The sequence below is a fragment of the Nonomuraea soli genome, assembly GCF_013761175.1.
Classification (GTDB): domain Bacteria; phylum Actinomycetota; class Actinomycetes; order Streptosporangiales; family Streptosporangiaceae; genus Nonomuraea; species Nonomuraea soli.
The window spans coordinates 56,252-111,253 of sequence record NZ_JACDUR010000006.1 but is presented as its reverse complement, the minus strand read 5'-3'; the positions used below and the strand labels follow the sequence as shown (position 1 = coordinate 111,253).

The window sequence follows — 55,002 nt, the reverse complement described above, 5'->3', positions numbered from 1 at the left end:
ACGGCTCGCCCGCCGACCTGGCCCAGCAGGCCGGGGAACGATTACGGGCCGAGCGCTTCGACCTCGAAGGCGAGTTCCCGCTGCGGATGGCGCTCGTGTGCCGTCAGGGCGCGCCCCGGCTGGCCGTCTTCGTGCTCCCGCACACCGCCGTCGACGCGATCAGCCTGGCCCAGGTGTTGCAGGAGTGGGAGCGGCTGCTGCTGGGAGCCGAGATCCACGCGCAGCCGCCCGTGCACCCCATCGACCTGGCCGAGCAGGAGCACACCCCCGAGTCGCGCAAGCGCGCCGACGCGACGATCCGCCACTGGCGCGAGGGCCTGGGCCGCGCCCCGCAGACGATGTTCCCCATCGCCTTCGACACCGAGCACGCCCTGCTCCCCCGCCTGCGGGTACGCTCCGCCGCCGCGGCCACCGCCTTGGAACGTGCTACCAGGCGCACCGGGGCCAGCCGCTCGATCATCGTCATGGCCGCCTTCGGCGCGCTGCTGGGACTGCGCACCGGCCAGCCCTCCTGCCTGCTGGCCTCGCTGTCGAGCAACCGCACCCGGCCCGCCCTGCGCGGCCACATCGGACCGCTGGCCCAGGACGCGCTGATCGTCGCCGACCTGCGGGCCGCGACCTTCGACGAGCTCGTGCGCCGATTCCGCGTCGCCGCGCTCAGCGGCTACCAGCACAGCCGCTTCGACTCCGACCGCCTGTGGAACACCATCGACACGCTCGACGAGGAACGCGGCACCCGCTACGCCCGCGACTGCGTCTACAACGACATGAGCCTGCAGGCCGCCTCCACCGGGGAGCCGCCGCCCGAGCAGGAGGCCGAGCTCGCCTGGCTGGAGCCCGCCTCGTTGCCGGCCAACCTGTCGCTCTGGGTCAACCGCCTCGACGAGAGCGAGCTGGAGCTGCTCCTGTGGATCAGCCCGCGGGCCCTGGCGCGCGCCGAGGCCGAGCGGTTCTCCCGCGGGCTGATCAGGCTGCTGGTCGAGGCGGGCGAGCACATCGTGGACCTGGCCGACCTGCGCAAGCTCACCGACGTGACGCCCACGGCCTACGGTCCCGGATGGGTGCGCTCCGAAGGCTCATGGGTACGGCCCGCCGCCGTGCGCGAGCTGGTCGAGTCGGCCGTGCCGGGCTGCGAGGCCAGGGTCGTGGTCAATGACGACACCACCCTGACCTGCCACGTCACCGGCACCGACCTGGCGCGGGAGGAGCTGCGCCGCCTGTGCAGGAGCGGGCTGGCGGCACGCGCCGACGCGATCGTGCCGCACACGTTCGTCACTCCAGCTCCACCGCCACGCTGAGCACGTCGCCGGGCACCAGCACGAACTCCTCCACGGTGCCCGCCGCGCACAGGTCGTCGGCCGCAAGCCGTACGACCGCGAACTCGGGGCCGGTCACCGTCAGCCTGGAGATCTCCGCCCGCATGGAGAGCTTGGCGGCCGACTTGGCCTTGCGCACCTGGCGCAGGACCTCGGAGGCGACGGTCAGCACGGCCGGGTCGCCGCTCACGCCTTCGGGCTCGGGCCACGAGGCGCGGTGCACCGAGCCCTCGCGCCACCACGACCACACCTCCTCCGTGACGAACGGCAGGAACGGCGCGAACAGCCGCAGCTGCACGTCGAGCGCCTGGCGCAGGGCGCCGAGCGCCGACGCCGAGCCCTCGTAGGCCCTGGCCTTGACCAGCTCCAGGTAGTCGTCGCAGAAGGACCAGAAGAACCGCTCGGTGACCTCCAGGGCGCGGGCGTAGTCGTAGGACTCGAACGCCGCGGTGGCCTCGCGGACGGCCTGGTCGAGCTGGGCGAGCATCGACAGGTCGACCGCCTCGGTGACCTCGCCCGCGGCGTCGGGGAAGGTCAGGACGAACTTGGAGGCGTTGAGGATCTTGATGGCCAGCCTGCGGCCGATCTTCATCTGGCCGACGTCGAAGGCGGTGTCGGTGCCGGGGCGTCCGCCGGCGGCCCAGTAGCGCACGCCGTCGGAGCCGTACTCCTCCAGCAGCCCGAGCGGCGTGGTGACGTTGCCCTTGGACTTGGACATCTTCTTGCGGTCGGGGTCGAGGATCCATCCGGAGATGGCCACGTTCGACCACGGCAGGGTGGAGGCCTCCTGGTGGGAGCGGACGACCGTGGAGAACAGCCAGGTGCGGATGATCTCGTGCGCCTGCGGGCGCAGGTCCATCGGGTAGACGCGGGAGAACAGGTCGGGGTCGCTCTCCCAGCCCCCGGCGATCTGCGGCGTCAGCGAGGAGGTGGCCCAGGTGTCCATGACGTCGGGGTCGCCGACGAAGTCCACGCCGCGCTGCTCCTCGGTGTAGCCGGGCGGCACGTCCGAGGAGGGGTCGACGGGCAGCTGGTCGAGCGAGGGCAGGATCAGGGAGCCGTCGTGGACGGAGTACCACACCGGGATCGGCACGCCGAAGAACCGCTGGCGCGAGATCAGCCAGTCTCCCGCCAGGCCCTTCACCCAGTTGTCGTAGCGCACCTTCATGTGCGGCGGGTGCCAGGCCAGCTCCGCGCCGCGCGCCAGCAGCGCCTCGCGCAGCTCCGGGTCGCGCCCGCCGTTGCGGATGTACCACTGGCGCGTCGTGACGATCTCGAGGGGCTTGTCGCCCTTCTCGTAGAACTTCACCGCCCGGCTGACCGGGCGCGGCTCGCCGTCGAGGTCGCCGGACTCGCGCAGCATCTCGACGATGCGCTCGCGGGCGCTGTGCACGGTCTTGCCGGCCAGCTCCTTGTAGGGGGCGGCTTCCACGCTGTCGGGCGGCTCGGGCAGCAGCCGGCCGTCCCAGCCGATGACCGGGCGGGTGGGCAGCCCCAGCTCGCGCCACCAGGTGACGTCGGTCAGGTCGCCGAAGGTGCAGATCATGGCGATGCCGGTGCCCTTGTCGGGCTCGGCCAGGTGATGGGCGAGCACCGGCACCTCGACGCCGAACAGCGGCGAGAGCACGGTCGTGCCGACGAGAGCGGAGTAGCGGGGGTCATCGGGATGGGCCACGAGCGCCACGCACGCCGGGATCAGCTCGGGCCTGGTGGTCTCGATGAAGACCGGGCCCTGGTCGCCGTAGAAGGAGACGCGGTGGAACGCTCCCGGCCACTCCCGGTCTTCGAGCTCGGCCTGGGCGACGGCGGTGCGGAAGGTCACGTCCCACAGCGTCGGCGCGGAGGCCCGGTAGGCCTCGCCGCGCTCCAGGCCGCGCAGGAACGCCAGCTGGGAGGCGCGGCGCGAGGTGCCGTCGATGGTGGCGTAGGTCATGCTCCAGTCGACCGACAGGCCCAGTCGCCGCCACAGCTCCTCGAAGGCGCGCTCGTCCTCGATCGTCAGGCGCTCGCACAGCTCGATGAAGTTGCGGCGGGAGATCGAGACCGGGTTCTTGCCGGGCTTGTCCGGAGGCTCGAACGACGGGTCGTAGGGCACCGACGGGTCGCAGCGCACGCCGAAGTGGTTCTGCACCCGGCGCTCTGTCGGCAGGCCGTTATCGTCCCAGCCCATGGGGTAGAAGACCGCTCGGCCGCGCATGCGCTGGAAGCGGGCGACGGTGTCGGTATGGGTGTAGGAGAAGACGTGTCCGACGTGCAGGGATCCGGAGACGGTCGGCGGTGGCGTGTCGATCGAGTAGACCTGCTCGCGCTGGGCCGTACGGTCGAAGCGGTACGTGCCGTCGGCTTCCCAGCGGGCTACCCATACCTGCTCCAGCCCATCGAGAGTCGGCTTCTCGGGCATGGCGGTATGAGTGGGATGAGTCATGCCTCCACATGCTAGGGCCTGCAGAGGGAATAGGGTTTGAACATGGCAGATGAGAAGCCGGACATCGCGTGGCGGGTGGTTGGCGGCCTGCTGGGTCTGGTCACCGCTTGGGGGGCCAAGAAGATCCTCGGGTACGTATGGGTGAAGACGACGGGCAAGGAGCCGCCGGTCGACTCCGAGTCCGACGAGGTCAGCATGGCCGAGGCGATCGGCTATGCGGTCGTCATGGGCGTGGGCATGTCGGTGGCGCAGATCGTGGTCAACAAGACCGCCAAGAAGCGTTACACCGCCTGGAAGGCGCTCAAGACTCCAAAGCCGTGAGGAATTCGCCGGCCCACCTGTCGACGTCGTAGGTCGACACGCGGCGCCGCATGGCGCGCATCCTGCGGGCCACCTCGTGAGGGGTGGCCCGCATCGCCGCCAGAATCTGGCGCTTGACGCCCTCGACGTCGTAGGGGTTGACCAGGTAGGCCTGGCGCAGCTCGTCGGCGGCCCCGGCGAACTCACTGAGCACCAGCGCGCCGCGCAGGTCGTGGTGGCACGAGACGTACTCCTTGGCCACCAGGTTCATGCCGTCGCGCAGCGGGGTGACCACCATGATGTCCGCGGCCAGGTAGAGCGCCGCCAGCTCGTGCCGGTCGTAGGCCTGGTGCAGATACTGGATCGGCTGGTGGCCGATCATCGAGTGCATGCCGTTGATGCGGCCCACCTGCAGCTCGATGTCGTCGCGCAGCCGCCGGTACTCCTCGACACGCTCCCGGCTCGGCGTCGCGATCTGCACGAACACCGCCTCGCCCGGCTCCACCTGGCGCTCGTCGAGCAGTTCCCCGAAGGCCTCCAGCCGCGTGCCGATGCCCTTGGTGTAGTCGAGCCGGTCCACGCCGAGCAGCAGGTGCTCGGGGTCTCCGAGTTCGAAGCGGATCTCCTTGGCCCGGTGCACGATCTGCGGGTCGCGGGCGAGCTTGTCGAGCTCGCCGAAGTCGACCGAGATCGGGAAGGACTGCGCGGTCACCACGCGGTCGTCGTGGAAGATCTCGTTGCCCTTGTACGGCAGGCCGAGCAGCCTGCGGCACAGGCGGATGAAGTTGGAGGCGCCCCCGGGCCGCTGGAAGCCCACCAGGTCGGCGCCGAGCAGCCCCTTGACCAGCTCGGTGCGCCACGGCAGGCGCCAGAACAGTTCCACGGGCGGGAAGGGGATGTGCAGGAAGAAGCCGATGCGCAGGTCCGGGCGGCGCTCGCGCAGCATCTGCGGCACGAGCTGCAGCTGGTAGTCCTGCACCCACACCACCGCGCCGGGCGCGGCCGCCTCGGCGGTGGCCTCGGCGAAGCGCAGGTTGACCGCCTTGTAGGTCTCCCACATCTCCCGCGAGAAGACCGGCGGCGCGACCACGTCGTGGTAGAGCGGCCAGAGCGTGGCGTTGGAGAAGCCCTCGTAGTAGAGCTGGACCTCCTCCTCCGACAGCGGGATCGGGATGAGGTTCATGCCGTCGTCGTGGAAGGGCTCGAGCTCCTCGCCCGGCGCGCCGTGCCAGCCCAGCCAGGCTCCGTCGCGGCTCTGCATGACCGGGGCGATCGCGGTCACCAGGCCACCCGGGCTGCGGCGCCACGTCGCCGTGCCGTCAGGCCCGATCGAGCGGTCGACCGGCAACCGGTTGGCCACTATCAAGAACGAGCTACGGCTTCCCATGCAGACTCAAACCTCCACCGTCGCGACTCTGAGGAGCCGCGTCAGGGCGGCTCAGGGGGCCCTACCCACTGTGCCCAGAACTAGGGCAAACAAACACAATCGTCACTTCAGGGTAGTGATCCTCATCACTCAATCGAACTCCACACGCACCTCTGGCGAGGTCGGCTGGGACTGGCACGACAGAACGTACCCGGCCGCCACCTCACGGCCCTCCAGCGCGTAGTTGCGCGCCATCTCCACCTGCCCGCTGAGCACGCGCACCCTGCACGTGCCGCACACACCGCCGCGGCAGGCGTAGGGCGCGTCGGAGCGCACCCTCAGCGCCGCCGACAGCAGGGTCTCGCCCTCGTGCAGCACCACCGCGCTCGTGCGGCCGTCGAGACGGAACTCCAGCCGGGCCCCCTCCGGCGTGACGTGCGGGCGCTCGACCGGCTGACCGGCGTAGAACAGCTCGTGGTGCACGGGCCGCTCCCCCATCACCCGCTTGACCGTCTCGACCAGGCCGATCGGCCCGCACACGTAGTGCTCGTCGCCCTCGCCCAGCATGCCGAGGATCGTGCGCAGCCTGGCCTCGTCGAGCCTGCCGCTGCAGACCGGGGCCTCGGTCTCCTCCCGGCTCAGCACGTGCACGAGCGCGAACCGCGGGCCGTACCTGTCCTTGAGGTCGCCCAGTTCCTCGGCGAACATCACCTCGCGCGCCGTGCAGTTGGCGAAGACCAGGGAGAACCTGCTCGACGGCTCGGCCGCCAGCGTCGTGGCCGCCAGCGACACCACCGGGGTGATGCCGCTCCCGGCGGCGACGGCCACGTGGTGGCGTCGCGCGGCGGGGTCGAGCGGCACGTGGAAGCGCCCGGCCGGCTCCATCGCCTCCAACACGTCGCCGGGCCGGAGCGCGGCGTTGGCGTAGGTGCTGAACGCCCCGCCATCGAGGCGCTTGACGGCGATGCGCAGCGGCCCGCCGGCGGGCGAGCAGATGGAGTAGCTGCGCCTGATCTCCAGGCCGTCGAGGAAGACGCGGATGTTGAGGTGCTGGCCCTGGACGAACGGCACCCGCTCGGCGAAGGTGATCGCGACCGCGTCGTCGGTGAGCCGGTCGACGGCGGCGACGGTCAGCGGACGGAAGCGCGCCACCGCTCAGATCTCCTTGACGTGGTCGAACGGCTCCAGGCAGGCCCGGCAGCGGTGCAGCGCCTTGCAGGCCGTCGAGGAGAAGCGGCTGACCAGCTCGGTGTCGGGCGAGCCGCAGCGCGGGCAGCGCACCGAGAGCGGCAGGTCGACCGCGCCGGTCCGCCTCGGTGGCGCGATGCCGTGCTCGCGCAGCTTCTCGCGGCCCTCCTCGGTGATCCAGTCGGTGCTCCAGGGCGGGGAGAGCACGGTCCTGACCGACGCCCCGGGAAGGGCGTGGACCAGGTCGTCGCGGATCGCCGACAGCGCCGGGCAGCCGGAGTAGGTCGGGGTGATGACCACCTCGAACCGGCCGTCGGCCAGCTCGTTGACCTCGCGCACGACACCCAGCTCGCCCAGCGTCAGCACGGGCAGTTCGGGATCGGGCACACCGTCGGCGATGCGCCTCGCCTCCGCCAGGCTCACCATCGGGCCCCCGGGTGCGCCCTGTGCAGCACCTGCAGCTCGGCCAGCAGGGGCGCGAGGTGCTCGGTGTGCTCCCCGCGCCGCCCTCCCTCACGCTGGGCGACGTCCGGCACGGCCAGCGAGGCCTCCCGCAGCACGTCGAGCACGAACGGCGACGGCTGCGACAGCTCTCCCGTGAAGGGCCACAGCGCCTCCAGCGCGGCTGTCGTGCGCCGGTGCGACTCGTCGGTGCCCAGCCCCAGCCGCAGGATCCACAGGCGGGCGTAGTCGCGGTGGTAGGCGATCTCCTTGACGCCCTTGGCTGCCACGTCGTCGCCGGGATGCCTGTCGTAGAGGTCGAACAGGAAGTCGGAGTAGAGCAGGTGGCGCACGATCGTGTGGGCGAAGTCGCCGTTGGGCTGCTCGACGAGCAGGCAGTTGCGGAACTGCGCGGGCTCGCGCAGGTAGGCCAGGTCGTCCTCGTCACCCGCCCGCGACAGCAGCAGCCTGGCCTGGCCCAGCAGGTCGAGGGCGAGGTTGGCCAGGGCGACGTCCTCTTCCAGCGTGGGCGCCCTGGTGACCCACTGGCACAGCCGCTGGGAGAGCACCAGGCAGTCGTCACCGATCTCCAGAGCATCGATCACAGGTGCTCCACCCCCTCCGGCAGCTCGTAGAAGGTCGGGTGGCGGTAGGGCTTGTCGGCGGCGGGGTCGAAGAACGACTCCTTGTCGTCGGGCGAGGAGGCCGTGATCTGGTCGGCGGGCACGACCCAGATGCTGACGCCCTCCTGCCGCCGGGTGAACAGGTCGCGCGCGTGGCGCAGCGCCAGCTCGGCGTCGGGGGCGTGCAGGCTGCCCGCGTGCACGTGCGACAGGCCCCGCCTGGGGCGCACGAACACCTCCCACAACCTCATCGCGCGCTCCGCGCCGCGTACGCCCGCGCCGCCTCGCGCACCCAGGCGCCCTCGTCGTGGGCGGACTTCCTGTGCGCCATGCGCTCGCGGTTCATCGGGCCGTCTCCGGCCAGCACCCGCTTGAACTCGCCCCAGTCGATCTCACCGAAGTCGTAGTGGCCGCGCCCGGCGTTCCACCGCAGGTCGGGGTCGGGCAGGGTGAGTCCGAGGATCTCGGCCTGGGGCACGCACATGTCGACGAAGCGCTGGCGCAGGTCGTCGTTGGAGTGACGCTTGATCTTCCAGGCCATCGACTGCGCCGAGTGGGTAGACTCGGTGTCGGGCGGGCCGAACATCATCAGCGACGGCCACCACCAGCGGTCGACCGCGTCCTGGGCCATGCTCTTCTGCTCGGGGGTGCCGTGGGCCAGGGTGTGCAGGAGCTCGTAGCCCTGGCGCTGGTGGAAACTCTCCTCCTTGCAGATGCGCACCATCGCGCGGGCGTAGGGCCCGTAGGAGCAGCGGCACAGCGGCACCTGGTTGACGATCGCGGCGCCGTCGACCAGCCAGCCGATCGCGCCCATGTCGGCCCAGGTCGGGGTGGGGTAGTTGAAGATCGAGGAGTAGCGCTGCCGCCCGTCGTGCAGGGCGTCGAGCAGCTCCTCCCTCGCCACGCCCAGGGTCTCGGCCGCGCCGTACAGGTAGAGGCCGTGCCCGGCCTCGTCCTGCACCTTGGCCAGCAGGATCGCCTTGCGCTTCAGCGAGGGCGCGCGGGTGATCCAGCTGCCCTCGGGCTGCATGCCGATGATCTCCGAGTGCGCGTGCTGGGCGATCTGCCTGATCAGCGTCGTGCGGTACGCCTCGGGCATGTCGTCGCGGGGCTCGACCCGCTCGTCGGCGTCTATGAGGTCCTGAAATGTCACCATTGGTAGAACCCCCTCCCCGTCTTTCTTCCCAGTTCACCGCGCGCAACCATCCAGCGCAGCAGTTCCGGCGGCTCGAACCGGGGCCCGAGCCGGGCATGGAGGTGGTCGGCGATCGCCAGCCGCACGTCGAGACCCACCAGGTCGCCCAGCCGCAGCGGCCCCATGGGGTAGCCGTAGCCCAGCGTCATCGCGGTGTCGATGTCGTCGGCGGAGGCCACGCCCTCCTCGACCATGCGGATGGCCTCGAGGCCGAGCAGCACGCCCAGGCGGCTGGTGGCGAAGCCGGGCGAGTCGTTGACCACCACGGCGGTCTTGCCCAGCAGGCCGACGTAGCCGCGCACCTGCTCCAGCACCTGAGTCGCCGGGGTCACCACCAGCTCCACCAGCCGCTGGACCGGCACGGGGTTGAAGAAGTGCATCCCGAGGAAGCGCTCGGGCCGCTTCAGCGCCGCCGACAGCTCGGTGATCGACAGCGAGCTGGTGTTGGTCGCCAGCACCGCGCCGTCGTGGACCTGCTCCTCGACCTCGGCCAGCACCGACGCCTTCAGCCCCGGATCCTCGGGCACCGCCTCGATCACCAGGTCGCTGTCGTACGGCACGGCGCCCACCGTCAGCCTGCCCAGGGCTTCGTCCGCGCTGCCGCCGCCCTTGGACTGCGCCGTGCGCAGCCCCCTGCCGATGGCCGGAGCCGGGTCGATCAGCGGGTCGCGCACCGCCACGTGGGCTCCGGCGCTCAGGAAGACCTGGGCGATGCCGGAACCCATGCGTCCCGCGCCGATGACGGCGACCCTCATGCGTGCCGCCGTGACTGCACCACGTGGAAGCGCCCGGCGACGAAGCCGGGATCGGTCAGCGAGGCCGTGGCCGCCGGGTTGGCCCCGGTGCCGTGGTAGTCGCTGAAGGCCGCGGACTGGTTGACGAAGACGCCGCCGGTGAGGTTGCACGACAGGTTGACCCCGGCGTCGACCGCCGCCCGCTCGGCCTCGTCGAGCACCTGCTCGCTGGTGGAGTAGACCGAGGCCGTCAGCGCGCCCCTGGCCTTGACCGTGCGCCGCAGCAGCTCCAGGCTGTCGGCGGTGCCGGAGGTCGGGATCACGAAGGCGATGGGCCCGAAGTGCTCCCTGCCGTAGACCTCGGGGTCGCTCGTCTTGATCAGGGCCGGGGTGCGGACGACCGCGTCGGGGAAGGCCGGGTGCTTCAGCGCCCTGGACTCCAGGATCACCTCGCCCAGCGAAGGCGCGTTGTCGACACGCGCCAGCACGCCGTCGTTGACGATCGCGCCGGTCAGCTCGACGGCCCGCGCGTCGTCGCCGAGCAGCTTGCCCAGCGCCGCCGACAGGCCCTGGCAGACCTCGTCGAAGCTCCTGTGCCCCTCGTCGGTCTCGATGCCCTGCTCGGGGATGAGGATGTTCTGCGGAGCGGTGCACATCTGGCCGCTGTAGAGCGACAGCGAGAAGGCGATGTTGCCCAGCATGCCCCGCAGCTGGTCGGTGGAGTCGACGACGATCGTGTTGACCCCGGCCTTCTCGGTGTGCACGAGCGCCTGGCGGGCGTTGCGCTCCAGCCAGTCGCCGTACTCCGTGGAGCCGGTGAAGTCGACGATGCGCACGTCGGGGTGGGTGGCCAGGTCGGAGGCCAGGCCCTGGCCCTCCTCCGGCGCCAGCTGCACCAGGTCGGGGTCGAACCCGGCCCCGGCGAGCACGTCGCGGCAGATCCCGACCGTGATCGCCAGCGGCAGGATCGCTCCCGGGTGCGGCTTGACGATGACGGGGTTGCCGGTGACCAGGCTCGCGAACAGGCCTGGATAGGCGTTCCAGGTCGGGAAGGTGTTGCAGCCGATGACGACACCGACGCCGCGCGGCACCACGGTGAATCGCTTCTCCATGACCAGTGGGTCGCCCTTGGCGGGCTTGCTCCACCGGGCCGCGTCGGCCGCCGCGGTCATGGCCGCGTAGCCGTACGCGATCGCCTCCAGCGCGCGGTCCTGCGCGTGCGGTCCGCCGGCCTGGAAGGCCATGACGAAGGCCTGGCCGGTGGTGTGCTGGACGGCGTTGGCCAGCTCGAAGCTGCGTTTGTTGATGCGGTCGACCATCTCGACGCAGGCCAGCGCCCTGGCCTCGGGCCCGGCGTCGCGCCAGGCGGGCACCGCCTTGCCCGCCGCGGCGACCAGGGTCCCGGCGCTCGCCGCCGGGTAGGTCACCCCCAGGTCGAGCCCGTACGGCGACCTCTCGGCGCCCACGGGCTCACCCGCCTGTTCGAGCGGGAAGGGCTTGCCCAGGTAGGCCTCGAAGGCACGTTTGCCCTCGTCGGCCGCGCCCTCGCCGTACACCCTCGGGCTGGGCGACTCGGGGTAGGCGCTCCAGTAACCACGCTCCGCGATGGCCTTCAGTGCCTGGTCCAGAGTCTCGCGGTGCTGCTCGTACATACGCTCACCCCTGTCTTGACAGGATCCGCCGGACGTTGAGATGTTTACCGAACATTCGGTCAGTTGACAAGGGAGACTTCCGTTGGATAACGCGCGCCGGATGTTCGAGGCCGACACGGCCTCCCTGTCACTCGGCATCGAGCTGCTCTCCCTGGAGACCGGCCGGGCCGTCTGCCGCATGCCCGTCACCAAGCAGATGATCAACGGCCACGCCCTCTGCCACGGCGGCTACGTCTTCCTGCTGGCCGACACCGCCTTCGCGTGCGCCTGCAACAGCCACGGGCCCGTCACCGTCGCGGCGGGCGCCGACATCACGTTCGTCCGCTCCGCGCACGAAGGCGACGTGCTGACCGCCGAGGCCGTCGAGCGGGTCTCGTACGGCAGGAGCGGACTGTACGACATCACCGTGCGCGACGCCGTCGGCGAGGTGGTCGCCGAGTTCCGCGGCCGGAGCAGGGAGTTGCCCCATGCACGTTGACGAGCTTCGCGAGCTGCAGCTGAAGCGGCTGCAGTGGACGCTGCACCACGCCCACCGAAACGTTCCCTTCTATCGGGATAAGTTTGACTCTCTGGGCATCCACCCGAACGACCTGAAGTCGCTCGACGACCTGCGCCACTTCCCCTTCACCACCAAGGACGACCTGCGCGCCCACTACCCCTTCGGCATGTTCGCCGTGCCGCGCGAACGCATCGCCCGCGTGCACGCCTCCAGCGGCACCACCGGCCGGCCCACCGTCGTCGGCTACACCCGCAAGGACCTCGACACCTGGGCCGAGGTCATGGCCCGCTCCATCGAGGCGGCGGGCGGGCGGCCGGGCGACGTCGCGCACATCGCCTACGGCTACGGCCTGTTCACCGGCGGCCTCGGCGCCCACTACGGCGCCGAGCGGCTGGGCTGCACCGTCGTGCCGGTCTCCGGCGGCATGACCCCGCGCCAGGTACAGCTCATCACCGACTTCCAGCCGTCGATCATCATGGTCACGCCCTCCTACATGCTGGCGATCCTCGACGAGTTCGAGGCGCAGGGCATCGACCCACGCTCCACCTCGCTGCGCGTCGGCCTGTTCGGCGCCGAGCCGTGGACCGAGGAGATGCGGCGCGAGATCGAGGAACGGTTCGCCATCGACGCCGTCGACATCTACGGCCTGTCCGAGGTGATGGGGCCGGGCGTGGCCCAGGAGTGCGTCGAGACCAAGGACGGGCTGCACATCTGGGAGGACCACTTCTACCCCGAGACCGTCGACCCCTTCACCGGCGAGGTCTCCGACGGCGGCGAGCTGGTCTTCACCTCCCTCACCAAGCAGGGCATGCCCGTCATCCGCTACCGCACCCGCGACCTCACCACCCTCATGCCCGGCACCGCCCGGCCCGAGTTCCGCCGCATGCGCAAGGTCACCGGCCGCACCGACGACATGATCATCCTGCGCGGCGTCAACGTCTTCCCGACCCAGATCGAGGAGCTAGTCCTGCGCACCGCGGGCCTGTCCCCGCACTTCCAGCTCGAGCTCACCCGGCCCGAGCGCCTCGACGTGATGACCGTCCGCGTCGAACGCCGCCCTGACGCGGCGCACCCCTCGCCCGAGCCGCTGCGCCACGCGATCAAGGACGTCGTCGGCGTGACGGTCGCGGTGGAGGTGGTCGAGCCGGAAACCCTGGAGCGATCGATGGGCAAGCTCAAACGAGTCATCGACAAGCGGGACAATCAATGACATGAAGCGCAGAGGGCACGATCCGGAATCGGTGCTGCGTATCGCCGTGGGCGTCTTCAACGAACGCGGCTACGACGGCACGAGCATGGAGGACCTCGCCCGTGCGCTCGGCGTCACCAAATCGGCGATCTACTACCACGTGCCCGGCAAGGAACAACTGCTCGGGCGGGTGCTCGACGTGGCACTCGACGGCCTCTTCACCATGATCGCCGACCCTCGCGCCTCCACCGGGCGCGCCATCACCCGCCTGGAATGGGTCGTACGGCAGAGCGTCACCATCCTCGTCGACCGCCTGCCGTACGTGAAGGTGCTGCTGCGCGTCCACGGCAACAGCCCGACCGAGACCCGGGCGCTGGAACGGCGCAGGGAGTTCGACCGGTTCATCAGCGCCCTGGTCAAGGAGGCGGCCGGCGACGGCGACCTGCGGCCGGACATCGACCCTTCGCTGGCCACCCGGCTGCTGTTCGGGACGGTCAACTCGATCGCCGAGTGGTACCAGCCCGCGCGCGGCGCCTCGGCCGACCAACTGGCGGACGCGGTGCTCAAGCTCACATTCAACGGCCTCCGCGTCCCCTGACGGCATGGGGGCCTCAAGCTGAATGCCATGCCCTTGGACACCCCCCTGGCGAGCATGGAGCGCAACCTCGCCGAGCACGCCTGCCACCTCCACCGTCACCTGCCGGGCGCCACCGTCACGGAGACGCCCGACCTGCTGGTCGCCGACAGCGGGCTCGGCGACGACACCTTCAACCTCGTCGCCGCCGCCCGCTTCACCCCGGCCACCGCGCCCGGCCGCATCGCCGAAACGCTGCACCGGCTGGCCGCCACGCGCCGTCCCTTCTCCTGGTGGGTGGGCCCCACGTCCACGCCCGCTGATCTGCCGCGTCTGCTCTCCCGGGCCGGCCTGGCCGTGTCCGAGTCCGAGGTGGGGATGTGGCGGCGCCTTGCGGCCTCCCCGCCCCAAGCGCCAGGACCGGACATCCGCGTCGCGGCCACCGCCGCCGAGCTCGCCGACTTCGCCGCCGTCGTGGCCGCGAACTGGGACCCGCCCGCCGCCACCGTGCGCCGGTTCTTCGCCGACGCCGCCGCGTGGGCGCTCCTGCCGTCCTGCCCCGCCCGCTACCTGGTCGGCTACGTGGACGGCCGTCCGGTCACCACCGCCGAGGTCTTCCTGCACGCGGATGTGGCCGGGCTCTACAACGTCACGACCCTCGCCGCCGAGCGGCGCCGCGGCCACGGGGCCGCGATCACCTCGGCAGCGCTGCGCACCGCGTACGGCCTGGGCTACCGGACCGTGGTCCTCCAGGCGTCCGCACAGGGCGAGCCGGTCTACCGGCGGCTGGGGTTCGAGCCGTGCGGCGTCTTCACCGAGTTCGCCGTCACGCCGGGCTGACGTAGTGGTGGAGGGTGGCGGGTTCGCCTGCGGCGTTCAGCCACCTCTCGCGGGTGGTGGCGACCCGTCGCCAGCCCGAGCGTTCGTAGAACCGCAGCGCGGCGGCGCCCTCGGAGGAGACCCGCAGGGTGAGCGGGCCGGGCGAGGCGTCACGTACGGTTTCGAGCAGCGCGCCCGCCAGGCCGTGCCCGCGGGCCGCCGGGGTGACGAACAGGCGGCTGACCTCCCTGGTCCGGGTGAGAATCACGTGTCCGGTGACGGCGCCGGCATCGACCGCGATCCACGCGCCGGCGATGCCCTCCGGGGTGAGCCAGGCCCCCGGGTCGGCCGGCCAGTCGACGGGGTAGCGGTCGGCGGCCTGGACACCGGCCAGGGCTTCCACGCAGGCGGGGAGGTCTTCTGGCGTGCGGGGGCGGATCTGCATCCGTGACAGCTTAGGAGAGCGGGGCCGGTGCGGTCAGGGGGTGATCTGGTCTCGCCGGGGCGCCGGCGGGAGCTTGCCCCGCAGGTCGTTGCGGATGGTCTCGCCGAGTTTCTTGGTGGCCGCGCGGTTGAGGGCCCCGCCTGCCACGGCTCCCGTGAGGAACGGGCCGAGCGTGGTCAGGTGGCGTCCCAGGGTGCGCATGAGGCGTTTGCGCAGCGCCGCCTTGGTGGCCGCACCCAGGGCGAGGGTGACGGACGCCGGGGCGAGCGGGTCGATGCCGCGCTGTTTGGCCCACGCCGAGGAGAAGGCGACGGCGCGCTGGGCGCCGCTGCCGTCGATGCGCACGCCGTACACCTCGTGCAGTTCGGCCAGCAGCTTGACCTCGATGGCCGCCACGACGATGGTCTCGGCGACCAGCTGGGCGGGGGCGGACAGGAGGAGGGGCGGGGCGGCGAACTCCGCTGCCGCCAGGGCGCCACCGACCGCGCCGACCGTCATCGTCGCCTTCTGTGCGGTGCGGACGAGATCGTCGGCTAGTGCTTCGCCGGTGAGGCCGTGGTGGTGCTCGGAGAGCGTCTGAAGATCCCGGATGGGAATGCGTGGTGCGATGTTGAGAAAGAGGTCGGCAAGCCAGCGGCCGCGGCCGACACCTGTCTGCTTGGCCTTCCTGGCGCCGTCGGAGACGGCCCGGGCCAGACGGCCGAGCAGTCTGCGCCGCTCGGCCGGCTCCAGCTCGTCCTCGCCGGTGAGCCTGCCTACGAGTTCGCCGACCTCGTCACCGGGGTCGGCGATCTCCTTACCTGGTTGCTTGTCTTTCTCCGTGGACACGACGCGAAGCCTCCGTTCATGCGACGGTCGCTTGCTACCCCGAGCGTCGCCCTTCCATCGTCAGGCGGCGCACTCCCGGCATACCTGCTGGCCGTTCTTCTCACTGGCCAGCTGGCTGCGGTGGTGCACCAGGAAGCAACGAGAACAGGTGAACTCGTCGGCCTGCCGCGGGATGACACGGAGCGAGAGCTCCTCGTTGGACAGGTCCGCGCCGGGCAGCTCGAGCGACTCGGCGAGGTCCGTCTCATCGATGTCGATGCTGCCGGAGGACTTGTCGGTGCGCCGCGCCTGGAGCTCCTGGAGACTGTCCTCCCCCAGGTCGTCGTCGGTCTTGCGCGGGCTGTCGTAATCGGTTGCCATTGTGCTTACTCCATCCCCCTCATATCTGTGCGTGCGCCTTTTGCGCGTCGTGTAACGTCCGAGAGGCCCATCTTGTGCCCGTTCCGTAGGGGAGATTTTGGCAATCGGTACCCTTTGGGAGCGGTCGCCGAACCTCCCTACACGCCAGTGCCTTCTGCCGGAAGCGCTGGTTAGCCAAATATGGCCAAAACCACAGCTTTGGCGTCATGCACCACCGTGTTCGACGGCACATCCAACCACATGTGCGGCGTCCTTGAGACTTCCGCGCCAGATCAACACGCCGGATCTAACGACCCGGGAGCCGAATGGTGACGACGAGCCCGCCGCCGTCACGCGGCGCGGCGGTCACATTGCCACCATGTGCCTGTACGACCGCTCGCACGATCGACAACCCCAGACCCGCTCCCTTGGCCGAGTCCACGCGGTCGGCGTGGAGCCTCCTGAACGGCTCGAAAAGGCTGTTGACCTCGTACGCCGGGACATGTTGCCCCGTGTTGGCCACCTGAACAACCAAGGCACCGTCCGACATTCCCGTTCGGATCCAGACTTTTCCGTCGGAGGGCAGGTTGTACTTGACCGCGTTCTCCAGCAGGTTGCTCACCGAGCGCTCCAGAAGCACCGGATCGCCCTGCGTACCGGCGTTGTGAAGGTCCGTGATGACTGTCACACCGTGCTCGGCGGCGAACGGCACCAGCTGCTCGACGGCGGTGTGCGCGACGTCCTGGATGTCGACGGGCTTGCGTACGGCCAGCTCGCGTTCGCTACGGGCGAGCAGGAGCAGGCCCTCGATGAGCTTCTCGTTGCGGGCGTTGACCTCCAGGAGGGTACGGCCCAGCGCCTTGAGATCCTCTGAGGCCTCGGGATCGGTCAGGGCGATCTCCAGGACCGTCCTGTTGATCGTGAGGGGCGTACGGAGCTCGTGAGAGGCGTTGGCGACGAACCGGCGCTGGGAGTCGAAGGCCAGATTGAGGCGGGTGAGCATGGCGTCGAAGGTGTCGGCGAGCTCCTTGAGCTCGTCGGGGGGGCCTTTGAGGTCGATGCGCTGGTGGGCGAGGTTGCTTTCGGAGAGCTTGCGGGCGGTGGCGGTCATCTGGGCGACCGGCTTGAGGGCTCGGTCGGCCACCAGGTAGCCCATGACGAGCGCGAGGATGCCGACGCCGAGCAGCACCAGGATCGACTGCCTGACGAGCGTGTCGAGGACCTCGTTGATCTCCGCGGTGCGCAGCAGCAGCACCTGGCCGTCAAGGTCCGCCTTGAGGGCGGCGGCCCAGTCGGGCAGCTTGAGCCGATAGTCGAAGCCGGCGTAGAGCACGGCGCGGACGATGAAGTACATCACCACGAGCAGCAGCGCCCCGGCGGCGAAGAAGACCGCGCCGTAGGTGAGCGTGAGCTTCCACCGGATGCTCAGGCCGACCTCGCGCAGCTCGCGCATGCGGCTGGCGGGTGCCTTCTGGTCGGCGAACAGCGGCGGTGGCCCGTCCCAGGCCGGGGGGCCGCTTGGGGGCGGGGGCTGGGGGCGCCCGCCGATCGTGAGTTCCTCCGCCCGCCCCGTGTGCGGGCTGATCATCGGATGCGTCGGCTCCGCCCGACGTTCTGGCCGTTCGGTCACAACTTGTACCCAACCCCCGGAACCGTCTCGATCACCTGCGGCTCACCCAGCTTCTTGCGCAGCGTCATCATGGTGACGCGCACGACGTTGGTGAACGGGTCGATGTTCTCGTCCCACGCCTTGTCCAGCAGGTCCTCCTGGCTGACCACCGCGCCTTCCGCGCGCATGAGCTCCTCCAGCACCGCGAACTCCTTCTTGGTGAGGACGATCTCCTTGCCGTCGCGCTCGACGAGCCGCTTGCCCGGGTCGAGGCGGATGCCGCCGCGTTCCAGCACCGGCGGGAGGGCGGGGGCCGAGCGCCGTCCGAGTGCCCGCACGCGGGCGACGAGCTCGATGAAGACGAAGGGCTTGGCCAGGTAGTCGTCGGCGCCGAGGCCGAGTCCCTCGACCTTGTCGTCGACGTCGCCGGCGGCGGTCAGCATCAGGATGCGCGTGGCCGAGCGCTGCTCGACCAGCCTGCGCGCCACCTCGTCTCCGTGCACGACCGGCAGGTCGCGGTCGAGCACGATGACGTCGTAGTCGATGTAGGAGGTCTTCTCCAGAGCCGAGCCGCCGTCGTAGGCGACGTCGACCGCCATCGCCTCACGCCGCAGCCCGGTCGCGATCGCGTCGGCGAGCACTCGCTCGTCCTCGACCACCAGCACCCGCACGGTTCACTCCTCAAGTTGACACATCATTGTGGACGCAACGCCGATAAGCGCACGGTAAGGCATGTACGGCGGCGCGGTGACGCACGGCACACTCACTTCGAGGTTTCAGCTGTCGCCCGGCGGGGGTACACCCAACCGAACATGCCACGAACCCCCCCGAGAGAAGGTGAGATGGGCGAGTTCACGAGTACGATCGAACACCGTCTCGACCAGGCCTACAGAGGTCTCACCGAAGCGAGGTCAGCCGGTGACGACTACCTCGCCGAGACACTCACCGCCGAGATCGAAGACCTTCGCCGCCTGGCCGACGATCACGGCATCCCGTTGCCGCGCAGCTGCTGACCACCCATAGACGACCAGAACGCCCGCGGGACGCGTCCGGCGGGCGTTCTCGTCGTTCGGAGGGCGTCAGGCGTCCCGTTCGGGGTCCAGCGGCGCGATCAGGTCGTGCAGGGCCTCGAACAGGCCGGGAGCGGCGCAGATCGCCATCTCGGGCCCGACGGGCCTGCCGTGCATGCCGCCCACGAGCGCGCCGGCCTCGCGGGCGATGAGCCCGCCCGCGGCGTGGTCCCACGCGTTGGTGCCGCGCTCGTAGTAGGCGTCGACCCGGCCGGCGGCGACGGAGCACAGGTCCACGGCGCACGAGCCGCCGCGCCGGATGTCGCGCACGCGCGGCAGCACGTGGGCGACGACCTCGGCCTGTACGGCACGGCGCGCGGCGGAGTAGCCGAAGCCGGTCGCGACCAGGGCCTGCTCCAGCGGCACCCCGGTGGTGCAGCGCAGCCGCTCGCCGCCGAGCCATGCTCCCCCGCCCAGCGAGGCGGTGAACACCTCGCCGCGCGGCACGTTGTTGACCACTCCCGCCACGATCTGCCCGTCGACCTCCACGGCGATGGAGACCGCCCAGTCCGGCAGGCCGTACAGGAAGTTGACCGTCCCGTCGATGGGGTCGACGATCCAGCGCACCGAGCCGGAGCCGGTGGCGCCCTCCTCCTCGCCGAGCACGGCGTGCCCGGCGGGGATGCGGGAGCGGATCAGCTCCTCGGAGGCCCGGTCCAGTTCGGTCACCACGTCGGTGGGGCTGGACTTGGTGTCGGCGACGACGGGGCGGCCGGCACGCTTGGCGAGCAGCATCTCGCCCGCTTCGCGCGCTATCTCCTCCGCCTGTTCGAGGTAGTTCATGCCACGCTCTCGGGTCGCTTCCACTCCTGGCCGAGCACGTGGTGGGCGAGGAAGGCCCCGACGGTCTCGTACCAGGCCACGACGTTGCCGGGCTTGAGGATCCAGTGGTTCTCGTCGGGGAAGTACAGGAACTTGGACTCCACGCCGGTGCGCTGGAGGTCCCACCACAACCGCAGGCCTTCCCCGATCGGCACCCGGTAGTCCTTGTCGCCGTGGATGACGAGCATCGGGGTGACGATCTTGTCGAGCGCGTGGTGCGGCGACAGCTTCTCGTACAGCTCGGAGCCGGGCGTGCCGAACTCGCGCTGCCAGTACATGGAGGCGTCGGTGGTGCCCGCGAACTGGTCGAGGTTCCACAGCGAGGCGTGGGTGACGATGGCCTTGTAGCGGTCGGTGTGCCCGGCCACCCAGTTGGCCATGTAGCCGCCGAAGGAGCCGCCCATCGCGGCGATGCGCTCGTTGTCGATGTCGTCGCGGGCCAGGGCGACGTCGACGATGGCGTCGAGGTCGGCCAGGGTGCGGGGTCCCCAGTCGGCCCAGCCGCGGTCGATGTGGTGCTGGCCGTACCCGGTGGACATGCACGGGTCGGGCAGCAGGACGGCGTAGCCCTGGGAGGCCATGATCCACGGGTTCCAGCGCCAGGACCAGTCGTTCCAGGAGCCGAGCGGCCCGCCGTGGATCCACAGCAGGAACGGCGCGGGGTTGTCGGCGGAGGCGCCCTCGGGCAGCACGAGCCAGCCGCGGATCTCCTGGCCGTCGTCGGCGGTGGCGCTGATCTCGGTGAGCGTACCGGGCAGCTCCAGCTTGGGCGCGGGCGAGCCGAGCTCGGTGACCTGGCCGGTGGCCGGGTCGACGCGGACCGGGGTGGCCGGCATGTCGTAGCCGCTGCGCAGCGCGTACAGGGCCGAGCCGTCGGCGGAGGCGTTGAGGTGCAGGAACGCGCCGTCCTCGGTGATCCGCTCGGCCGTGTCGGAGCCGACCGGCACCCGGAAGATCGGGCGGCGGCCCTGGAGGTCGGCGGCGATGTAGACGGCCGAGGAGTCTGGGGCCCACTCGAGGTCGTGCGGGAACAGGTCGGAGGCGTGGCTGCGGCCCTCGCCGGTGGCCAGGTCGCCGATCCACAGCTCCATGCGGGCGGAGATCTCGATGGAGGTGTCGCGTTCGCGGATGGCGGCGACCTTGGTGCCGTCGGGCGAGATCACGGGGGCGAAGTAGTCCCAGCCCACCTCCGCGACCAGGACGCGGCGTTCGCCGGTGGCCACGTCGATGACGACGAGGTCGCTGCGGTTCTCGCCGCGCGGCAGGAACTCGCGCCAGGTGGTGACCACGGTGGAGCCGTCGGGCGACAGGTCGAAGGACGACTCGTGCAGCGCGTTGCCGGCGTCCGGGGTCAGCTCGCGCACGTCGTCGAGGCGGTCCTCGCCGAGCCTGCCCGCGAACAGGCGGGTGCGTGCCGGGCCCAGGTCGTGGTCCCAGTAGCGGACCGGGTAGCCCTCGTGCAGGATCGCGCTGATGCCGGCGTCCTTGCGCGCCTTGCGTCGCTCCTCCTCGGTGGACTCCTCGTCGCCGAGGACGTCAGAGGAGAAGACGACGGTCTCGCCCGCCGTACGGAAGGCGCCGATGCCGCCGGGGCGGTCGGCGATCTGGCGGGCCTCACCGCCGTGGCCGGGCAGCTGCCAGAGCGCGGGCAGCTCGTCGCTGGAGTCCTTGACGGTGGGGTCGGGCCGGCGGGAGGTGAACAGCACGTCGCCGGCGTCGGTGAAGGCGGCGCTCGCCTCGCCCTTGGCGGAGCGGGTGAGGCGGTGCGGACGGTCGCCGTCGGCGGGGATCTCCCACAGGGCGGTGCCGTACGACTTGGTGTCGGGGTTGAGGGACTGGACGACGGCGATCAGCCGCGAGCCGTCGGGCGAGAGCCGCAGCGATGCCAGGCGTGGGATGGCCACATATTCACGAATGTCCTTGAATGCGCTCACCCGATCGAACTTACCGGCCAGCACATAGGGTTGTCGCCGTGGGTAACTATGACGCGCTGCTGGTTCTGTCGTTCGGGGGGCCGGAGGGGCCGGACGACGTGATGCCGTTCCTGGAGAACGTCGTGCGCGGGCGCAACGTGCCGCGCGAACGCCTCCTGGAGGTGGCCGAGCACTACCAGTCGTTCGGCGGGGTCAGCCCGATCAACGAGCAGAACCGGGCCCTGGTGTCGGCGCTGCGCGACGAGCTCGACGTGCCGGTCTACTGGGGCAACCGCAACTGGCATCCCTTCGGCGAGGAGACCGTCCGGCGCATGAAGGACGACGGGGTGGCCAGGGCGGCGGTCTTCGCCACCTCGGCCTTCGCCGGCTACTCCTCCTGCCGCCAGTACTACGAGGACATCGCCCGCATCTCGATCGAGGGCGGGCCCGAGCTGATCAAGATGCGCCACTTCGGCGACCACCCCGGCTTCGTGGAGGCCATGGCCGACCGGGTGGGGGTGGCGCTGGAGAAGATCGGCCGGCCGGCGCGCCTGGTGTTCACCGCCCACAGCATCCCCTCCTCGATGGCCGCCGTCAGCCGCTACGAGGAGCAGCTGCGCCGCTCCGCCTCCCTGGTCAGCCAGGCATTGGGCCGCACCGGGGAGTGGGACCTGGTCTGGCAGTCGCGCAGCGGGCCGCCCGAGGTGCCGTGGCTGGAGCCCGACGTGCTCGACCACCTGCGCACCCTCGACGAGCCGGTCGTGCTGGCGCCGATCGGGTTCGTCTCCGACCACATGGAGGTCGTCTACGACCTCGACACCGAGGCCAGGCAGCTCGCCGACGAGCTGGGCCTGCCCATGGAGCGGGCGGCCACGGTCGGCACGCACCCGAGGTTCGTGGCGATGGTCCGCGAGCTGCTGGAGGAGCCGGTGCCGGTGGCCTGCGCCCCCGGCTGCTGCCTGCCGCTCACGCGTAGTCCTGGGCGTACGCGGCCGCAAGGTTCATGACCTTGTCCACGTACGACCAGGAGTGGTTGTAGGCGTAGATCGCCTTGCGCAGGTTGCCCGGCGCGCCCGACTTGCACAGGTAGTTGGCCGCGCCGGGAACGGCGTCGTAGGGGCTCCAGATGTCCTTCTCGCCGTCGCCGTCGCCGTCGACGCCGTAGTGGGCCCAGGTGCGCGGCATGAACTGCATCGGGCCGAGCGCGCCCGCGCTCGACGGGCCGTTGTTGCGGCCGTGCGAGCTCTCCACCTGGCCGATGGCTGCCAGGACCGTCCATGACAGGCCGGGGCAGTGGGAGGCGGCCGCCTGGTAGAGGTCGAGGTAGCTGCCGGGCCTGCCGACGGTGACCTGCTTGGCCCGTGGCTGCGCCGCGCCCAGCGCGACGACCTGGGCGGTGCCGCCCATGACCTCGCGCACGGCCGCGGCGTCGATGCGGCCCTCCTTGCCGTGCAGCAGCACGACCACGTCGGCGGCCAGGCCCATCGCCCGGCCGGCCTCCGTGCTGACGACACCGTCGATGCCCTTGAGCCCGAGCGGAGCCCCCGCGGCCACGCGCAACCGCGGACCACCGTCGACCTGGTACTGCGCGCCGGGGATGAGCCCGTAACGCCGGGTGGCCGAGCTGTCGGCGACCAGTTCGCCGCGCATCAGGGCGCTCCACACCGCGGGCTCGTCGGCGACGGCCTGCGGGGTCCACGAGCGGAAGGCCGCGGGGTCCACGGCGAGCAGGTTGAGCGCGGCCCCCGAGATGGTGATCATCCCGGCGTCGGCCGCCATGACCTTCTGCACGCCCTTGACCGCCGCGAGCCGGTGGCGGGTGCCGGAGGGAACGGCCGCGGACGCGATGGCCAGCACGCGTGCCGGGGTCGGGGTGATGCCGGGGCCGCCGCGGCCGAACTCTTTGACGGGCTCCTTGACCGGCCGGGCGTCGGGCACCAGCCGGTCCAGCCGGTCGGGTACGGCTCGCGCCGCCGCGGGGGCACGCTCGGGCTCCTGCCAGGGCAGGCCCAGTTCCCGCAGGCCGAGGGCGGCTCCGAAGCCGGTCAGCACGATCGCCGCGGCCAAGACCAGGACGATCGGGCGCAGCGGTGACGGAGCGGACACCGGGCGAGCCTAATACAAGGTTTCGATTTCCTGGGACTTTCCGGGCGAACCTTAAGACCTCCGGAACGATCCGCTAGGTTCTTGTGAACCCTCGCAACATCCGTCACACCGGAAAGTTTTCTTATGTCCCGACAAATCACTTCACTTCTAGCGATCGCAGCTGTTGCCGTCTCACTGGCCACTCCTGCCTCCGCTACGGCGAAGGAAGAGGTCGACTGCACCCAGGTCAAGTGCATCGCGCTGACCTTCGACGACGGGCCGAGCAAGTACGCCGGCCAGCTGCTGGACACCCTGAAGAAGGAGAAGGTCAAGGCGACCTTCTTCCTGGAGGGCCAGTACGTGAAGTCGCGCCCCGCCTTCGCCAAGCGCATGGCCGACGAGGGCCACGAGCTCGGCAACCACAGCTACAAGCACCCCAACTTCACGGAACTCGAATCGTGGGCCATTCGGTCCGAGATCCAGAAGACCCAGGACGTCATCAAGGCGGCGACCGGCGTCGAGCCCAAGCTGCTGCGCCCGCCGTACGGCATGACCAGCATCACCAGCTCCGAGATCGCCGGCGAGTTCGGCATGCCGCAGATCCTGTGGACCGCCGGCTCCAAGGACTGGTCCAGCAAGAACGAGGAGGCCATCAAGGCCCAGGTCCTCGAGGTGGCCGAGGCCAACGGCATCATCCTGATGCACGACTGGGTGAAGCAGACCGTCGACGTGATGCCCAAGATCATCACGTTGCTCAAGCGGCGCGGCTACACGCTGGTGACGGTCTCCGAGGTCATCAAGCAGTACGACATCCAGCCAGGAGACACCTTCCCGCTTCCCGACGGCTGGGAGAGATGAGTATCGTTCACATTTAGTGGACCAATGCTCCGAAGGGGTGCTCACCATGGTTTTCGTCAACTGGGCCGGTAACCAGACGGGCACCCCCGCCGAAGTACGCACGCCGTCCTCCATCGACGACGTCGTGAGCGCCGTCCAGGACGCGGCCCGTGAGGGCCGTCGCGTCCGCATGGTCGGAACGGGCCACTCCTTCACCGGAGTGGCCCTCACCGACGGCATCCTGCTGCGGCCCGGCGGGCTCAGCGGCATCCTGTCGGCCGACGACGACCGCGTCACCGTCGCGGCGGGCACCCCGCTGTGGCGGCTCAACGACGAACTCGACCGTCGCGGCCTGGCCCTGGCCAACATGGGCGACATCACCGCGCAGACCCTCGCGGGCGCCATCCAGACCGGCACCCACGGCACGGGACGCGACACCGGCGGCCTGGCCGACCAGGTCCTGGAACTGGAGCTGGTGCTGGCCGACGGCACGGTGACCACCGTCAAGCCCGGCGACGAGCTGTTCGACGCCGCCCGCGTCGGCCTGGGCGCGCTCGGCGTGCTGACCTCGATCACCTTCCGCGTCGAGCCGGCCTTCCTGCTGGAGAACGTGCGGCGGGTGATGTCGCTGACCGACATCCTCGGCTCGCTCGACTCCCTCACCGCCGCCAACGAGCACCTCGACTTCTTCTGGCTGCCGCACACCGACGCGTGCCTGGTCAAGACCAACAACAGGCACGCTGGACCGGCCAGGCCGCCCAGCGCGTTCAAGTACTGGCTCGACAACGTCTTCCTGGAGAACAAGCTGTTCGGCGCCGCCTGCGCGCTGGGCGCCAGGTTCCCCGGGCTCATCCCCGGCATCAACGCCGTCAGCGCCAAGGCCCTGGGCGACTCCTCCTCGGTCAACACCTCGTACAAGATCTTCAACTCGCTGCGTGACGTGCGCTTCCTGGAGATGGAGTACGCCGTCCCCCGCGAGCACCTGGCCCAGGCGCTGCGCGAGACCCGCGACCTGATCGACCGGACGGGTTGGAAGATCACCTTCCCGGTGGAGGTGCGGGTGACGCCGCCCAGCGACGCGTGGCTCTCGACCGCGTACGGCAGGCCGTCGGCCTACATCGCCTGCCACATCTACCGGCCGACCCCGAACCCCGCCTACTTCGAGGGCGTCGAGGAGATCATGACCAGGCTCGGCGGGCGGCCGCACTGGGGCAAGCTGCACACCCGCGACGCCTCCTACCTGGCCAAGGCCTACCCCCGGTTCGGCGACTTCGTCGCGCTGCGCGACCGCCTCGACCCGCGGCGGCTGTTCACCAATCCCTACCTCGACTCCGTGCTCGGCTGATCCTGCTGCTCCTGCTGGTCGGGCGCGGGGGTCTCGGCCGTCTCCCCCGACTCCTCCACCGGGTCGGGCGTCGGCTCCGTGCCCGGGATCTGGCCCGTTGAGCTCGCGGACGGCGTGGGCTGGACCGTACGGCTCGGCGTGGGAGCGGGCTCGTCCGAGGCGCTCTCGCCGGGCGTCTCGGCAGGAGTGGGCGAGCGCGACGGCTCCACGTGCGTCGAAGGACTCTCCGAGGGCTTCTCGCGCTCCTCGTGCACGGGAGCCTTGTGCTCCTGGGCCGGCTGCGGGTTCTGGTTCTTCACGATCTCCGGGACGGTACGGCCCGCGGCGGCCTGGATGGCCAGGATGCCCGCGACGCTGATCGCGAAGATCAGCGCGGCGGCGAGGCCGAGCTTCAGCCACGGTAGCGGCCTGCGCGTGGTCACCGGCGCCATCACCAGCGTGTCGCCCGCGTCGGCCGCCTCCGGCTCGCGCACCGTGGCGTGTACCGCGGTGGCCAGCTCGCCCTGGCCTTCCTCGCGCACCGGCGGCTCGTCCTCGCGCCGCCGCCAGGCGACCACGGTGTGTTCCTTGACCTTCTCGCCCGTGCGTTTCAGGTAGTGGGTGTAGACGGCACCGCCGATCGTGCTGGCGACACTGGCCACCGCCGCCCCGATGAACGTCCCCGCCACACCCAGGTACGAAGCGGCCACCGCGGCGGTCACGGCCGCCAGCGCGCCCCCTGCGATCTGCGGCACGCTCAGCTCGAACCTCGGCTGCTCGCCGCCCATCCCCGAACCAATCCCTTCCTCAGGTAAAGACCTTCCTCGTGAATAGACGCGACCGCGTGTCCTGTTGTTCCTGTGACGTGCGTGACAGGCAGATTCTCGGCTCGTGCCCCGCCCACTGACACACAACCCCGTCACCACTTGCCCGAAGTCCCCCGCGACCGGGGATTGGATTCGTCAGAATCCGACGAGGACCCCTGACGTCCTGCTGCACGGCGCCGAGGCCTGAATCCGGATGGAATGGATAAATGTGACCGGCGTCACATCCCCTGGGAGCTATCCCAGGAAGGCGATGTTCGGACATGCCGGGTACGGTGCTGGCAGGCAACCGGCAACCGCGAGAGACTCAAGGGTCCGGGGGAAGATTGAGCAAGACGCTGACGAAAGGACTCGCATGCAGGAGCTCCGACTCGTCGCGGTGAGCGAGGACGGCACCTACCTGGTCCTGGCGACGGCCGGGCGGGGTACCCGTTTCACGCTGCCCGTCGACGACCGGCTCCGTGCTGCCGTCCGCGGAAACTTCTCCCGTCTCGGCCAGTACGAGATCGAAGTGGAGAGTCCGTTGCGCCCCAAGGAGATCCAGGCCCGCATACGAGCCGGAGAGACCGCCGAGGAGATCGCCGCGACCGCCGGCATCCCGGTCGAGCGGGTCCGCTGGTTCGAGGGTCCAGTGCTCCAGGAAAGGGAGTACGTCGCCCAGCAGGCGCAACGCGTCGCCGTACGACTGCCAGGCGAGTCCGCCCCAGGCCCCACCCTCGGCGAACTCGTCGCCGAGCGGCTCACCCGCCGCGGCGTGCCCGCCGAAGAGATCGACTGGGACTCCGCCAAGCGCGACGACGGCCTGTGGCGGGTCAAGCTCGGCTACGTCTGGAACGGTCACACCCGCCACGCCGAGTGGCTGTTCGACCCCCGCAAACGCCACGTCACCCCGCACGACGAGGAGTCGATGCGCCTGTCGCAGGCCGACTTCGACCCCAATCCGCCCGTCGAGGACACCACCGTCACCCCGTTCTCCCCCCGGATCGGCAAGCTGCAGCCGGTGCCGTCGCTCAACAGCGACCCGGTGCCCTTCCCGTCCGTCGTACGGCGAGAGCCGCCGGAGGAGCCTGCCGTGGGCTACCCCCGGCCGATCGCGGGAGCGCCCGAGCCCGGCTACACGTGGCCCCCGGCCGACCGCCCCGCGGAGACCGGGTACACCCGGCCCACGGGCGAACGGCCCGGCGAGATCGGCTACGGGCGGCCCGCCGACAGCGGGTTCTCCCGCGCCGCCGGCGACAGCGGCTACGGTCACCCCGCCGAGACGGGCTACACGCGTCCAGCGGAACCCGGCCCAGCCAGGCCCGCCGACACCGGCGGCCAGCCTGTCGAGCCCACCCGCCTCATCGAGCCTGCCCGCCCCGCCGAGCCTCGGCGCGAGCCTGCTCCCTGGCTGCCCGACTTCGGCCCCGCCCGCACCGAACGGCCGGCCGCGAAGGAGAGCGAGCCGGCCGCGCAGGCGCCGGTGGCGAGTGAGCCGGAGGTGTACGAGCTGACGACGCCCCTGGAGGCGCTGGTCGACCAGATCCCGCTCCGCACCCCGGCACCCCAGCCGGCCCCGGCCCCCGACCAGGCGGAGGCCAGGACGGCCGAGCCGCCCGCAGCTAGGCCGGCCGAGCCGGTCGAGGTCAGGGCCGCCGAGCCGGTCGAGGTCAGGGCCGCCGAGCCGGTCGAGGTCAGGGCCGCCGAGCCGATCGAGGTGACGCCCGCCGAGACAGTTGCGGTCACGCCCGCTGAGGCGGTAGCGGTGCCGCCGGTCGAGCCGGCGGAGGTCACGGCCCCCGAGGTTGAGGCCGCCACCAGGCCCGCCGAGCCGGTCACGGCCCCGGTGGCCGAGCCCGTCGAGCGGGTGGAGCCCGCCGTCCAGGCGCAGCCCGCCGCGCAGGTGCAGCCTGCCGCACAGGTTGAGCCCGCCGCACAGGTGGAACCCACCGTCGTGGCGAAGCCTGCCGACCCGGCGCCCGCTCCCGTCGAGCCGCCCGCCGCGCGCGCCGCGGTCGCCAAGCCCGCGGAGCCGGAGCCTGCGCCGCCCGTCGAGGCCCCCGTGGTGCCCGTCGCACAGGCGGTCGCGCCCGCCGCGACGCCGCCCGTCCAGGCCGTCACCCCCGAGCCTGCACCGGTCGCCGCCGAGCCCGTCGCCGCCGAGCCCGTCGCCGCCGAGCCCGTCGCCAAGGCATCCACGGTCGAGGCCCCCGCAGTCGAGGCGCCCCCGATGGTCGAGGCGCCTGCGGCCCAGGAGCCCGCGGCTGAGGCGCCGAAGGTCGAGGTGGCCAAGACCGAGGCGGCCAGGACCGAGGCACCCGCAGCCGAGGCGCCCAAGGTCGAGGCCGCGGTCGAGCGCGCCCCTGAGGCCGTCAAGCCTTCGGTCGCCGAGCCCGCCGAGCCTGTCCCCGCCGCTGAGGTCGCCGTCGAGGCGCCCCCGGTGGTCGAGGCCCCCGCGGCCCAGACCCCCGTGGCCGAGCCCAAGGCCCCCGCGGCCCAGGAGCCCAAGGCGCAGGCCCCCGTGGCCGAGCCCGAGGCGTCTGCGCGGAGCGGCGTCCCCGAGTCCACCACCAAGCCCACGCCCGAACCGGCCGATGCGCCGGTCGCCGAGTCCCCCGCGGCAACGGAGAACACCGAACCCGCACAGGCCGAGGAGACCGTCGTGGCAGCCGCCGCATCCCAGTCCACAGAACCGGAGGCGTCCGAGCAGCCCGCGGACCCGCCGGCCGCCGCGAAGCCCGCCAAGCCCGCTCAGGAGCCGCCTGCCGTACCCGCGGCCAGGGAGGGCGACGGCGACAAGCACGCGCCGGTCGCCTCGCCGCCTCCGGCGCCCGCGGCCAGGCAGCCGAAGAAGAACGCCCGGGGCCGCCGGGCGTCGGTGCCGAGCTGGGACGAGATCATGTTCGGCGCCCGCCGCCAGGACTGACACGACTGACACGACGACTGAGGGCGGGCCCTGATCAGGGGGGCCCGCCCTCAGTCGTTCACGAGGAAGGGCGCCACCCACTCGGGTGTCACCGATCGCGTGAACGCGACCGCCTGCTCGCGCGACACGTCCACCGCGTGGTACCCGCCGCGCCCCGCCCCCACCCCGGCGATCACCGTGAGCACCCCGGAGCGCCGCTGGAACACCGTCTGCCGCAGCCGCCACCCCACCACGGCCCGCTGTTCGACGACCGCCTGGGAGCGCCGCAGCGACCCGGACCGCGCCGACAGCCGCGTCCCGTCGTATCCGTGCCCGAGCGACCGGTAGCGGTCGAGCCCGAGCGGTACCCCGAGGCCGGCCAGGACGAGCGAGGCGAGCACGAGGCCCGGCCACGCGGGCGGGGCGAGCACGGCCCAGGCGAGGGCGGCGGCGAGCCAGGGGGCGACGGCGCGGAAGAGCCGCCGCTGCCGGGCGACGGGCGGGTGGGCGATGAGCGGTCCGGTGTACGGCCCGACGGCTCGTGCGGTGAGGTCGGCGGCGACGGCGCGCGGTACGTCGGGCAGCAGTTGCCCGCGCGTCTGAGAGTCCCCCAGCCCGGTGACGATGGCCCAGACGCGCACCACGCCCGCCCAGCGTTCGGCGAGCGCGTCGACGCTCTCGTAGCCGCGTACGCGGGCACTCTCGAGTGAGACGCTGCGCCGGGTGAGCAGGCCGCGTTCGGCGACGAGGTGGCCTTCGCGGCGGCGGAGGGTGAAGTCCCAGGTGAACAGGGCGTACATGATGCCGCCCGCGATCGGCATGAGCACGACCAGGACGAGGACGGCCAGGATCAGCAGGTCGGGGTGGTTGACCAGTTCGCGGCCCGCGCGCAGGGCTTGGCGGCCCAGGCCCAGTTCCTCGCCGACCTGGAAGGCCAGGCCGATGGCGCCTCCGGCGAGGGCGAAGGGGGTGAGCAGGTAGGCGCCGGACAGCGGGCCGTACAGCAGCCAGCGCCTGGGCAGTTTGAACAGCACGTCCTGCGCCTGGGCGGGGGCGGCGTCCTGCTGGCGCAGCAGGACGGCCTTGAGCCGCTCGGCCTCGGCGAGGGTGACGCCGTTGAGTTCGCCCTCCTGGCCGGTGGCGCCGGTGTCGATCTTCAGCACGGCCAGGCCGAAGACGCGCAGCAGGGGCGGTGAGGCGATGTCGACGCCTCGGATGCGTTCCAGGGGGATGGTCTTGACGGAGCGGCTGATGAGGGAGCGGCGCAGTTCCAGCCGGTCGCCCTCGACGGCGTAGGTGAAGGTGAGCCAGCGCGCGACGGCGAAGACCACGCCGCCGCCGAGCCCGGCGGCGGCCCACGCGTAGGAGACGGGTGAGAATCCGCCCGCGAACAGGACGCCGAGCAGGGGAAGCAGGAGCGAGGGCAGCATCCTGACCGGGTCGATCAGCAGCACCTTGGGGCTGAGCCGCGCCGCCGTACTCGAGGTCATGTCGCGTCGTCCCTGAGTTGCTCGGCCCGCCGGGCCAGGAGCTCGGCCAGGTCGGCGGCGGTGCCGTACGCGAGGCCGTTGATCCGTGAGGAGCCCGCGTGTGAGGCGGTGCGGATCTCGAGGGTGGCCAGGTCGAGCAGGCGCTCGAACCAGCCCTGTGACTTGTCGACGGTCTGGATGCGGCTGACGGGCACGAAGACCCATTCGCGGGTGAGGAAGCCCGAGCGGGCGTAGACCACGTCTCCCGCCAGTTCCCAGCGGTGTACGGCGTAGCGCACGAAGGGCTCGGCCGCGAGCGCGGGCAGGCACAGGGCGATCACCACGGCGGGGACGATCCACCAGGATTCGTGCATCCAGTCCGGCACCCAGCTCCACCGGCTGGTCCCGATCCAGCGTGCGACGATGTACGACCCGGCGGCCAGGACCACGAAGGCGGCCAGTGAGTGAAGCAGCCACAGCAGGCGGGCCTTCGGGGAGACGCGCTGCGCAGGCTCACGGATTCTCACGCAATCACCCTAAATCGACCGCGATTGGGTCGCTCCCTTTACCGAGGCCCCGTCGTACCCTGATCAGGTATCTCAGCAGCTTGAACAGGTATTGGGGGCGCCAAGCCTTCCGGGCCTCCTGATGTTTTCGGCCCGTATCCGAGTCACGGAGCAACCCGAAACGGTCTGCGCATCGCCCGGAGGCGCGTAGCATCATCCGGCATGGGGCTGCGTCACTCCTCCACTCGCAGCGTCGTCGCCAAGGTGGCGGCGGCGACCCTGGTGTTCGCCGCAGCCGGGTGCGGCTTTCTCAGGGGCGGCGCCTCCGCCGCCGAGGAGATCGCCCCGATCAACGTCAAAAGCTCGGAGTTCCGCCAAGGTGGCGCACTTCCCCTCGAATACACCTGCCAGGGCAGCCTGGGCAGTCCCCCGCTGAACTGGTCGAGCCAGCCGCTGCCGAAGGTGAAGACCTTCGCGGTGGTCGTCGACGACTATTCGTCGACGAGCCAGGCAGTGCACTGGATCATCTACAACATCGACGCCCGGACCACCGTGCTGGCTCCGGGCATCCCCGCCGAGGGTGCCAAGCCGAACGACGTGCCTCCAGGTTCGAAGCAGGCACGGCTGGCCAACGGCAAGCGAGGCTACAACCCGCCCTGTCCCGAGTCCGACGGCAAGGGAAACTTCCGATTCAGCGTCTACGCGCTCAGTGACCAGCTCGAACTCTCGGAGAGCACCCCCCTCGCCGAGATCCTTCAGGGCATCGCGGATCTGACAATCGCCCGTGGACGCCTGACCGCCGTCAACATCGAGTGAGAGGGCGAACACTGCAGGTAGTAGTGGTTACCAATTCTTCACTTAGGGTGTGACAACCCTCCTAGTAGTCGGCACAATCAGATCCAATTGTTAGACGTTAGTGATCAAAAGGGGGAGGATCGCGTCGATGGCCGCGCGATCCCACTGGCGTCACAGGGAGGCCATGGCTGAGGTGGTGCAATGGTAGCGGTCGTCGTGATCTTGGTCGCAGTCGTGCTCCTCGTGCTCGTAGTCGTGGCGCTGGGCATGAGGTCGATGAACAAGCGGGAGAGCTCTCTCCCGCCCGAGCGTATGAAGGAGCTCATTGACCGCGAGGAGCGCACTCAGATCCGCTCGACGGACGAGTTCGCCGCGCACGAGCCGCGGATGAGCAATTTCAGCCCCGATTTCAGCCCGATCGACGAGGACAAGCCCAAGCCGGTCCGCACCGGCCAGCGTGGCAAGCGTGGCGTCGACGAGTGGGGCAACCCGTCCTCCGACGACGAGGACGAGGAGTTCTGGGCCAGCATCCGCAGCGATGCGGCCGAGGGCGGTTTCGGTGCCAGCGGCACCGTGAAACCGCGCCAGGCCAGCACGCGGCCGCGTGAGACCGTTTCCGACGACGCCAATGCCACCACGGTGCAGGCCCCTCTGCCGCAGCGCCCGGTGGAGCGGCCCGTCGCCCGCCCCGCCGCCGCTGCCGCCTCGCTCGGCAGCCTGGTGGACCAGCCGAAGAACGACGTGGCCGACCAGCGCACCGTCACCTTCGCGGCACCCACGCCCGACGTGATGAGCATCCTGGGCCCGGGCAGCAAATCGGTGCCCTCCACGCACACCGGTGCCCACCCCGCCGCGGCCGGCAGCGGACCCTCGACGGGCTCGTTCCAGCCGGTCAGCGCCGCCTCCACCGGTTCGTTCCCGGCCGCCACGACGTCGGGGTCGTTCCCCGCCGCGAGCGCGTCGGGCTCCTTCCCCGCGGTGAGCCAGTCGGGCTCCTTCCCCGCGGTGAACGCCTCCGGTTCGTTCCCGGCCGTCAACGGCGGCGCCGCCCGCAGCGCGCCGACCAGCGACCCGTTCCCCGCCTACGGCAACGACGCCCTGGAGACCACCTGGCAGCAGCCGCTGCCCGGCACGGCCTCGGGTTCGTGGCCCGCGGCCTCGCACGACGTGCTCGACGACCCGGCGCCCGCCGGAGGCTCGTGGCCGGCGTTCGAGGGCGGCTACACCAACGGCACCTACTCCTACGAGGTGGGACCCGGCTACGCGGCGCCCGACGGCGACGCCCTGACCGGACCCTCCCCCGCCGTCGGCACGCCGACCGCGCCCAGCCGGGCGGTCTCGGCCTACGACGACGTGCTGTCGCCCCCGGCCTACGAGCGGGCCGGCTACACCACCCCCGGCGCCCCGGCGAGCCCGGCCGCGTGGCCCGAGCCGCCCGCCAACACCTGGCCGACCTACGGCGAGATGTACGGCTCGCAGCAGCAGCAGGAGGCCGGCGCCGGACGTCGTGGCGGCGACCAGGACTACAACGACTACTACCGCTGATCTGAACGGGGTCCTCGCGCGAGGGAGGTGCGGCGGACCCTTCATGATCACGTAAAATCCGCTGATCAGCACTTATGGGCGCCTCTCGGCGCCCATTAGTGTCTGCGCCATGACTGTGCGTAACGGCATCCTGCGATACGACCTGCCCGCGTCACTGGTGGTCTTCCTGATAGCCGTCCCGCTGTCGCTCGGCATCGCGGTCGCCTCGGGCGCGCCGCTGGCAGCCGGGCTCATCTCCGCCGCCGTGGGCGGCATCGTGGCAGGATTCCTGGGCGGCTCCGCCGTACAGATCAGCGGGCCCGCGGCGGGCCTGTCGGTCGTGTTCGCCGAACTCGTGCACACCTACGGCTGGCGCGCCACCTGCATGATCACGCTGCTGGCCGGAGTGGTCCAGCTGCTGCTCGGCCTCTTCCGCGTCGCCAGGGCGGCGCTGGCGGTCTCGCCGGCCGTCGTGCACGGCATGCTGGCGGGCGTCGGCGTGGTGATCGCGCTGTCACAGCTGCACATGGTGCTGGGCGGCAGCCCGCAGCGCTCCGCCGTGGAGAACCTGCTGGAGCTGCCCGCGCAGATCGCCGACCTCCACGGTCACGCCGCCGCGGTCGGACTGCTGACGATCGCCGTGCTGCTGGTCTGGTCACGGTTGCCGCGCAAGATGCGCGTGATCCCGGCGCCGCTGGCCGCGCTGGTCATCTCGGCCCTCGCGGCGGGACTGCTCGGCTGGGACGTCACCCGCGTCGACCTGTCCGGCCTGTTCACCCAGATCCAGCTGCCGGTGCTGCCCTCCGGCGACTGGCACGGCATCGTCGGGGCCGTGCTCCTGGTCGCTCTGCTGGCCGGGGTGGAGTCGCTGCTGTGCTCGGTCGCCATCGACGGCCACCGGGTCGACCTCGACAAGGAGCTGACCGGGCAGGGCATCGCCAACGTCGTGGCAGGAGCGCTGTGCGCGCTGCCGGTCGCCGGGGGGATCGTACGCAGCACCGCGAACAAGACCGCGGGCGCGCGCAGCCGCTGGTCGACCATCCTGCACGGCTGCTGGGTGCTGGTGTTCTGCCTGGGCCTGGGCTGGACCGTCCGGCTGATCCCCATGGAGTCGCTGGCGGCGCTCCTGGTCTTCATCGGCATCCAGATGATCAACCTGGGCCACGTGCGCAAGGTGCACGGGCACGGCGAGGTTCCCATCTACGTCGTCACCCTGATCAGCGTGGTGCTGCTGGGCCTGGGCGAGGGCGTGCTGATGGGCCTGGCGCTGGCGGCCCTCCTGACCCTGCGCAGGCTCACCTGGGTGAGCGTGCAGGCCCGCCAGCACGACGACGGGCGCTGGCACGTCGCCGTCAACGGCTCGCTCATGTTCCTCGGCGTGCCCCGGCTCGCGGCCGCGCTGCGTTCCGTGCCCGCGGGAGCCGACGTGGACCTCGACCTGAACATCGACTTCATGGACAACGCCGCGTTCGAGACCATCCACACCTGGAGGCTGGAGCACGAGCGCGGCGGCGGGAGCGTGCAGATCGACGAGCTGCACGACGAGTGGTACACCATCGCGGCCAGCGGCTCACGCATGTTCCCCGCCAAGACACCGCCGAAGGCGCCCGACCGCTGGTGGCTGCCGTGGACCCACCGGCGGCTGGTGCCGCGCCAGGGCGGTCCGGCGGCGCTGGAGTCGGGCGCCAAGGAGTTCCACGAACGTACGGCGCCGCTGGTGCGGGCCATCTTCACCGAGCTCGCGCACAAGCAGATGCCCTCGCACCTGTTCATCACCTGCGCCGACTCCCGGGTCGTGCCCTCGCTGATCACCGCCTCCGGCCCCGGCGACCTGTTCACCCTGCGCAACATCGGCAACCTGGTGCCGCGCTGCGGTCTCGGGCCGACCGACGACTCGGTGGCGGCGGCCATCGAGTACGCCACCCAGGTGCTGCACGTGCGGACCATCACCGTGTGCGGGCACTCCGGGTGCGGGGCGATGGCCGGGCTGCTCAGCGGCGGGGTCAAGGCGGGCAGCATGCCGGGGTTGCGGCGCTGGCTGCGTCACGGCAACCACAGCCTCGCGCGCTACATCGACGACCACGACGGTCCCGGCGCTGGGCCGCTCGACCGGCTGTGCCGGCTCAACGTGCTGCAGCAGCTGGAGAACCTGCGGACCTACCGGCGGGTGGACGAGCTGGTGCGTTCAGGGCAGCTGGAGCTGGTGGGGCTCTACTTCGACATCGGGGCGGCCAGGGTCGAGGTACTTTCCGCTGTTGGTGAAGATGTTTCCGGGTCTGCCCGCCGTACCGGAAATATGGTGCTATGAGAATTCTGGTCCTTGGCGGTTCCCGCTTCCTCGGCCGTCACATCGTCGAAGAGGCGCTGCTCCGCGGTCACACGGTCACCACCTTCAACCGCGGCGTGTCCGGGAGCCTGCCCGGCGTCGAGGAGATCCACGGCGACCGCGAGGACGCCGCCGACCTGGAGCGGCTCGTCGACGGGCGCCACTGGGACATCGTCGTCGACACCTGCGGCTACGTGCCGCGTGTCGTGCTGGCCTCCGCCCAGGCGCTGTCGGGACATGCCACCACCTACGCCTTCATCTCCACCATCTCCGCGCTCGACGGCTTCCCCAGCAAGCCGGGCACCGATGAGTCCGGCCTGTGGGCGTGCGAGCCCGACGCCGGGCCGGACGACGGCGACTACGGCGTGCTGAAGGCGGGGTGCGAGCGGGCGGTCTCCGTCGGGTTCACCGGCAACGCCCTGTTCATCCAGCCGGGCCTGATCCTCGGGCCGTACGAGAACGTGGCCCGCCTGCCCTGGTGGCTCACCCGCATCTCGCACGGCGGCCAGGTGCTCGCACCCGGATCGCCCACGGTGCCGATGCAGCTCATCGACGCCCGCGACATCGCCGCCTTCACGCTCGACCAGTCGGAGGCCGGGGTCGCCGACCGCTTCATCGTCACCGGCCCAGCGGGCAACGCGACCTACGGCTCGTGGCTGGAGATGTGCAAGGACGTCACCGGCTCCGACGCCTCGTTCGTCTGGGTCGACGACCAGTTCCTGCTCGACCGGGAGGTCGGGCCCTTCGTGGAGCTGCCCCTGTGGGCTCCTCCCGGCCCCGACATGGACAACTTCTGGTCGGCCTCCACCGAGCGCGCCTTCGCCGCCGGGCTGCGCTCGCGCCCGGTGCTGGAGACGGTGCGCGACACGTGGGAGTGGCTGCGGGAGATCCCGGAGGAGTCGCGCGTGTACGGCAGCAGCCGCCAGCACGGCATCGCCCCGGACAAGGAGCAGGCCATCCTGGAGGAGTGGCACAAGCGCTCGTAAGCGCATTTCTGCACAGACATCCTGCCGCTCCCGGCATAACGTCGGCCCTGTGTCCGCCGCCCTCCCCGTGGCGCGGACACATCGGCCCCGACTCCCAGGGCCCAGGAGGGCGGGGCGAGCCCACCCCCGCCCTCCGCTGCCTTCAGGTCGCGAGCGTGTCCTCGAAGACCTCGAACGTTCCCCGCCCCAGGACCGCGAAGACGACGCGGCGGAACACGCCGCCGAACTCCCCCGCCAGAAGCTCCCCGAAGCAGGCCGCGACCACCCTCGGATCGTTGCCGAACACCCCGCACCCCCACGCGCCCAGCACCAGCTCCTCGTGCCCGTACGCGGCCGCCACCTCCAGCACCCTGCGCCCCCGCCCGGCCAGCGTCTGCGGCACCCGTGCCAGCTCCCGCCCCGTGAGCTTGCGCGTATTGGGCGCCGCCGAGGTGATCACGGCCATCCGGTACGGCTCGGCCAGCGGCCGGCCCTCGTCGTCCTTGAACACGCGCACGTCGGGCGAGTAGGCGACGACATCGGTGTACAGCAGGCTCGTCCCGCGCGGATGCGCGTCGTAGAACGCCCTGGCCTCCCGCAGCGACAGATAGAGCGACGACGCCCTGGCCAGGCTCTCCTCCTGGGCCTGCGCACCCTTCAGGAACCCGCCGCCCGGACTCCTGGCCGACGCGAAGTTCAGCACGACCGGCGCCCGCATCCTCCTGGCGGCCTCCAGCGTCGACCGCTCCACGACCTCGATCGTCGTCTCGCCGCCCTTCTCCGACGGCCGCAACCGGTCGCCCGGACGGTGCACGACCACCTCGCGCAACGCGCCCGCCACGGCCACCCTGGCTCCCGACGGGCTGTCGTACCACCCGCGCGAGAGGATCTCCATCGTGTCGGCGGCGACGGCTCTCCAGTGCTCACGCATACCCCCAGGCTCGGGCTCGTGAGCGCATGGCGCAATCGGATTTCACGGGCCATGATCGGACCCATGCGACACCGCTCGGAGGGCCACGCCTCGCAGGGCCACGCTTTGGGGGGCCACGCTTTGGGGGGCCGGGTTGCCCTCGTCACCGGCGCCGGATCGGGCATCGGCGCCGCCTGCGCCACCCGCCTGGCCGCGGAGGGCGCCCGCGTCGGCATCCTCGACATCTCACCCGAAGCCGCCCACGCCACCGCATCCGCCATCACCGCCCAGGGCGGCCAAGCCCTCCCCCTCCCCTGCGACGTCTCCCAGGAACCCCAGGTCGAAGCCGCCCTCGCCGCCCTCACCAGCGCGTACGGCGACCGCGTCGACATCCTCCACTCCAACGCCGCCGCGCTCGGCCGCGACGTCTACGGCCGCGACCACTCCCTCACCGACATGGACGTCGACGTCTGGGACCGCACCATGGCCGTCAACCTGCGCGGCGCCATGCTCATGGTCAAACACACCGTCCCCGCCATGACCGAGGGCGGCTCCATCATCGTCACCGCCTCGGTGTCGGGCCTCACCGGCGACACCGACCACGCCGCCTACGGCACCTCCAAGGCCGCACTCACCGGCTTCGTGCGCTACGTCGCCACCATGTACGGCAAGCGCGGCATCCGGTGCAACGCCATCGCCCCCGCCCTCGTCATGACCCCCACCGCCCACCGCGCCCTCGGCCCGGACCGGCTGGCCGACAAGGCCGCCGAGCGCCTCCTGCCGTGGGCGTGCGAGATGGAGGACGTGGCCAACCTGGTGGCGTTCCTCGCCTCGGCCGAGTCGCGCTGCATCACCGGCCAGACCCTCGTCCTCGACTCCGGCACCCTCGCCCACCGCCCCGAACACACCCTCCACGCGTGGCGTGAAGCCGCGCCCCAGGAGTAGCCGTGCCGTACCTCATCGAGCCGATCGGCACCGTCGAATCACCTCTCACCGACCCCGCGACCGCCCCCAAACAGGGCCCTGAAGGCAGCCCGGAAGCCTGGCTGTCCTTCACCCCCGCCATGGCGCCCGGCCTCCGCGACCTCACGACGGGCGCCGAGGTGTTCGTCCTCACCTGGCTACACCTCGCCGACCGCTCCACCCTCACCGTCCACCCGCGCGACGACCCGTCGACCCCGCTGACGGGCGTCTTCAGCACCCGCTCCTCCGACCGGCCCAACCCCATCGGGCTGCACCGGGTGAGAGTGCTCGCGGTCGAAGGGCTCAGGGTGCGGGTAGCCGACCTGGAGGCGGTCGACGGCACCCCGATCGTGGACATCAAGCCGGTCCTCGACGCCACCCGCTGAGGCGCGTGTGGCGGGCTTGGCTGGAGACCGTGTCTCAGCCGTACCCCTCCCCGTACCGTCATCGTCGAGGGAGGCCGGACTGACCCTGAGCGGCCTCGTCCTCAGCGCTGCGGGCGTGACCTTCGGGCTGCTGCCGGTGCTCGGGCTCCTGACCATCGTTTCGTTCACGGTCGACCACTACATCGCCCTGTCGGGTCTTTCGGCCTCGCGCTTTCGGCGTTGGCCATCGCGCTCTTCGCCATCCAGGTGTTCAGGCCGGTGAAGATCACCAACTGCGGTGTCAACGCCCTGGACCTGCCCGTCGTGGAGGGAACGGTGGTCAACATCAGCGCGCACAAGGCCACGGTCCGGGTCGGCCTCGACATCACGGACGGGGAGGGAAGGCGGATCGACGCGGCCGGGGCGAGGCCGAGGACCTCGATCCGGGTCAGCGGGGCCGCTTCACCGCCGTCCTCGCCACCCAGGTGAGCGCTGACACCAAGATCACGTGCACGCTGTCCGATGTACGGATCGACTGAGTCCTTCGCGGTGACTGCGCTGCCTGCCCCGAGCATGATCGCTGTCTGCGAAGCACCCCGGCTGTCACTCACTCCCGCGATGGCACTCGAACCAGGACCACAGGTTGCAGATCAGTCCACTCTGATCCAAGCCCGATGTTAGGTAGTCCAAGGGAGTCACCTCGGTCTATCCGCGTCCGTCCTCTGCGGCTCCCGTGCTTCCTATCGCGCCTTCTGTCTGGCGCTCAGCCGGGGTCACAGCCGAGTGTCGTATACCTCTGCCGCTGGAGGCGCCGTGATTTTCACGTCCGATCCCCATCCGGAAAGACGGGTGTCGGTCGTGTTGGTGTTGCCCTTGAGTTCGGTCGAAGTCACGAGGCGGATGATCCTTTGCCGCTTGTCCAGTTCGAGGCGGAAGGTGAACTTCGCCTTCTCCCAGGGCTTCAAGTATGTTCCGCCCTCCACCTTCATCAGCTCGCCGTACAGGAAGCTGCCACGGTACTCACGTGACGTCTTGCTGGACGCGGTCTTCAGCAGCCACGACAGCACTCGCGGTTTGAGTACGTTGATGGGCTGCTCAGCAAACGCATCCGTGGGCATTCCGCTCACGCTCCACGTTTCGCCCTCATCTGCCAGAGAGGAGAGGCGGTCGCCCGACAGGTACTGCAAGCCGTCAACGAAGATTCCCGGTACCTTTCCACTCCGCGCCAGCCGCGCTCATGACTGGTGAGGTCGTGGGCAGTGAAACCTCGTTTGTCGAAGCCAATAACACCGCGAACCCGAACGACACCCTTGCCCAGCTTGTGAGAATAGCGATGCGACTCCGTGAACCTCACACCATGACCTGGCCGGAACTCTGCTTTCAGCGCCTTCACCGCTGGATGCGTGACAACGGAGGCATGGCTCGGCGTTACGGCGAGTGCAAGAGTGAGGACCATACCGACAAGGATGCGCTTCATGTAGCAATTGTGATCACTCCAGGTCACGCTCAGATGTCGTTGCCAACCGTGACAGCGACCACGGCAGCACCCCTTGGCCTGTCCGTCTGCCGTCGTCCCACCCCGCACGGGTAGCGGACCAGCCGCGGGGCTGCCCCAGCTGCGCCCCAAGAGCCCCGGCGTCCGTGCGCGAGGTGCCCATGCCGGTGTTCGTGGCGGCTGCGCGGAAAAGCACATCGCGCTTGTGACCCGCCTGACGTCGTCTTTCCGTACGGCGCTGCGGCACAACCTGATCCGGCGCGCCTCCTTCAACGCCAACATCCAGGCTGATGCCGGACGCGACGTTCCACGACCTGCGTCACAGGTTCGCGAGATCTCGGAGGTGCCGAGGTGGCTGGGCCATGAGTCCATCACGACGACCGTGGACCTGTACGGCCACCTCGTTCCGGAAGCCTCCTCCCGAGCGAGGGAGGCGCTGGACAAGGCGTTCGGTTCGGCGCCGAGTGTGCCCTGATCTTAAGGTGCTCGCGCTCCCTCGCAGGTCAGAGAGGGAAGGTGAGACGAGCCGGCCTGTAGGCCGGGTTTTGTCCTTCGCGAGCGAAGGGGCGACCATCCATCTAGGGCTGCCGTTGCCGACAGCCTCAAGCGGTCTACCCGCGCGGCTCGGGCGGGCAGCCCTCGAACGCCGCGCGCGGAGCGCTTCTGCTGAAGCGCCCCTTCTTGACCTTGCTCCAGGTGGGGTTTACCGAGCCGCCCACGTCGCCGTGGGCGCTGGTGGTCTCTTACACCACCGTTTCACCCTTACCTCCGCTCGTGAGCGGAGGCGGTCTGTTTTCTGTGGCACTGTCCCGCGGGTCACCCCGGGTCGGTGTTACCGACCACCCTGCCCTGTGGAGCCCGGACCTTCCTCGGCGGGTCACCGTGGTGGCCCGACGCGGCCGCCCGGCCGGCTCGTCGGAAAGGAGACTACCAAACCACAAGCGATCTCCAACCGAGAGACAAGATCGATGGGATCGAATGAGGGTGTCGCCGTCCGAGGGGGACGGTGGCGTTCACTCCGGCCGTGCCAGGTGTTCTGGCGGAACCTGGTGCGGCCGGAGTTCGAAGAGGTGCTCAGCGCAGGTGGGCGGTGTCGTTGAAGTACTTGACGACGCACTGGCCGTCGGCGAAGTACTCGATCCGTGACAGGCACGCCAGGTCGAGGTGCATGCGGTACAGCGCGGCCGGGGGTGCCAGGAGCGCGAAGCGCAGGAGCATCTTGATCGGGGTGACGTGGGAGACGACCACGACGGTACGGCCGGCGTAGCGCTCCACGAGCCGTTCGCGGGTCTGCTGGACCCGTCGCGCCGTTTCCTCGAAACTCTCCCCGTCCGGCGGCGCGACGGCCGGGTCCGCGAGCCAGGCCGACATCTCGTCGGGCCATCGGCGCTGGATCTCGGTGAAGGTGTGGCCTTCCCAGGCGCCGAAGTCGGTTTCCCTGAGTCCTTCGTCGATGTCGACGTCGAGGCCGGTGAGGCGGGCTAGGGCTTGCGCGGTCTGGCGGGCTCGTTTGAGGGGGGAGGAGACGATGGCGTCGGGGGCGTTGCCGTCGAGGCTCAGGTGTTCGGCGGCGCGGGTGGCCTGGGTGAGGCCGGTGGGGGTGAGCTCGGGGTCGCCGGTGCCGGAGAAGCGCCGCTCGACGGAGAGGGCGGTCTGGCCGTGGCGGAGCAGGAGGAGGGTGGTGGCCGTCGTGGTGGGGGCGCGCCAGCCGCTTCCGGTCTGGGCGGTGGAGTCCACGGTGCCTCGGGGGTGGGCAGGATGGCCGGTGGGCTCGGCGAGGTCCAGGAGATCGCCTGACTCAGAGGCCGTAGAGGACGGGTCCGCTGGCGTAGCAGAAGGGCCCGATGGCGTAGCAGAAGGGCCCGATGCCGTGGCAGAAGGGCCCGACGCCGTAGAGGCGTCTGCCTGCCACCTCATGCCCTTGGCCGCCGCGTCCATGGCCTCGTTCGCGAGCCGGTCGGCGTGGGAGTTGCGCTCCCGGGGGATCCACGTCCACGCCGTGACGCGCAGGCGCCGTGCCAGGTCTCCCGCCTCGGAGGCGAGGGGCCGCAAGCCCTCGTTCTTGATCTTCCACCGCCCGGCCATCTGCTCGATGACCAGCTTGGAGTCCATCCGCACCTCGACGGAGGCCCCCTCCCCCGCCAGGTCGAGGACGGCGCGCAGCCCGGCGATGAGCCCCCGGTACTCGGCGACGTTGTTGGTCGCCATCCCGATGGCCTCGGCGCGTTCGACGAGGGCCTGGCCGTCGGAGGCGTCCTTGACGACCGCACCGTAGCCGGCGGGCCCCGGGTTGCCGCGGGAGCCGCCGTCGGCCTCGATGAGGTAGGAGGTCACAGGCCCGGCTCGGGGGTGCGGACGAGGATGCGGCGGCATTCCTCGCAGCGCACCACCTCGTCGGCGGGCGCGGCCTTGACGGCGTTCATGTCGGCGATCGACAGGGACACCTTGCACCCCATGCAGCGGGTCCCGGACAGCTTGGCGGCGCCGACGGTGTACTGCTCGCGCAGCTTGGAGTAGAGGCCGAGCAGGTCGGCGGGGATCTCGGCGGCGATGCCGGTGCGGCGGCCGGCGACCTCGCCGGCCTCCTTGTCGATCTCGGCGAAGGCGGCGTCGCGGCGCTCTTCGAGGACGGCGCGGGTGGAGCCGATCTCGTCGCGGCGGGCGACGAGGTCGGTGACCGTGGTGTCGGCGGCCTCGCGGCGCTCCATGATCTCCAGCACGATCTCTTCGAGGTCGCCCTGGCGGCGCTGCAGCGAGGTGATCTCGGACTGCAGGTTGGACAGGTCCTTCGGGGAGGTGACCTGGCCGGAGTCGAGGCGCTTCTGGTCGCGTTCGGCGCGCTGGCGCACGGCGTCGACGTCGCCTTCTGCCTTGGTCTGCTCGCGGGCCAGGTCGCCGGCCTCGGTCTCGGCCTCGATCACCTGGGTGACGATGCGTGCGTACTGCTTGGTGAGCTCCTCGATCTCCGCGAGCTCGGGAAGGGTGCGCCGGCGGTGGGCGAGACGGTCGGCGGCGGCGTCGAGCTCAGCCAGGTCGAGGAGGCGCAGCTGAGCGGCAGGGGCGGCTTTCATGATCAATATCCTCTTGTCCAAGCATCGGTGACCGTGGCGGAGACACGCGTCTCAACGTTAACGCCACTGGCGGCCAGGATCGACGCGGCGCTGCCCAGCCAGGGCCATTCGGTCGCCCAGTGGGCGGCGTCGATCAGCGCGGGGCCGCCGGTCTCCGCGAACTCGCTGGCCGGGTGGTGGCGCAGGTCGGCGGTGAGGAACACGTCGACGCCCGCCTTGCGGGCGGCGCCGAGCAGCGAGTCGCCCGCGCCGCCGCTGACGGCGATGCGCCGCACACGGCGCTGCGGGTCGCCGGCCACCTTGATGCCGCCGTTGGTCTCGGGCAGGCCGAGGAGGACGGCGCGCGCGAACGACTCCAGCGTGACGGTGGTGGGCAGGTCGCCGATGCGGCCGAGCCCTCGCCACGGGTCGTCGGGGAAGGGCTGCAGCGGCACCAGGTCGCCGACGAGGCCGACGGCCCTGGCCAGCGCGTCGGAGACGCCCGGGTTGGCCACGTCGGCATTGGTGTGGGCGGTGTAGAGCGCGATGTCGTGCTTGATGAGGTCGTGGATGAGCCGGCCCTTGTAGCCGGTGGTCGCCACGCTCGTCGTGCCGCGCAGCCAGAGCGGGTGGTGGGTGACGATCAGGTCGGCGTCCCACGCGATGGCCTCGCCGGCGACGGCGGGCACCGGGTCGACGGCGAAGAGCACCTTGCGCACGGGTTGGGCGGGATCGCCGCTGACCAGGCCGACCGCGTCCCAGGACTCCGCGCGTTCCGGCGGGTAGGCGGTCTCGAGTTCCTTGATGACATCCTCGAGCTTCGTCACCAGTGAAGACTATCGAGGGCTGTCGCCAGAACGGGGTTCGGCGTACTGTAAGTGGATCCTGACGTGCGGGAGGACGGGCATGACGCCAAGGATCGCGATCATCGGCGCCGGCTTCGGCGGGTTGTGCATGGCGATTCGGCTGGAGAAGGCGGGAATCACCTCCTATGCGGTCTTCGAGAAGGCCGAGGCGGTGGGAGGCACCTGGCGCGACAACAGCTATCCGGGCGCCGGCTGCGACATCCCCTCCCATCTCTACTCCTATTCGTTCGAGAAGTACGCCAGCTGGACCCGCCGCTATCCCGGCCAGCCGGAGATCCTCGGTTACCTGGAGCACTGCGCCGACAAGTACGACGTCAGGCGAAAGATCAGGTTCGCCACCGAGGTGACCGACGCGGCCTTCGACGGCGCCGGGTGGCGGGTGACCTCGCGTGAGACCGGTACGGCAGGCGCGAGCCGTACCGAGCAGTACGACGTGGTCGTCGCCGCGGTGGGCCAGCTGAACCGCCCCCACATGCCGGAGATCGAGGGCATGGGCGACTTCGAGGGCGTGGCGTTCCACTCCGCGAGGTGGGACCACGGCCACGACCTGTCGGGCCGCAGGGTGGCGGTGATCGGCACCGGCTCCTCCGCCGCCCAGTTCATCCCGAAGGTGGCGGAGCGGGCCGGGCACCTGACGGTCTTCCAGCGCACGCCCAACTGGGTGATCCCCAAGCCGGACGCCGAGTTCACCCCGTTCGTCCAGAGCGCCCTGCACTTCGTGCCCGGCCTGCAGCGCGCCTATCGCGAGTGGATATACCGCTACGCCGAGGGCACCCTCTATCCGGCGCTGGCCGGGGGCTGGAGCACGCAGTTACTGAAGAAGCGCGCCCTGGCCCACCTTCACACCCAGGTCGCCGACCCCGGGCTGCGTGCCAAGCTGACCCCCGACTACCCGCCCGGCTGCAAGCGCGTCGTCATCGACAGCCGCTTCTATCCCGCGCTGACCAGACCGAACGTCGATGTGGTCACCGACAGGATCACGCGGATCACCCCGAAGGGCGTCGAGACCGGCAGCGGCCTGCACGAGGTCGACACGATCGTGTACGGCACCGGCTTCCTGAGCACGGAGTTCCTCGCCCCCATCGACCTGACGGGCCGCGACGGCCGCAAGCTGCACGAGCAGTGGAAGGACGGGGCCGAGGCCTATCTCGGCATCGCGGTGCCGGGCTTCCCCAACCTGTTCCTGCTGTACGGACCCAACACCAACCTGGGTCACAACTCCATCGTCTTCATGCTCGAATGCCAGGTCGATCACATCATGCGCTGCCTGCCGTACCTGGTCAGCCGCGGCCCGATGGAGGTCAGGCCGCAGGTCATGGCGGCCTGGACCGAGCAGCTGGAGCGAGCCATGGAGCGCATGGTGTGGGGGAACGGCTGCCGCAGCTGGTACAAGACCGCGGGCGGGCGCGTCACCAACAACTGGCCGGGCCCGACCCCCCTGTACAAGCGGCTCACCTCCCGCAGTCCTGGTCCGATGTACAAATACGGGTGAGCGGACTTGGTCCCGGCTACGAGTGATGGTCCGCTCTGACCCGATAACGTGCTGGTCATGACCCTCCACGACCAGGCGATAGTCGCCGACGCGCACAACGACCTGCTGATGGCGGTCTCCGCCCGCCCGCCGGAGCGCTGGGCCGCCTTCTTCCGCGAGCAGTGGCTGCCGCAGCTGCGCGAGGGCGGCGTGAGGCTCCTGGTCCTCCCGGTGTTCATCGACGACGAGTTCCGCCCCGAGGGCGCCCTGCGCCAGACGCTGCGCATGATCGAGTGCGCTCACGTGCTCGCCGAGGGCAACGCCGAGGCCGTACGGCTGTGCCGTACCGGCGCCGAGATCGACGCGGCGCTGGCCGACGGCGTGATCGCCCTGGTCCTGGCGCTGGAGAGCATGCCGGGGCTCGACGCCAGCACCGAGCTGATCTCGACCCTGCACCGGCTGGGCGTGCGCATCGCCTCGATCGCCCACTGGGGGCGCACCCCGCTGGCCGACGGCAGCGGCGAGGACGCCACGGGCAGCGGGCTGACCTCGCACGGCGTGGCCGCGCTGGCCGAGATGGAGCGCCTGGGGATGATCTTCGACATCTCCCATCTGGGCGCCACCGGAGTCGCCCACGTGCTGGAGCTGGCGACCAAGCCGGTGATGGCCACGCACTCCTCGGCGCGGGCCAGGCGCGACCACCACCGCAACCTCACCGACGAGCAGCTGCGCGGCGTGGCCGCGACGGGCGGCATCGTCTGCGTGAACTTCTTCGCGCCCTTCCTCAGCGAGGGCGAGGCCACCCTCGACGACCTGCTCGACCACTTCGAGCACATGGTGTCGGTGATCGGCGTCGACCACGTCGGCATCGGCGCCGACTTCGTGCGCGAGGTCTACCTCGACCTGACGCCCGGCTGGTGCTGCGAGGAGCTGACGAACACCCTCGGCGTGAACGTGCTGTCGGCGATCCCGGGCCTGGAGGGCCCCGCCGGGTTGCCGATGGTGACGGAGGGGCTGGCCAAGCGCGGCCTGCCCGACGACGACATCCTGAAGATCATGGGGGGCAACATGCATCGGTTCTTCCTGGAGCGGCTGGCATGATCGGCGACCTCGAAGAGCTCGTCACCTGCGAGTCGTACTCCGCCGACCTGGAGGCGGTGGCGCGCAGCGCCAAGGTCGTGGGCGCGCTCGGGCGGCGCCTGCTCGGGGCCGAACCCGAGTACATCGTCATCGACGGCGTGACGCATCTGCGGTGGAGCTTCGGCACGCCGCGGGTGCTGATGCTCGGCCACCACGACACCGTCTGGCCCATCGGGACGCTGCGCACGCACCCGTGGTCGGTCGTGGACGGCGTGGCCAAGGGTCCCGGCGTGTTCGACATGAAGTCAGGACTCGTCCAGATCTTCCACGCCCTGGCCGGGCTGCCCGACCTCGACGGCGTGACGATCCTGGTGACCGGCGACGAGGAGGTCGGCTCGATCACCTCGCGCGGCCTCATCGAGGAGTCGGCGCGCGGCCTGGCCGCCGCCTTCGTCACCGAGGCGAGCGCCGACGGCGGCGCGCTGAAGACCGGGCGCAAGGGCACCTCCAACTACGAGGTCCAGGTGTACGGCAGGGCCGCCCACGCGGGGCTGGAGCCCGAGCGCGGCATCAACGCGGGCGTGGAGCTGGCCCACCAGATCCTCGCCGTGGCCGCGCTCGGCTCGGGCGCGACCACCGTGGTGCCCACCGTGCTCTCGGGCGGCACCACGCTGAACACCGTGCCCGCCCAGGCCCGTGTCGGCGTCGACGTGCGCGTGCCCACGCTGGCCGAGCAGGCGCGGGTCGACCGGGCGGTGCGCGAGCTGGCGCCGGTGCTCGACGGCTCGCGGCTGGAGGTGTCGGGCGGCCCCAACCGGCCTCCGCTGGAGACCGCCATGTCGGCGTCGCTGTTCGCGCTGGCGCAGCGGGTGGCCGCGGCCCTCGGCCAGCCTGAGCTGACCGAGGCGTCGGTGGGCGGCGCGTCCGACGGCAACTTCACCGCCGGGATCGGCGTGCCGACGCTCGACGGGCTCGGCGGCGTCGGCGGTGGCGCCCACGCCGATCACGAGCACGTGATCGTGGCCGAGATGGAGCCGCGCACCGCCCTGCTGCGCGGCCTCGTGCAGGCCGTCCTCAGCTGACCCGGCGAGCGGGCCGCCGGGGTCGTGGGCGACGTGTTCCCCGGCGGTCAGGCCGTGAAGAACTCCAGGAGCTCGGGGGCGAGCGCCTGCGCGCTGACCGCGTGGGTCTGGCCGTCGAGCAGGCGGTAGGGCGCGTGGAGGGCCCCGGCCACGGCCAGGCCGGCGTTGCGCATCCAGCCGGGGCTGTCGGCGCCGTTGAGGACCAGGGCGGGCCCGCCGACCGCGGCGAGCGTCGCCGCGGGCAGCTCGTTTCCGGGGCCCATCACATGGGCCTCGTAGGCGAGGGTGTGGGCCAGCGCCTCCATCTCGCGCCACGACTCGTGGCCGCGCATGCCCGCCACCGCCTCGGCCGGGACCTCGGCGGCCTCGACCATGAACCGCTCGACCGCATCGGCGCGCTCGCCGCCGCGCACCAGCGCTTCGAGCCGCTCGGCGAAGTCGTACGGCAGGCGGGGCGCGGTGGCGTCGACGTGGTAGGGCGGCTCCCAGAGGGCGAGCTTGGCCACGGGGAGCCGGGCGGCGGCGGCCCGCAGCGCGAGGGCGGCGCCCGAGGAGCCGCCGAACACCATCGCGCTGCCGCCCGCCTCCGCGATGACGGCGGCCAGGTCCTCCAGTTCGCGTTCGACCGCGTAGGCGGGGGCGTCGCCGCTGCCGCCCCGGCCGCGCCGGTCGTAGTTGACGACCGTGAACCACGGGGACAGGGCTGCGGCGACGCCGCGCAGGACGGGGTGGGAGGTGTCGGTGAAGGCGCCGTGCACCAGCACCACGGCCGGGCCGCTGCCGTACCTGTCGAAGGCGATGGGGGTGCCGTCGGCGGAGACGACCCGGCCGCGCACCGGCCGGGCGATTCCGGGAGCGCTCACGGCTGGACCAGGCAGAGGGCGGCCCAGTGGTGGCCGTCGGGGTCGGCGAAGCTGCGGGTGTAGCGTCCGCCGGCGTTGACCGGCTCGCCGATCGCGGTGGCGCCGGCGGCCAGCGCCTTGCCGACCAGGTCGTCGACCTGCTCCTGGTTGTCGAGTCCGAGCACCAGGATGGCCTGGGTGGCCTTGGCGGGGTCGACGATCTCGTTGCGGGCGTAGCCGGCGAAGGCGGGCTCGGTGAAGAGCATCACCTGGGTGCGCTCGCTGATGACGACCGAGGCCATGTCGTCCATCATGCCGAAGATCTGCAGGCCCAGGTCGGTGAAGAAGGCCTTGGAGCGGTTGAGGTCCTTGACCGGCAGGTTCACGAAGAGCGTGTACGACATGGCGGGTTTCCCTTCAGGTTCTGGCTGGTGTCCTCAGCATGGCGGGCCAGGACCTTCCGGGGCTTGCATCCCCGTGCCGCTCACTTGACGATCCGTGCCATGAACCGGGAGCGCCGGTACTCCGAGGGCGGCATGCCGTACGCCTTGCGGAACAGGCGGCTGAAGTGGGCGGAGTCGGGCAGCCCCCAGCGCGCGGCGATCGTGCTGACGGAGACGGCGTGCAGGTCTGGGTCGGCCAGGTCCCTGCGGGTACGTTCGAGCCGCCGGTGGCGGATCCACGCCGCCACGGAGGTGTTCTCGGCGGCGAACAACCGGTGCAGGTGGCGCAGCGACAGGTGGTGGGCGGCGGCCACCAGGCCGGGGTCGAGCGCCGGGTCGCCCAGGTTCTCGTCGATGAAGGCGTGGATGCGCAGGCGGACCATGCGCTCCTGCGTCTGTTCCGGCAGCGCGGGCAGCAGGTCGGCCCGCTCGGCGACGGCGGTACCGATGAGGTCGGTCACCACCGTCGACAGCCGGGCCGCGCTGGCCGGCCGGTAGGACTCCACGTCCGTCGCGACCCGGCGCAGCAGGGGCGCGGCCAGCGCGCCCGCGCCGTCGTCGGTCGAGATCGGCACGGCCGTCAGCCTCGCGATCGAGTCGGCGTGCATCATCTCGCGCGGCAGGCTGAAGACGGCCAGGTGCACCGCCGAGGTGTAGGCCAGGTCGTAGGGCCGGGCGAAGTCGTAGACGGCGAACTGTCCCTGGCGCAGCCGGGCCTCGCGCTCGTCCTGGGTGACGACCATCTCCCCCGACATGACCAGCACGGCCCGGTAGAGCTCCGAGCCCCCGCCCCTGATCAGGCCGCTGGTGCGGTGCACGCTGTGCGGAGTGGAGGTCCACACCTTGCCGACGCCCACCGGGCCGAGCTGCCCGGCGTCGATCTGGCCCTCCAGCGGGACGTCGCCCTCGATCCGCATGTCGAGAGGACCGAGGGTGTCGCAGACGATGGCGCGCCACTGCTCCAGACGGCGGGCGGCGGGCACGTCGCCGGTGCGGATCAGTACGGCCACGGCCTCACTCTAGTCAGCCCGCCAGCCTCGCCAGAGGTTCGTCGGTCAGGCGGTAACGTTCCCATTCGTCCTGCGGCTGGGCGCCGAGCGACTCGTAGAAGCGGATGGTCGGCTCGTTCCACTTCAGGACCGACCACTCCAGGCGCTGGTAGCCGCGCTCCACGCAGGTGCGGGCGAGCTGCGCCAGCAGCGCCTTGCCGTACCCGTGACCACGCTGCGCGGGCCGCACGTAGAGGTCCTCAAGGTAGATGCCGTGCACGCCCCGCCAGGTGGAGAAGCTGAGGAACCAGATCGAGTAGCCCGCGACCGCTCCGTCATGTTCGGCGATGTGCGCGAAGGCAGCGGGGGCGGCGCCGAAGAGCGCCTCGCGCAGCTGCTCCTCGGTGACGCGCACCTCGTGCAGGGCCTTCTCGTAGTCGGCCAGCTCGCGGATCATCGACATGATCTCGGGGACGTCGTCGGGTGTGGCGGCGCGAATCATGCGCCCCAGGGTAGACATACCTGGTGAGAATCGCGGAACTGCGCACTGTTGACGACTTCCAGCGGGCCTACCGGTTGTTCGACGACATCTGGCACCCCGAGCCCGGCAACCCTCCCATGCCGGTGGAGCTGATGGTGGCCTTCGCCCACGCGGGCGGCTATCTGGCGGGTGCCTACTCCCCCGACGGCGAGCTCGTCGGCGCCTCGGTGGGGTTCCTGGCCGACGGCAACGCCCTGCACTCCCACGTCACCGGCGCCAGGCCGGGCCTGGGCATCGGGACGCTGATCAAGCGGCACCAGCGGCAGTGGTGCCTGGACCGGGGGATCACCGCGATCCGCTGGACGTTCGACCCGCTGGTACGGCGTAACGCCTACTTCAACCTGGTGAAGCTGGGCGCCAGGCCGGAGAAGTACCTGGAGGACTTCTACGGGGAGATGGCCGACGCCGTGAACGCCGGGGATCCGAGCGACCGGCTGCTGGCGGTGTGGCGGCTGGACCGGGAGCCGGAGCGCGTGCCGTACGACACGGCGGTCGAGGCGCTGGACGGAGAGGGACGGGTGCATGACACGGACGGGCCGCTCGTGCTGGTGGCCACGCCCGACGACATCGAGAAGGTGCGTACGGCGGAGCCCGAGCGGGCACGGGAGTGGCGGCTGGCCATGCGCGAGGTGCTCGGAGGGTTGATGGCGGCGGGTGCCGCGGTGTGCGGTTTCACCGCGAGCGGGCAGTACGTGGTGAAGCGGCGATGAACGGGTAGCGGGGCCGGATGGAGTTCACCCCCACCGTCCCGGCCAAACGGCTCCCCCCGGTGACGGTACGCGACCTTCCAGAGCCCCCCGCGAACACATGGCGGATCATCGGTCCAGGACTGGTCGGCGCGGGCGTCGGCCTGGCCTCGGGCGAGTTCATCCTGTGGCCCTACATCGCCTCCCAGGTGGGGCTCGTCTTCATCTGGGGCGCGGCGATCGGCATCATCACCCAGTGGTTCCTGAACATGGAGATCGAGCGCTACACGCTGGCCACCGGCGAGACGGCGCTGACCGGCTTCAGCAGGTTCTGGAAACACTGGGGCATCGTCTTCGTGGCGATGACGCTGCTGTCGAACCTGTGGCCGGGGTGGGTGACCACCTCGGCGACGATGGTGACGTACCTGACCGGCGGCACGCCCCGCTACATCGCCATCGGCATGCTGGTGGTGATCGCGCTGGCGCTCACCCTGGCGCCGGTCATCTACAACGCGCTCGAGAAGGTGATCTTCGTCAAGATCGCGCTGGTGACGACGCTGATCGTCGTGGCGCTGATCTTCGCGATCACCTCGGACGCCTGGGTCAACCTGGGCAGGGGTCTGACGGTCGACGCCACCTTCCCGGTGCCGCCGCTGGAGCTGGCGGTGCTGATGGGCGCGATCGCCTACGCGGGCGCGGGCGGCGGCCAGAACCTGTGCCAGAGCAACTGGATCCGCGACAAGGGCTTCGGCATGGGCCTCTACGTGCCGCGCCTGGTCAGCCCGGTCACCGGGCAGGAGGAGGCGGCGCCCTCGACGGGCTTCCAGTTCGCCCCGACGCCGGAGAACCTGCGGCGCTGGCGGCAGTGGTGGCGCTTCGCCAACATCGAGCAGGGCACGACCTTCGCCCTGGTCACCTTCGTGACGATCGCGCTGATGTCGATGCTCGCCTTCTCGACCGTCTTCGGGCGGGAAGGGCTGGAGAACAGCATCGGCTTCCTCCAGGTCGAGGGTGAGGTGCTGCAGCAGACCGTGGCGCCGTGGTTCGGCGTGCTGTTCTGGGTGATCGGCGCGCTGGCGCTGTTCGCCTCGGCGATGGGCATCGTCGACTACACCTCGCGCCTGGCCGCCGACGTGATCAAGACGGTCTACGCGCGCAACGCCTCGGAGAGCAGGATCTACACCGTCCTGGTCTGGTCGATGGCGGTCGTGGGCAGCGGCATCCTGCTGCTCGGCTTCGACCAGCCGCTCTTCCTGCTGGTGCTGTCGGCGTGCTTCGCCGCGGTGATGATGTTCGTCTACTCGATCCTGCTGATCATCCTGAATCGCAGGGCGCTGCCCCAGGAACTGCGGGTCAGGTCCTACCGGCTGGGCGCGCTGGTGTGGTCCGTGGCCTTTTTCGGGACTTTGACCGTGCTGGTCCTCATCCAGCAGGTCCAGAAGCTAACGTCAGGAGGGTGATCAACGGCGCACACGTCATCCTTTACAGCCAGGACCCGGACGCCGATCGGGCCTTCATTCGCGATGTCCTGAAATTTCAGCACGTGGATGCCGGGGGCGGCTGGCTGATCTTCAAGCTGCCGCCCTCCGAGCTCGCCTTCCACCCGGTGATGGACGGCGGGCAGTCGCACGAGCTGACCCTGATGTGCGACGACATCGAGGCCACGCTCAGGGAGATCGGCCAGGACCAGCCGATCACCGAGCGCGACTGGGGCCGCATCGCCTCCGTCGACCTGCCGGGCGGCGGCAGGCTCAGCGTCTACCAGCCGCTGCACCCGACGGCCAAGGACTTGACCTCAAGCTAGGTTGAGGTTGCACGCTCGTCGTCATGAGAGCTGTGCGGGTGACCCGTTTCGGGGGTCCAGAAGTCCTTGACGTGTCCGAGGTGCCGGAGCCGGTGCCCGGTCCCGGTCAGAAGCTGATCGACGTGACCGTGGCCGACGTGTTGTCGCTCGACGCCCAGTTGCGTTCCGGATGGGGGCGCGAGTGGTTCGGCCAGACTCCGCCGTACATTCCCGGCACCGGGGTGGCGGGGTTGCACGAGGGCCGGCCGGTGGTGGCGATGGTCGAGGGCGGATACGCCGATCGGGCCGTGGCCGGCGTGGTGATCCCCGTGCCCGAGGCCCTGGAGCCGGTGCAGGCCGCCGCGTTGCTGCAGGCGGGACCCGCCGCGCTGGCGCTCGCGGAGGCCGCGGCGCTGACGGACGGTGACCGGGTGCTGGTCACCGCCGCCGCGGGCGGCCTGGGTACCCTGCTGGTCCAGCTCGCCGCCGCGAGCGGCGCCCACGTGGTGGCGGTCGCGGGCAGCGACGGCAAACGCGCGCTGGCGCTGGACCTGGGCGCCACGCGGGTCCTCGGCTACGCCGACGAGCTGCCCGAGGTCGACGTGGCCTTCGACGGCGTGGGCGGCACGGTCGGCGAGGCCGCGTTCGCCAGGACCCGGCGCAGGTTCTTCGCCTACGGCGTGGCGAGCGGCTCCCCCGCGCCCGTCCAGGGCGACAGGGTCACCGGCATGGAGCAGGTCCAGTTCTCCCCCGAGCGGCACGCCGAGCTGACCTCGCGGGTGCTCGGCCTGGCCGCGCGTGGCGGGCTGCGGCCGGTGATCGGGCTGACGGAGCCGCTGCACCGCGCGGCCGCCGCCCACGAGGCGATCGAGTCCCGCTCGGTCCTCGGCAAGACGCTGCTGGTGGTCTGACATGGCCGCCAGGATCGAGTTCTCCCAGTACGGCCCGGCCGAGGTGCTGGAGCTGCGTCCCTTCGAGGTCCCCGAGCCGGGCCCTGGGGAGGTGCTGGTCAGGGTGCGGGCCGCCGCGGTCAACGCCATCGACTGGAAGCTGCGGCGCGGCTTCATGCCCTCGCCGCTGCCCAGCGGCACAGGTCTGGAGATGTCGGGCGTCGTGGAGGGCGGCGACCCGCGTTTCACCCCCGGGCAGGCCGTCTTCGGCCTCGCCCCGGGCACCGCGGTCGCCACCCATACCCTCGCCAGGGCCGACGACCTGCTGCCCAAGCCCGACGACCTGACCTTCGAGCAGGCCGCCGCGCTGCCGGTGGCGGCGGAGACGGCCTTCCGCACGCTGCGCCGCCTGGCGCTCCTGCCGGGCGAGAGGCTCCTCGTCCACGCGGTCGCGGGCGGCGTCGGCCTCGCGGCCGCGCAGACGGCGCTGTCGAGAGGAGCCGGGGTGGTCGGCACGGCCAGCCCCCGTCACCACGACTACCTGCGCTCGCTCGGCGTCGAGCCGATCGTGTACGGCGACGGCTGGCCGGACAGGGCCGGCCGCGTCGACGCGATCCTGGACGCCTCGGGGCGCGGCGAGCTGGCCGAGTCGCTGAAGCT

At 70.9% G+C, this 55,002-nt stretch carries 56 protein-coding genes and 1 other RNA gene (2 of these 57 only partly in view); 27 read left to right on the top strand and 30 right to left on the bottom strand.

All coding sequences use genetic code 11. From position 1 onward, the window contains the following. A protein-coding gene (locus HNR30_RS28745; RefSeq protein WP_181613191.1) for a condensation domain-containing protein crosses the window boundary here: on the top strand, window positions 1-1,298 show its 3' portion. Its footprint begins 274 nt before the window's first position; only the last 1,298 of its 1,572 coding nucleotides appear in the window; its start codon lies off the left edge, out of view; its stop codon occupies window positions 1,296-1,298. Here the strand turns inward: HNR30_RS28745 and valS are convergent. Continuing rightward, window positions 1,273-3,741, bottom strand: coding sequence for a valine--tRNA ligase (gene valS, locus HNR30_RS28740; protein WP_181613190.1), 2,469 nt, complete (start codon window positions 3,739-3,741; stop codon window positions 1,273-1,275). The two genes, HNR30_RS28745 and valS, sit on opposite strands and share 26 nt — an antisense overlap. 42 nt (window positions 3,742-3,783) lie before the next feature. Between valS and HNR30_RS28735 the strand changes: the two genes are divergently transcribed. Next, on the top strand, window positions 3,784-4,062 hold the full coding sequence (locus HNR30_RS28735) for a DUF4235 domain-containing protein (protein ID WP_181613189.1): 279 nt from the start codon (window positions 3,784-3,786) through the stop codon (window positions 4,060-4,062). On the opposite strand, the gene HNR30_RS28730 is transcribed toward HNR30_RS28735, so the two are convergent. The 8 genes from HNR30_RS28730 to paaN all read right to left on the bottom strand — a co-directional run bounded on the left by HNR30_RS28730 (window position 4,043) and on the right by paaN (window position 11,240). Beyond that, a complete protein-coding gene (locus HNR30_RS28730) occupies window positions 4,043-5,428 on the bottom strand; it encodes an alpha,alpha-trehalose-phosphate synthase (UDP-forming) (protein WP_181613188.1) in 1,386 nt (461 codons plus the stop codon). The genes HNR30_RS28735 and HNR30_RS28730 overlap by 20 nt on opposite strands. 129 nt (window positions 5,429-5,557) lie before the next feature. Continuing rightward, complete coding sequence (locus HNR30_RS28725) at window positions 5,558-6,559, bottom strand: 2Fe-2S iron-sulfur cluster-binding protein (RefSeq protein WP_181613187.1); 1,002 nt, start codon at window positions 6,557-6,559, stop codon at window positions 5,558-5,560. Window positions 6,560-6,562: 3 nt separating this feature from the next. After that, the gene (paaD, locus tag HNR30_RS28720; protein ID WP_181613186.1) at window positions 6,563-7,021 is read right to left on the bottom strand and encodes a 1,2-phenylacetyl-CoA epoxidase subunit PaaD; all 459 of its coding nucleotides are present in this window, start codon (window positions 7,019-7,021) and stop codon (window positions 6,563-6,565) included. Next, complete coding sequence (paaC, locus tag HNR30_RS28715; protein ID WP_181613185.1) at window positions 7,015-7,641, bottom strand: 1,2-phenylacetyl-CoA epoxidase subunit PaaC; 627 nt, start codon at window positions 7,639-7,641, stop codon at window positions 7,015-7,017. The genes paaD and paaC overlap by 7 nt, the downstream gene beginning before the upstream one ends. Next, complete coding sequence (gene paaB, locus HNR30_RS28710) at window positions 7,638-7,910, bottom strand: 1,2-phenylacetyl-CoA epoxidase subunit PaaB (protein ID WP_181613184.1); 273 nt, start codon at window positions 7,908-7,910, stop codon at window positions 7,638-7,640. Before paaB ends, paaC begins: the two co-directional genes overlap by 4 nt. After that, window positions 7,907-8,815: a 1,2-phenylacetyl-CoA epoxidase subunit PaaA gene (gene paaA / locus HNR30_RS28705; protein WP_181613183.1), complete on the bottom strand. Its 909-nt coding sequence runs from the start codon at window positions 8,813-8,815 to the stop codon at window positions 7,907-7,909. Before paaA ends, paaB begins: the two co-directional genes overlap by 4 nt. Continuing rightward, window positions 8,809-9,609: a 3-hydroxyacyl-CoA dehydrogenase family protein gene (locus tag HNR30_RS28700; RefSeq protein ID WP_181613182.1), complete on the bottom strand. Its 801-nt coding sequence runs from the start codon at window positions 9,607-9,609 to the stop codon at window positions 8,809-8,811. The genes paaA and HNR30_RS28700 overlap by 7 nt, the downstream gene beginning before the upstream one ends. After that, window positions 9,606-11,240 (bottom strand): phenylacetic acid degradation protein PaaN, encoded by a 1,635-nt coding sequence (gene paaN / locus HNR30_RS28695; protein ID WP_181613181.1) that lies wholly within the window; start codon window positions 11,238-11,240, stop codon window positions 9,606-9,608. The genes HNR30_RS28700 and paaN overlap by 4 nt, the downstream gene beginning before the upstream one ends. A gap of 100 nt (window positions 11,241-11,340) precedes the next feature. On the opposite strand from paaN, the gene paaI reads away from it, so the two are divergent. Genes paaI through HNR30_RS28675 form a run of 4 tightly spaced genes read left to right on the top strand, consistent with a single transcriptional unit; the run spans window position 11,341 to window position 14,342 of the window. Next, window positions 11,341-11,718 carry a hydroxyphenylacetyl-CoA thioesterase PaaI gene (gene paaI / locus HNR30_RS28690; protein ID WP_181613895.1) on the top strand — a complete coding sequence of 126 codons (378 nt, stop codon included), beginning with the start codon at window positions 11,341-11,343 and terminating at the stop codon, window positions 11,716-11,718. Further along, entirely contained in the window at window positions 11,708-12,949 is a 1,242-nt protein-coding gene (gene paaK / locus HNR30_RS28685; RefSeq protein ID WP_181613180.1) for a phenylacetate--CoA ligase PaaK, read from the top strand. The genes paaI and paaK overlap by 11 nt, the downstream gene beginning before the upstream one ends. 1 nt (window position 12,950) lies before the next feature. Next, window positions 12,951-13,526 carry a TetR/AcrR family transcriptional regulator gene (locus HNR30_RS28680; RefSeq protein WP_181613179.1) on the top strand — a complete coding sequence of 192 codons (576 nt, stop codon included), beginning with the start codon at window positions 12,951-12,953 and terminating at the stop codon, window positions 13,524-13,526. 27 nt (window positions 13,527-13,553) lie between these two features. Next, the gene (locus HNR30_RS28675; RefSeq protein WP_220134136.1) at window positions 13,554-14,342 is read left to right on the top strand and encodes a GNAT family N-acetyltransferase; all 789 of its coding nucleotides are present in this window, start codon (window positions 13,554-13,556) and stop codon (window positions 14,340-14,342) included. Here HNR30_RS28675 and HNR30_RS28670 read toward each other — a convergent pair. The 5 genes from HNR30_RS28670 to HNR30_RS28650 form a co-directional block, all read right to left on the bottom strand. After that, complete coding sequence (locus HNR30_RS28670; RefSeq protein WP_181613178.1) at window positions 14,329-14,766, bottom strand: GNAT family N-acetyltransferase; 438 nt, start codon at window positions 14,764-14,766, stop codon at window positions 14,329-14,331. The genes HNR30_RS28675 and HNR30_RS28670 overlap by 14 nt on opposite strands. A 33-nt stretch (window positions 14,767-14,799) precedes the next feature. Next, window positions 14,800-15,594 (bottom strand): hypothetical protein, encoded by a 795-nt coding sequence (locus HNR30_RS28665; protein WP_312894701.1) that lies wholly within the window; start codon window positions 15,592-15,594, stop codon window positions 14,800-14,802. Between the two features lie 60 nt (window positions 15,595-15,654). Then, complete coding sequence (locus HNR30_RS28660) at window positions 15,655-15,954, bottom strand: DUF4193 domain-containing protein (RefSeq protein ID WP_020542847.1); 300 nt, start codon at window positions 15,952-15,954, stop codon at window positions 15,655-15,657. Between the two features lie 286 nt (window positions 15,955-16,240). Then, on the bottom strand, window positions 16,241-17,521 hold the full coding sequence (locus HNR30_RS28655) for a sensor histidine kinase (protein WP_181613177.1): 1,281 nt from the start codon (window positions 17,519-17,521) through the stop codon (window positions 16,241-16,243). A 38-nt stretch (window positions 17,522-17,559) separates the two neighbouring features. Next, window positions 17,560-18,213, bottom strand: a complete 654-nt coding sequence (locus tag HNR30_RS28650) for a response regulator transcription factor (RefSeq protein ID WP_181613176.1) — start codon at window positions 18,211-18,213, stop codon at window positions 17,560-17,562. 171 nt (window positions 18,214-18,384) lie between these two features. Between HNR30_RS28650 and HNR30_RS28645 the strand changes: the two genes are divergently transcribed. Then, window positions 18,385-18,555: a hypothetical protein gene (locus HNR30_RS28645; RefSeq protein WP_181613175.1), complete on the top strand. Its 171-nt coding sequence runs from the start codon at window positions 18,385-18,387 to the stop codon at window positions 18,553-18,555. Window positions 18,556-18,621: 66 nt separating this feature from the next. Here the strand turns inward: HNR30_RS28645 and HNR30_RS28640 are convergent, their stop codons facing one another. Together HNR30_RS28640 and HNR30_RS28635 are read right to left on the bottom strand one after the other, a co-directional pair. Next, window positions 18,622-19,395, bottom strand: coding sequence for an inositol monophosphatase family protein (locus HNR30_RS28640; protein WP_181613174.1), 774 nt, complete (start codon window positions 19,393-19,395; stop codon window positions 18,622-18,624). Further along, window positions 19,392-21,368: a S9 family peptidase gene (locus HNR30_RS28635; protein ID WP_312894700.1), complete on the bottom strand. Its 1,977-nt coding sequence runs from the start codon at window positions 21,366-21,368 to the stop codon at window positions 19,392-19,394. Before HNR30_RS28635 ends, HNR30_RS28640 begins: the two co-directional genes overlap by 4 nt. Window positions 21,369-21,406: 38 nt before the next feature. On the opposite strand from HNR30_RS28635, the gene HNR30_RS28630 reads away from it, so the two are divergent. Next, complete coding sequence (locus tag HNR30_RS28630) at window positions 21,407-22,354, top strand: ferrochelatase (RefSeq protein WP_312894699.1); 948 nt, start codon at window positions 21,407-21,409, stop codon at window positions 22,352-22,354. On the opposite strand, the gene HNR30_RS49490 is transcribed toward HNR30_RS28630, so the two are convergent. Then, the gene (locus tag HNR30_RS49490) at window positions 22,314-23,453 is read right to left on the bottom strand and encodes a lytic transglycosylase domain-containing protein (RefSeq protein WP_312894697.1); all 1,140 of its coding nucleotides are present in this window, start codon (window positions 23,451-23,453) and stop codon (window positions 22,314-22,316) included. The genes HNR30_RS28630 and HNR30_RS49490 overlap by 41 nt on opposite strands. A 123-nt stretch (window positions 23,454-23,576) precedes the next feature. Here HNR30_RS49490 and HNR30_RS28620 point away from each other — a divergent pair, with 123 nt between their 5' ends. Continuing rightward, entirely contained in the window at window positions 23,577-24,290 is a 714-nt protein-coding gene (locus HNR30_RS28620; protein ID WP_181613172.1) for a polysaccharide deacetylase family protein, read from the top strand. A 46-nt stretch (window positions 24,291-24,336) separates the two neighbouring features. Continuing rightward, on the top strand, window positions 24,337-25,614 hold the full coding sequence (locus tag HNR30_RS28615) for a D-arabinono-1,4-lactone oxidase (RefSeq protein ID WP_181613171.1): 1,278 nt from the start codon (window positions 24,337-24,339) through the stop codon (window positions 25,612-25,614). Here HNR30_RS28615 and HNR30_RS28610 read toward each other — a convergent pair. After that, window positions 25,590-26,381: a hypothetical protein gene (locus tag HNR30_RS28610; RefSeq protein ID WP_181613170.1), complete on the bottom strand. Its 792-nt coding sequence runs from the start codon at window positions 26,379-26,381 to the stop codon at window positions 25,590-25,592. The genes HNR30_RS28615 and HNR30_RS28610 overlap by 25 nt on opposite strands. 391 nt (window positions 26,382-26,772) lie before the next feature. On the opposite strand from HNR30_RS28610, the gene sepH reads away from it, so the two are divergent. Continuing rightward, a complete protein-coding gene (gene sepH / locus HNR30_RS48270) occupies window positions 26,773-29,322 on the top strand; it encodes a septation protein SepH (protein ID WP_246379554.1) in 2,550 nt (849 codons plus the stop codon). 50 nt (window positions 29,323-29,372) lie between these two features. On the opposite strand, the gene HNR30_RS28600 is transcribed toward sepH, so the two are convergent. Both HNR30_RS28600 and HNR30_RS28595 read right to left on the bottom strand, forming a co-directional pair. Beyond that, window positions 29,373-30,791 carry a PH domain-containing protein gene (locus HNR30_RS28600; protein ID WP_220134135.1) on the bottom strand — a complete coding sequence of 473 codons (1,419 nt, stop codon included), beginning with the start codon at window positions 30,789-30,791 and terminating at the stop codon, window positions 29,373-29,375. Beyond that, window positions 30,788-31,297, bottom strand: coding sequence for a PH domain-containing protein (locus HNR30_RS28595; RefSeq protein WP_312894696.1), 510 nt, complete (start codon window positions 31,295-31,297; stop codon window positions 30,788-30,790). The genes HNR30_RS28600 and HNR30_RS28595 overlap by 4 nt, the downstream gene beginning before the upstream one ends. Window positions 31,298-31,498: 201 nt before the next feature. Here HNR30_RS28595 and HNR30_RS28590 point away from each other — a divergent pair, with 201 nt between their 5' ends. From HNR30_RS28590 to HNR30_RS28575, 4 genes are all read left to right on the top strand, one after another. Then, on the top strand, window positions 31,499-32,092 hold the full coding sequence (locus HNR30_RS28590) for a YbhB/YbcL family Raf kinase inhibitor-like protein (protein ID WP_181613169.1): 594 nt from the start codon (window positions 31,499-31,501) through the stop codon (window positions 32,090-32,092). Window positions 32,093-32,287: 195 nt separating this feature from the next. Next, window positions 32,288-33,616 (top strand): hypothetical protein, encoded by a 1,329-nt coding sequence (locus HNR30_RS28585; protein WP_181613168.1) that lies wholly within the window; start codon window positions 32,288-32,290, stop codon window positions 33,614-33,616. 109 nt (window positions 33,617-33,725) lie between these two features. Then, the gene (locus HNR30_RS28580) at window positions 33,726-35,903 is read left to right on the top strand and encodes a SulP family inorganic anion transporter (RefSeq protein WP_181613167.1); all 2,178 of its coding nucleotides are present in this window, start codon (window positions 33,726-33,728) and stop codon (window positions 35,901-35,903) included. Beyond that, on the top strand, window positions 35,900-36,907 hold the full coding sequence (locus HNR30_RS28575) for an NAD-dependent epimerase/dehydratase family protein (RefSeq protein ID WP_181613166.1): 1,008 nt from the start codon (window positions 35,900-35,902) through the stop codon (window positions 36,905-36,907). The genes HNR30_RS28580 and HNR30_RS28575 overlap by 4 nt, the downstream gene beginning before the upstream one ends. A 142-nt stretch (window positions 36,908-37,049) precedes the next feature. On the opposite strand, the gene HNR30_RS28570 is transcribed toward HNR30_RS28575, so the two are convergent. Beyond that, complete coding sequence (locus tag HNR30_RS28570) at window positions 37,050-37,817, bottom strand: TIGR02452 family protein (protein WP_181613165.1); 768 nt, start codon at window positions 37,815-37,817, stop codon at window positions 37,050-37,052. 63 nt (window positions 37,818-37,880) lie between these two features. Here HNR30_RS28570 and HNR30_RS28565 point away from each other — a divergent pair, with 63 nt between their 5' ends. The 3 genes from HNR30_RS28565 (at window position 37,881) to HNR30_RS28555 (ending at window position 39,613) form a co-directional block, all read left to right on the top strand. Continuing rightward, window positions 37,881-38,741: an SDR family NAD(P)-dependent oxidoreductase gene (locus HNR30_RS28565; RefSeq protein ID WP_181613164.1), complete on the top strand. Its 861-nt coding sequence runs from the start codon at window positions 37,881-37,883 to the stop codon at window positions 38,739-38,741. A gap of 2 nt (window positions 38,742-38,743) precedes the next feature. After that, complete coding sequence (tsaA, locus tag HNR30_RS28560) at window positions 38,744-39,145, top strand: tRNA (N6-threonylcarbamoyladenosine(37)-N6)-methyltransferase TrmO (RefSeq protein ID WP_181613163.1); 402 nt, start codon at window positions 38,744-38,746, stop codon at window positions 39,143-39,145. A gap of 219 nt (window positions 39,146-39,364) precedes the next feature. Further along, complete coding sequence (locus HNR30_RS28555; RefSeq protein ID WP_181613162.1) at window positions 39,365-39,613, top strand: hypothetical protein; 249 nt, start codon at window positions 39,365-39,367, stop codon at window positions 39,611-39,613. A gap of 284 nt (window positions 39,614-39,897) precedes the next feature. Here the strand turns inward: HNR30_RS28555 and HNR30_RS28550 are convergent, their stop codons facing one another. Then, window positions 39,898-40,311: a hypothetical protein gene (locus HNR30_RS28550; RefSeq protein WP_181613161.1), complete on the bottom strand. Its 414-nt coding sequence runs from the start codon at window positions 40,309-40,311 to the stop codon at window positions 39,898-39,900. A 513-nt stretch (window positions 40,312-40,824) separates the two neighbouring features. Between HNR30_RS28550 and HNR30_RS46955 the strand changes: the two genes are divergently transcribed. Beyond that, window positions 40,825-41,094 (top strand): hypothetical protein, encoded by a 270-nt coding sequence (locus tag HNR30_RS46955; RefSeq protein WP_220134134.1) that lies wholly within the window; start codon window positions 40,825-40,827, stop codon window positions 41,092-41,094. Between the two features lie 43 nt (window positions 41,095-41,137). On the opposite strand, the gene rnpB is transcribed toward HNR30_RS46955, so the two are convergent. The 4 genes from rnpB to HNR30_RS28525 all read right to left on the bottom strand — a co-directional run bounded on the left by rnpB (window position 41,138) and on the right by HNR30_RS28525 (window position 44,496). Beyond that, window positions 41,138-41,534: RNase P RNA component class A (rnpB, locus tag HNR30_RS28540), an RNA gene on the bottom strand. A gap of 159 nt (window positions 41,535-41,693) precedes the next feature. Next, window positions 41,694-42,953 carry a bifunctional RNase H/acid phosphatase gene (locus HNR30_RS28535; RefSeq protein WP_181613160.1) on the bottom strand — a complete coding sequence of 420 codons (1,260 nt, stop codon included), beginning with the start codon at window positions 42,951-42,953 and terminating at the stop codon, window positions 41,694-41,696. Then, complete coding sequence (locus HNR30_RS28530; protein WP_181613159.1) at window positions 42,950-43,690, bottom strand: zinc ribbon domain-containing protein; 741 nt, start codon at window positions 43,688-43,690, stop codon at window positions 42,950-42,952. Before HNR30_RS28530 ends, HNR30_RS28535 begins: the two co-directional genes overlap by 4 nt. A 2-nt stretch (window positions 43,691-43,692) precedes the next feature. Beyond that, window positions 43,693-44,496 carry a Nif3-like dinuclear metal center hexameric protein gene (locus tag HNR30_RS28525; RefSeq protein WP_181613158.1) on the bottom strand — a complete coding sequence of 268 codons (804 nt, stop codon included), beginning with the start codon at window positions 44,494-44,496 and terminating at the stop codon, window positions 43,693-43,695. A gap of 79 nt (window positions 44,497-44,575) precedes the next feature. Between HNR30_RS28525 and HNR30_RS28520 the strand changes: the two genes are divergently transcribed. From HNR30_RS28520 to HNR30_RS28510, 3 genes are read left to right on the top strand one after another with little or no spacing between them, the layout of a single operon-like run. After that, window positions 44,576-46,027, top strand: a complete 1,452-nt coding sequence (locus HNR30_RS28520; protein WP_181613157.1) for a flavin-containing monooxygenase — start codon at window positions 44,576-44,578, stop codon at window positions 46,025-46,027. Between the two features lie 57 nt (window positions 46,028-46,084). Continuing rightward, window positions 46,085-47,107, top strand: a complete 1,023-nt coding sequence (locus HNR30_RS28515) for a dipeptidase (protein ID WP_220134132.1) — start codon at window positions 46,085-46,087, stop codon at window positions 47,105-47,107. Next, window positions 47,104-48,168 carry a M20 family metallopeptidase gene (locus HNR30_RS28510; RefSeq protein WP_181613156.1) on the top strand — a complete coding sequence of 355 codons (1,065 nt, stop codon included), beginning with the start codon at window positions 47,104-47,106 and terminating at the stop codon, window positions 48,166-48,168. Before HNR30_RS28515 ends, HNR30_RS28510 begins: the two co-directional genes overlap by 4 nt. Window positions 48,169-48,215: 47 nt before the next feature. Here the strand turns inward: HNR30_RS28510 and HNR30_RS28505 are convergent, their stop codons facing one another. From HNR30_RS28505 to HNR30_RS28490, 4 genes are all read right to left on the bottom strand, one after another. Then, window positions 48,216-49,031 carry an alpha/beta fold hydrolase gene (locus HNR30_RS28505; protein WP_312894695.1) on the bottom strand — a complete coding sequence of 272 codons (816 nt, stop codon included), beginning with the start codon at window positions 49,029-49,031 and terminating at the stop codon, window positions 48,216-48,218. Then, the gene (locus tag HNR30_RS28500) at window positions 49,028-49,414 is read right to left on the bottom strand and encodes a VOC family protein (RefSeq protein ID WP_181613155.1); all 387 of its coding nucleotides are present in this window, start codon (window positions 49,412-49,414) and stop codon (window positions 49,028-49,030) included. Before HNR30_RS28500 ends, HNR30_RS28505 begins: the two co-directional genes overlap by 4 nt. Before the next feature lie 80 nt (window positions 49,415-49,494). Next, window positions 49,495-50,463 carry a helix-turn-helix domain-containing protein gene (locus HNR30_RS28495; RefSeq protein ID WP_181613154.1) on the bottom strand — a complete coding sequence of 323 codons (969 nt, stop codon included), beginning with the start codon at window positions 50,461-50,463 and terminating at the stop codon, window positions 49,495-49,497. Window positions 50,464-50,476: 13 nt separating this feature from the next. Further along, window positions 50,477-50,944, bottom strand: a complete 468-nt coding sequence (locus tag HNR30_RS28490) for a GNAT family N-acetyltransferase (RefSeq protein WP_181613153.1) — start codon at window positions 50,942-50,944, stop codon at window positions 50,477-50,479. A 23-nt stretch (window positions 50,945-50,967) separates the two neighbouring features. Between HNR30_RS28490 and HNR30_RS28485 the strand changes: the two genes are divergently transcribed. The 5 genes in view from HNR30_RS28485 to HNR30_RS28465 are tightly spaced (at most 23 nt apart) and all read left to right on the top strand, a layout consistent with a single transcriptional unit that may run on beyond the window. Then, complete coding sequence (locus tag HNR30_RS28485; protein WP_312894694.1) at window positions 50,968-51,693, top strand: GNAT family N-acetyltransferase; 726 nt, start codon at window positions 50,968-50,970, stop codon at window positions 51,691-51,693. A gap of 17 nt (window positions 51,694-51,710) precedes the next feature. Further along, window positions 51,711-53,129, top strand: coding sequence for an Nramp family divalent metal transporter (locus HNR30_RS28480; protein ID WP_181613152.1), 1,419 nt, complete (start codon window positions 51,711-51,713; stop codon window positions 53,127-53,129). Continuing rightward, window positions 53,126-53,473 carry a VOC family protein gene (locus tag HNR30_RS28475; RefSeq protein WP_181613151.1) on the top strand — a complete coding sequence of 116 codons (348 nt, stop codon included), beginning with the start codon at window positions 53,126-53,128 and terminating at the stop codon, window positions 53,471-53,473. Before HNR30_RS28480 ends, HNR30_RS28475 begins: the two co-directional genes overlap by 4 nt. Before the next feature lie 23 nt (window positions 53,474-53,496). Continuing rightward, window positions 53,497-54,363: a zinc-binding dehydrogenase gene (locus HNR30_RS28470; protein ID WP_181613150.1), complete on the top strand. Its 867-nt coding sequence runs from the start codon at window positions 53,497-53,499 to the stop codon at window positions 54,361-54,363. 1 nt (window position 54,364) lies between these two features. After that, window positions 54,365-55,002, top strand: partial view of an NADP-dependent oxidoreductase gene (locus HNR30_RS28465; protein WP_181613149.1) — the 5' portion only. Its footprint extends 235 nt past the window's final position; only the first 638 of its 873 coding nucleotides appear in the window; it begins with the start codon at window positions 54,365-54,367; the stop codon falls past the right edge of the window.

What these genes read in the sequence shown, in the direction of transcription:
- valS (WP_181613190.1), bottom strand. Translation starts at nt 3,741, where the DNA reads ATGACTCATCCCACTCATACCGCCATGCCCGAGAAGCCGACTCTCGAT.
- HNR30_RS28735 (WP_181613189.1), top strand. Translation starts at nt 3,784, where the DNA reads ATGGCAGATGAGAAGCCGGACATCGCGTGGCGGGTGGTTGGCGGCCTG.
- HNR30_RS28730 (WP_181613188.1), bottom strand. Translation starts at nt 5,428, where the DNA reads ATGGGAAGCCGTAGCTCGTTCTTGATAGTGGCCAACCGGTTGCCGGTC.
- paaD (WP_181613186.1), bottom strand. Translation starts at nt 7,021, where the DNA reads ATGGTGAGCCTGGCGGAGGCGAGGCGCATCGCCGACGGTGTGCCCGAT.
- paaB (WP_181613184.1), bottom strand. Translation starts at nt 7,910, where the DNA reads ATGAGGTTGTGGGAGGTGTTCGTGCGCCCCAGGCGGGGCCTGTCGCAC.
- paaA (WP_181613183.1), bottom strand. Translation starts at nt 8,815, where the DNA reads ATGGTGACATTTCAGGACCTCATAGACGCCGACGAGCGGGTCGAGCCC.
- HNR30_RS28700 (WP_181613182.1), bottom strand. Translation starts at nt 9,609, where the DNA reads ATGAGGGTCGCCGTCATCGGCGCGGGACGCATGGGTTCCGGCATCGCC.
- paaN (WP_181613181.1), bottom strand. Translation starts at nt 11,240, where the DNA reads ATGTACGAGCAGCACCGCGAGACTCTGGACCAGGCACTGAAGGCCATC.
- paaI (WP_181613895.1), top strand. Translation starts at nt 11,341, where the DNA reads ATGTTCGAGGCCGACACGGCCTCCCTGTCACTCGGCATCGAGCTGCTC.
- paaK (WP_181613180.1), top strand. Translation starts at nt 11,708, where the DNA reads ATGCACGTTGACGAGCTTCGCGAGCTGCAGCTGAAGCGGCTGCAGTGG.
- HNR30_RS28680 (WP_181613179.1), top strand. Translation starts at nt 12,951, where the DNA reads ATGAAGCGCAGAGGGCACGATCCGGAATCGGTGCTGCGTATCGCCGTG.
- HNR30_RS28675 (WP_220134136.1), top strand. Translation starts at nt 13,554, where the DNA reads ATGCCCTTGGACACCCCCCTGGCGAGCATGGAGCGCAACCTCGCCGAG.
- HNR30_RS28670 (WP_181613178.1), bottom strand. Translation starts at nt 14,766, where the DNA reads ATGCAGATCCGCCCCCGCACGCCAGAAGACCTCCCCGCCTGCGTGGAA.
- HNR30_RS28660 (WP_020542847.1), bottom strand. Translation starts at nt 15,954, where the DNA reads ATGGCAACCGATTACGACAGCCCGCGCAAGACCGACGACGACCTGGGG.
- HNR30_RS28655 (WP_181613177.1), bottom strand. Translation starts at nt 17,521, where the DNA reads ATGATCAGCCCGCACACGGGGCGGGCGGAGGAACTCACGATCGGCGGG.
- HNR30_RS28645 (WP_181613175.1), top strand. Translation starts at nt 18,385, where the DNA reads ATGGGCGAGTTCACGAGTACGATCGAACACCGTCTCGACCAGGCCTAC.
- HNR30_RS28640 (WP_181613174.1), bottom strand. Translation starts at nt 19,395, where the DNA reads ATGAACTACCTCGAACAGGCGGAGGAGATAGCGCGCGAAGCGGGCGAG.
- HNR30_RS28620 (WP_181613172.1), top strand. Translation starts at nt 23,577, where the DNA reads ATGTCCCGACAAATCACTTCACTTCTAGCGATCGCAGCTGTTGCCGTC.
- HNR30_RS28615 (WP_181613171.1), top strand. Translation starts at nt 24,337, where the DNA reads ATGGTTTTCGTCAACTGGGCCGGTAACCAGACGGGCACCCCCGCCGAA.
- HNR30_RS28610 (WP_181613170.1), bottom strand. Translation starts at nt 26,381, where the DNA reads ATGGGCGGCGAGCAGCCGAGGTTCGAGCTGAGCGTGCCGCAGATCGCA.
- sepH (WP_246379554.1), top strand. Translation starts at nt 26,773, where the DNA reads ATGCAGGAGCTCCGACTCGTCGCGGTGAGCGAGGACGGCACCTACCTG.
- HNR30_RS28600 (WP_220134135.1), bottom strand. Translation starts at nt 30,791, where the DNA reads ATGACCTCGAGTACGGCGGCGCGGCTCAGCCCCAAGGTGCTGCTGATC.
- HNR30_RS28590 (WP_181613169.1), top strand. Translation starts at nt 31,499, where the DNA reads ATGGGGCTGCGTCACTCCTCCACTCGCAGCGTCGTCGCCAAGGTGGCG.
- HNR30_RS28580 (WP_181613167.1), top strand. Translation starts at nt 33,726, where the DNA reads ATGACTGTGCGTAACGGCATCCTGCGATACGACCTGCCCGCGTCACTG.
- HNR30_RS28575 (WP_181613166.1), top strand. Translation starts at nt 35,900, where the DNA reads ATGAGAATTCTGGTCCTTGGCGGTTCCCGCTTCCTCGGCCGTCACATC.
- HNR30_RS28570 (WP_181613165.1), bottom strand. Translation starts at nt 37,817, where the DNA reads ATGCGTGAGCACTGGAGAGCCGTCGCCGCCGACACGATGGAGATCCTC.
- HNR30_RS28565 (WP_181613164.1), top strand. Translation starts at nt 37,881, where the DNA reads ATGCGACACCGCTCGGAGGGCCACGCCTCGCAGGGCCACGCTTTGGGG.
- HNR30_RS28530 (WP_181613159.1), bottom strand. Translation starts at nt 43,690, where the DNA reads ATGAAAGCCGCCCCTGCCGCTCAGCTGCGCCTCCTCGACCTGGCTGAG.
- HNR30_RS28520 (WP_181613157.1), top strand. Translation starts at nt 44,576, where the DNA reads ATGACGCCAAGGATCGCGATCATCGGCGCCGGCTTCGGCGGGTTGTGC.
- HNR30_RS28515 (WP_220134132.1), top strand. Translation starts at nt 46,085, where the DNA reads ATGACCCTCCACGACCAGGCGATAGTCGCCGACGCGCACAACGACCTG.
- HNR30_RS28510 (WP_181613156.1), top strand. Translation starts at nt 47,104, where the DNA reads ATGATCGGCGACCTCGAAGAGCTCGTCACCTGCGAGTCGTACTCCGCC.
- HNR30_RS28500 (WP_181613155.1), bottom strand. Translation starts at nt 49,414, where the DNA reads ATGTCGTACACGCTCTTCGTGAACCTGCCGGTCAAGGACCTCAACCGC.
- HNR30_RS28490 (WP_181613153.1), bottom strand. Translation starts at nt 50,944, where the DNA reads ATGATTCGCGCCGCCACACCCGACGACGTCCCCGAGATCATGTCGATG.
- HNR30_RS28480 (WP_181613152.1), top strand. Translation starts at nt 51,711, where the DNA reads ATGGAGTTCACCCCCACCGTCCCGGCCAAACGGCTCCCCCCGGTGACG.
- HNR30_RS28470 (WP_181613150.1), top strand. Translation starts at nt 53,497, where the DNA reads ATGAGAGCTGTGCGGGTGACCCGTTTCGGGGGTCCAGAAGTCCTTGAC.